We start from the raw sequence: 57,671 nt of genomic DNA, 5'->3' as shown, positions 1-57,671 counted from the left end.
GCGGGCTGCGCGGTGCGCCACTCGGCCAGCTGCTTGTTCCAGGCGGCATGCGCCTCGGCGCCCCGGTCGAGGGCCCGCCGGGCGTGGTCCAGCACCTCGTCGGCGACCTCGAAGGTCTGCTCCGGGTCGAAGCCCAGGAGGCGCTTGGTGGCCGCGATTTCCTCCGCGCCGAGGGCCGAGCCGTGCGAGGCCTCGGTGTTCTGGGCGTTGGGCGCGGGCCAGGCGATGATCGTGCGCATCGCGATGATCGAGGGGCGGCCGGTCTCGGCCTTCGCCGCGGTGAGGGCCTCGTGGAGCGCCTGCGGGTCGATGTCGCCGCCGAGCGCGGGCTCGATCCGCTGCACGTGCCAGCCGTACGCCTCGTACCGCTTCAGCACGTCCTCGGAGAAGGCGGTCGCGGTGTCGCCCTCGATGGAGATGTGGTTGTCGTCGTAGACGAAGACGAGGTTGCCGAGCTTCTGGTGGCCGGCGAGCGAGGACGCCTCGGCGGAGATGCCCTCCTCCAGGTCGCCGTCCGAGACGATCGCCCAGACGGTGTGGTCGAAGGGGGACTCGCCCTCCGGGGCCTCGGGGTCGAACAGGCCGCGCTCGAAGCGGGCGGCCATCGCCATACCCACCGCGTTGGCGACGCCCTGGCCGAGGGGGCCCGTGGTCGTCTCGACCCCGGCCGTGTGCCCGTACTCCGGGTGTCCGGGCGTCTTCGAGCCGTGCGTACGGAACGCCTTGAGGTCGTCGAGCTCCAGCTCGTACCCGGATAGGAAGAGCTGGGTGTAGAGGGTCAGCGAGGTGTGGCCGGGGGAGAGGACGAAGCGGTCGCGGCCGGTCCACTCGGGGTCCGCCGGGTCGTGTCGCATCACCTTCTGAAAGAGGGTGTACGCCGCTGGGGCGAGGCTCATCGCGGTGCCGGGGTGGCCGTTGCCGACCTTCTGCACGGCGTCCGCCGCAAGCAGACGGGCCGTGTCGACGGCTCGCCGGTCCAGGTCGGTCCACTCAAAGCTGTCAGGTGTCTGCGTACTCATCTTCAAGAAGTCCTCGGTAGAAGCCCAGTAACTGCTCGGTTGCGTTCAAACTTAAAAGTCAGACTTTTGCCGGGGAAGGTGACCCTGTGCCAGCCTTTGGTGAAAGTGGGACAACGACTGCGGGACCGAGCCGACGCGAGAGGGACATGGCGGACAGAAGCACCCAAGGCGGTGGAGGCCGTGACGGCGATGGCCGGGACGGTGACGTCGGCGACGGGATCAGAACCTTTCCCTTTCCCGTCGACCTGAGCGTCTGCGGAGTCGGCATGCAGGTCGGCCCGATGGAGCCGGGCCGGACCTGGCACACGAACGAGGCGATCGAGCGCGTCCACCGCATCGACTTCCACGTGGTCATGCTCTTCGGGGACGGCCCGGTCCGGCACATGGTCGACTTCACGGAGTACGAGGTGTCCGCCGGTGAGCTCCTGTGGATACGCCCCGGCCAGGTCCACCGTTTCTCCAGCACGGAGGCTTATCGCGGAACGGTCCTGATCATGCAGCCGGGCTTCCTGCCCCGCGCCACGGTCGAGTCGACCGGCCTCTACCGCTACGACCTGCCGCCCCTGCTCAGGCCCGGCCCGGCCCAGCTCGCCGGACTGAGGGCAGGCCTCGCGCAGCTGGAACGCGAGTACGTCGACACGGCCACGCTGCCGCTCACCCTGCACACCTCCGTGCTGCGGCACTCCCTGACGGCGTTCCTGATGCGTCTGGCCCATCTCGCGGCCAGCTCCGCCGACGCGGCACGCGACCAGGCGGACACCACCTTCACCCGCTTCCGCGAGGCGGTCGAGAAGGGCTTCGCCACCAACCACAGCGTCAGCGCCTACGCCGACACCCTCGGCTACTCCCGCCGCACCCTCGTCCGGGCGGTCCGCGCCGCGACGGGCGAGACCCCGAAGGGCTTCATCGACAAGCGGGTCGTCCTGGAGGCCAAGCGGCTCCTCGCCCACACGGACATGCCGATCGGCCGCGTCGGGGTCTCCGTGGGATTCCCCGACGCGGCCAACTTCACCAAGTTCTTCCACCAGCACACCGGGGTGGCGCCGGTGGCCTTCCGGGCGGAACTGCACTGAGGAATCAGATGAGTTGAAGGAACTGGAGGAGGGGGCGGGCCTGCTGAGCCGAAGCTCAGAAGTTGTCACCGACGAAGCCGGATGAGCTGGCGGACAGGACCGGTCGAAGCAGCCTGGTTGTCACCAACGAGGCAATCGACTTGTCTCAAGCGCTGATTCGACAGCCTTTCTGTCACCAGTACCGAAGATCCGGAGTTCCTGGAAGTTGAGGGCGGTTCCGCCCAGCAGCCCCGAGGGTCATGTTTCCCGAGGAGGGCTCGGCTGCCGGAGGTGTCGATGATCGAGAACAGGACAGCCACCGACAGGACGTGTGGTCACCGGCATTCTGTAGTCGGTCAAGAACCTTCCCTGCGCTGCGCAAGTACCGCATCAGAGCGGTCGCCAGTAGGGGGCGAGTGGTCGACACACTGAACCCCAGTCACCCACAGAGACGCACTCCGTTCTTCGAATGTGACCGTCCGTATCGGATCTAGTGCGTTGCGTGACGGTCTCTTTAGGGTCAAAGCGACGCCAACACCGTATCCCTGGAGGATTCGTGGCACGCTTCCGTACTCGTCTGGCCCTGCTCGGCTCGGCCGCAGCTCTCACCGCCGGCGCCCTCGTCCCCGCGCAGGCCGCCGGGGCGCAACCCGCCGCCGCGGCCGTGGATTACCAGTGGGTCGCTCTCGGTGACTCCTACACCGCCGGGGTCATCCAGGCCGCGGGCGACACCTTCGAAGTCCCGCGCGACGGCTGCGAGCGCACCGACCGGTCCTACCCCCAGGTCATCGACCGCGACCTCGGCGGTCTCTTCGACCTGACCAACGTCAGCTGCGGCGCGGCCACCATCGAGAACGTCACCGACGAAGTCCAGCACCCGATCGGCCGTCACCTGCCGCCCATTATCGAGGACCCGGACTACCCCTTCCCCCCGGTGCTCCCTCAGTCCGAGGCGGTGGACTCCGACACCGACGTCATCACCGTCGGCGTGGGCGGAAACACCCTCGGCTTCGCCGACCTCCTCGCCAAGTGCCCGGAGCTGGGCGGCGAAAGCGACGGTGCGGGCACCCCGTGCAAGGACGCCCTGGGTGCCGGCATCCAAGCCCGGCTGGACAAGGTGAGCGAGGAATACGACCGGATGCTCACCGTGCTCCACGAGCGCGCCCCGAAGGCGAAGATCCTGACCGTCGGCTACCCCACGCTCGTCCCCCAGGACGCCTCCAAGTGCGGCTACGGCGACCTGACCAAGTTCGGCACGATCACCCAGGGCGACCTGGACTGGCTGCGCACCGACGTCCTGGAACCCCTCAACAAGGCCATCGAGAAGTCGGCCGGCACGCAGGAAGCTGCCAGTTTCATCGACCTCTACACCTCCTCCCAGGACCACAGCGTCTGCGACGACACCAAGTGGGCGGAAGGCTTCGTCACCCTTCCTGACCAGATCTCCTTCGTGCACCCCAACGCCCTCGGCCACCGCAACGCCGCCGACCACATCGAAGAAGTGATGCTGAACGCCATCGGCGAGAGCTAACCCGCACCTGGCAGCGAACTGGCCTCCGGCTGGTGTCGGAGGCCAGTTCGCGATCTGCTCAGCCGAGCTCAAAGTTGTGCGACAACGGTCACCCTTCCGTGCGCTCGCGGCCCCGCCGGTGACAGAAGGCCTGCCTATGTGACAACTATCGTGCTGGGGCTCACCTGCCCGGCCCGCCCCCCTCCTCGCCGACTCGGCTCTCAGTGAGCGAAGTTGAACCAGTTCACGTTCACGAAGTCCGCCGACTGCCCGCTCGTGAAGGTCAGATAGACGTCGTGCGTTCCGGTGACGTTGCTGATGTTCGTCGGGACGGTCCGCCAGCTCTGCCACCCGCCGGTGTTGGCGAGCGCGAAGGTGCCGATCGGCGCGTTCGTACGGCTGTCGAGGCGGACCTCGACCAGGCCGCTGGCGCCGCCTCCCACACCGCTCGCGACCCGGGCGCTGAACTGCCTGGCCGCCGTGGAGCCGAAGTTGACGCCCCGGAAGAGGGCCCAGTCACCGTTGGCGAGGGCGCCGATGTTCTGGCCGCCGCCCGAGTCGGTCGTGGTCTCGGTGATCGTGCCGCTCTGACCGTCGAACGACTCGGCCTGGATCGCGCTGTACGCGTCACGGTTGCCTGTCGGTGGAGGTGTGGTGCCGCCCCCGGACTGGAGTACCTGGACGTAGTCGACGACGAGCGGGTTGCCGGGCACGGTGGCGCCGTCCGGGCCACCGCCGAAGGCGTCCACGAAACCGCCGCCCATCGCCACGTTCAGGATGATGAAGAAACCGTGGTTCGTGGCGTTCGACCAGGTCGTCGCGTCGACCTGATTCGCCCGTACGGTGTGGTAGTTGACGCCGTCGACGTAGAAGCGGATCTCCTCCGGGCTCGTCGACCGGTCCCACTCCATGCCGTACGTGTGGAAGCCTGCCTGGCAGGTCGCGCCCGGGCAGGCGGTGGAGCCGCCCAGGCCGGTCGTCTCGTTGCAGGGGCCGCCCGGGCTGGTGCCGCAGTGCATCGTGGCCCAGACGGTGTTGAGGCCCTGGACGTTCTCCAGGATGTCCAGCTCGCCGACGCTCGGCCAGTTCTGGTAGTTGCCGCGGTAGGGCGCGCCCAGCATCCAGAACGCGGGCCAGTAGCCGCGGGCGGCGGCGCCCGTCACGTTGGGCATCTGGATCCGGGACTGGACGCGCAGCTTGCCGCCGGCGGGCGGCTGGAAGTCGGTGCGGTTGGTCTCGATGCGGCCCGAGGTCCAGTTGCCCGCGGCGTCGCGGCGGGGGGTGATCCGGAGGTTCCCGGTGCCGTCCAGGGCCACGTTGTTGGTGCTGGACGTCATGTTCTCGATCTCGCCCGTGCCCCAGTTGGAGGGCCCGCCCGGGTAGCCGTGGCCGGTCGCGTACTGCCAGTTCGAGGTGTTGACGCCGGTGCCCGCCGTGCCGTTGAAGTCGTCTACGAAGACCTGGGTCCAGCCGCTGGGCGGCGCGGGCGCGTCCGCCTCTGCTGCCGATGCCCCGGCCGCCGCCAGGCTCAGCACGCTGACCAGCGCGATGAGCGTGCGTCGGAGTGGACCGCGTCTGACGGGGGTGCCTGAAGTTTCCCTCATGGGTGCCTCTTCGGGTACGGAGTGGGGGTGCGCGGGTGTTTCGGGGGTGCGCGGGAGTCGTTGAGAGCGCTCTCACAGCTGCGCGGCCAATGTGCTCTTCGGCACTCCGGTCGTCAAGAGGTAAAGCAGAGAAAGCCGTTGAGGGGGCGGGGAGTTCAGGCCGTGAAGGAGGGACGGGAGAGGACGCGGCGGGGCACGGTCCGGGTCCTGTTCGGTCACGTGTCGGAGAAGGCGTGTGCCCGGTGTCGGCGGCCGGGGGAGTGTGCGGGCATGGCGAGACGCGGGGGATGTCTGACGGACGGCTGTCTGGGCGTGCTGGGGCTCGCGCTCGTGATCGTCGTGGGCGTGCTGGTGTCGATCTGGAACACCGGCAGGGAGGCCGGTGCCGAGGCTCGGGATCAGGTCACGGAGTCCGTCGAGGGAGCGAGAGACCGTCTGGCGAAGGCGGCCGCCGACGGAGTTCTGCTGGACACGGAGATCCAGCGCGCGGTGCTGAACATCGGGAAGACGGGGGAGGCGATCGAACGGCGTGACGGGCGGGTGACGGTCACGGCTCGGTTGATCGGGATGGTGAACGTCGCGTTCGGGGGCAGGCAGGCCCAAGGCTGCTATCGCTTGGAAGTCGACACGGCCCCGCCCCCGCCGCCCGTCTCCGTACGTGAACTGGCGGACAAGGCATGCTGGTTCCGGTCGGCGAGACTCTACCGAGAGCCCGCGGCCGTCGCTGAGGACGTCACTGCCGAGCTGCGCACGGCGGTGGCCGAGGGTGGTCCGGAGGGTGCCCGATCCGCCGAGGTCTGGAAGACCCCGGGCATCGAGGTCGAGGACGCCGAGATCAGGGGCGGTCAACTCGTCGCTCTGGTCCGGCTGTCCGGTGGCACGGGACCGCAGGGTGAGGACTGCTACGAGTTCCGGGCGAAGGCGAAGGCGAAGGCGAAGCACGGCGCGGTCGAGGCCAAGAAGCTGAAGCCGGACGGCTGTTACCGCCTCCAGCGGGAGCGCGACGCACTGGCCGAGAAGGCCCGCCGAGCCGAACTCGACGTGAGCGCCCGGAAGATCGAGCGACGGCTGGAGGACGCGTTGGCCGACGGCCGGTTGACCGACACGGAACTGCCTCGGGCTCTCTCACTCCCGACAACCGATGACATCAGCGGCGAGTCGGTCGCCGGCCCGGTCGTCGCGCCCGAGAACGTGGAGCGCTCGTCCACCGAGGTGCTCGTCGTCGCGCGGGTGACCACACCGAGCGCCATGTGGTGCTACGAGTTCCGTGCCCGCCTCCCAACACGGTCCGTCACCCGCCACTACCTCACTGACGGCTGCACGTTCTGACCAGGCGTCAGCGTCAGTGTCAGCGATGGCCCCGGTCCGAGGAGGGATCGGGGCCAACGTCCAGTGTCTGGCCGGGAGTTCAGAGCTGCTTGGTGTGTTCGGGCACGGCAGGAGGTGCCTCCTCGTGCAGCCCGAACCGGTAGTGGGCACGCCGCAGCCACCCGGGCGCCCACCACGCGTACCGCCCGAGCATCGCCATCGTCGCCGGGACGAGGAGCATCCGTACGAGGGTCGCGTCGATCAGGACCGCGAGCAGCAGCGCGGCGCAGGTGACCACCCGGCCGGAACGGCACCCAGGCTGAGCAGGTCGTGGCGATCGTGCGGAGCGGGACGAGGACCGAGCCGGTGAAGGCGAAGAGCAGGGCGAAGATGCCGGGCAGAACGGTGGCGGCGGCCCACGGCGCACGGTCGGTGAGCATTTCGCGGAAGTCGACGAGCCGGGCGGCGGGTCCGGTGACCTGTACGGGCTCGTCACCCCGTACCTCCCTGATCCGTTGGACGAGATCGGTCGCGGCCTTCCCGTCGACGCTGCCGCTCGGCTGGAGTTCGAGCACGGTCGTCCCGCCGGGCGGCGTGCGGATCCGGGTGGTCGGTGAGAGGCCGCTGATCCGGTCGGCGGTCGCGGCATCGGTGCCCGGCCTCAGGACGACGGTGATGGGCGTGACCTTCGCACCGGGCGGGAAGTGTGCCCGCACGGTGTCCTGCGACTGCCGTGCCTCGCTGCTGGTCGGCAGCTGGGTAGCACCATGACGACCGGCAACGAGATCGACTCGGCCTTCTTGACGTCCTCCTGGGCCTGCCCGCCGAGCTGCTTCCCGAGCAACGGGCCGCCGTTGACGTGGACTTGGGGTGCGTCCATCTCCTCGATGCGGTCCACGGTCGAGTCGATGGCGGCTTCCTCGGCGTCGTCGTCGAGCCCGCTCCTGAGCGTGACGGGCACGATCAGCGCCCGCCGTCCGGACTCGGAGCCCGGCACGTCGTCGGACAGCTTGTCGAAGACACCGGTACCGAGAGCGAACCCCAGCACCAGGAAGAGCACCCGGACGGCGATGACGGTCAGCGGGCGGTGAGTTGCCGCCCGGGGTGAGTGTGGCGAGCACGGTCCCTCTCGCGGGATCGGTGGACATCACCGACCAGGCTGCTGCCGGGCGGGGCATGACCGGATCGCCGGGGCGAGCGGTTTCGGGGACTTGCTCGTGCGGGGGAGACGCGGGGCGGGATCGGTCGCCAGGGGGAGCGGGCAGCGGAGGAAGGGTCAGCAGGCGGTCGCCGGAGTGATCTTCCGGACGTCCGGCGCACGGATGACGAGCGGCTTCGTGGTGTCGCCGGAAGCGGGCAGGAGGGTGACGCCCGAGGGGACGTACGAGACGAGGCGACCGCAGAACTCCCCGGCGGACGTGCTGACTTTGACCAGGTCGGCGGCGGGTTCCTCGGTGTGCGTCCAGGAGACGCCGAGGGCGCCCGCCACGAGAGCCATGCCGCAGGCGAAGGCGACCGTGCTCAGGTACAGCGCCCGGCGCACACGTCGGATCTCGGTCAGAGTCCACTTCCGCAGCGACTGCCCGCCGAGATGGAGTACTTCGCCGGGCTTGCCGAAGGAGGCGCGTACGGCGGTCAGTGAACCAGCCACGAGGAGCAGGAAGGCCGCGCCGAGCAGTGAGGTCGCGACGGTCTGCCAGGGCGAGGGCAGCCTGGACAGGTCGTCGCGGCCCTTGAGCACGGCCAGGACGGCGACGAGGGCGGTCAGTCCGATCAGCCCGTTGCGCCAGCCCTCCGCCTGTCTGCGGAGCTGGTCGAGCTGGCTGAACTCCAGTTCCCGGGCCAGCTCGGCCCACCGTCGGTCGACGCCGGCGCTCACGGGGTGCCGCCGATGCCGGACCCCGACGTCGATCCGGGCCCGACCTTCCACTGGGCGCCGCAGCCCTCGAAGAGGGTGTTCTCGGGCTGGTCGGCATGCGCGAAACCGCACTCGCAGAAGAACGTCTCGGTGGCCTTGAGGGCGGCCTGTTCGGCGGCGGAAGGCGGCTTGGCCCCGGACCGGCGGAACAGCCCCTTCGTCCCGGCCATCCCCTTGGGGAACGTGGTGGAGGTGTCGCCGTGACAGCGGGGGCAGGCGCCGCTGACGGTGATTCCGTCGGTGTCCGCGGCGACCTGGAAGACGTCGTCGACGGTGCCGAGACCGACCTGCTCGTACTTCAGGTCCTGATCGTGGGGGTTGCTCAAGACGCCTGCTCCTGGGGATCGTTCGGCTCGTGAGGGCTGTCCGTGCCGACGGTTTCCGCCGCCCGTGCGGCTTCCGGCTCCGCTTCCCCGGCCTCCGCCCCGACCCGCAGCCGGAACATGGCCGCGTAGACATGAAGTCGCCGCACCACCCAGTCGCTGTCGGTGTCCAGTTCGCGGGCCAGAGCGTCGATCTGGTCCGCGGAGACGGTTCCGTGGAGGGCCGGTTCGCGGCCGTTGAGGCCTTCGCTGAGGAGGACGAGATCCTGCCAGAGCGGGAGGACGGCGGGGGCGTCGGGGACGTCCACGGTGACGCCGAGGGGTTGGTAGCGGCTCAGCCGCTCGTACACGTCCAGGACCGTCCGGCCCAGGCGGGCCGCCAGGGACAGGAGTTCCAGGGGCCCGATGGGGGAGGGGCCACGTGGTTCTTCGCCGCCCATGTTCTCGGACAGGGCGAGAAGGTCGTGCGAGCCGGGCTTGAGACCGGTCACCAGGTCGCGCTGCTCGTCGGTGAGTTCGGGGACCAGGGCACCCAGGGCGCGGTACGGGGCCAGCCGGTCGAGCGCCCTGTCGATGGTGAGGCCCGCCTTGTGGGCGTAACCCGCGAGGTGGAACGCCGTGATGTCGATCCAGACGGCTTGGAGGGGGCCGCCGGTGTCCATCCCGCTCAGCTCGGTCAGCAGGGCGGAGTCGGCCGCGCCGGGGCTGAGTGGGCCAGCCGTGTCGGGGAGGCTCGGGACCTCCTTGCCGAGCTCGGGCCCGTGGACGGCCAGCCGTCGTAGGCAGTCGTCCACTGACTCCCTGAGCTCGCCCGCCAGACAGATGACGGTGGCCGCCGTCCAGGGAACGGCCGGATCGAGGCTGCCGACGAGGAGGGCGATGCGGTCGCGCGGGGAGAGATCCACCCAGTGACGGAGGGGTTCGAGGTCGTCGGGGACGGACATCCCGAGTGCCGCGAGCCGCTCCACCCGGGAGACGAAGACGTCCCAGGGTTCCTCGTCGAGGTCTCCGCCGAAACCGGGCATCTGTCCGCCCGGAGCGTGGCACATGGCCAGCCAGTCGATGCTGATCGAACGGCTGGGCAGCGGAGTGCGTTCGTTCTCGTCGATGGTGAGCAGTTTCCGGTCGCTCTCCTCCATCGCGGGCAGTTCGGCCGACGGCAGACGAAGGTCGGGCAGCCGCATCCCCGCCTGCCCGGCGAGATCCCCGACGGATCGCAGAACGGCGTCGACCGTCATCTGGCGACGCGTTGCCTCGACCAGCAGGAAGGGGAGAGTGGGAGACGACGTCTCCTCCCACGGGTCCCAGAAGCGGCGGAACAGATTCCACTGGTCGGAGCTGGGGGCGGACGTGAGCAACTCGTCCTCCGAAGGAAGCCGGTAGCCCAGGAACGCCCAGGCCCGCAGCTCGGTCAGCACCTCGGCGCCGGTGAGACCGAGCTGTTCCGCCAGCCGGGCGACATGGAAGGGCCGGACCTCCCTGGGCAGACCGCTGGCACAGTACGTGTGACCGTTCTCCGTCCAACCGGCCAGCAGTTCGGCGTCCCTCGTGGTCGCGACATGGGTGAGGACGCGGGTGCTGGGTACGGCGGGCGCCTTCACGCCCAGCGGCGCGTACCGAAGGCAGCGTTCCAGGAGCCGGCCGATGGTCATGCCGCTCTCGGCCGAGATGGAGAACAACGCCCCTACCGCCGGCTGCCGTTCCGCCCGGCCCGGCTGCGCCCAGTCGCGCATCCACACCAGCAGATTCACATCGACGCGCTCGGGAACGAAGTCCAGCGCGGGCGTCCGGTCCGCCGTGACAGGAGATATGTGCATCTTCGAGCCGAGGATCGCGTAACGCCTGAGGCCACGAAGGGTGTCGGCGACGGTCCGCCCGGTGGCGCAGGCGTGGTCGACCAGATCGGCCGCGCCGCCGGAGGCCCGTGGGATGAGGTCGCTGTCGCCGGGCCGTGGAACGGGGTGTCCGGAGACGTCCTTGGGCAGCACCGCTTCGCGAGTGACGCTCTCGTCGACCTGGATGTCCTGGTCACGGAGAACCGCCAGGCGCCACGAGCGCGTGAGGTCGCCGCCGCCGGACAACCTCGATTCGGGCGTCTGCGGAAGGAACTGCCGGTCCTCGGCGAACCAGCCGACGTGGTCCAGTGAGACGTCCGGCCGCCGGTACGAGGTGGTCCGGTAGACGGGCAGGGTGAGCCCCCGGCCCGCCAGCTCCGCTCCCACCACCCGAGCCATCGCGATGTCGGAGTTCTCCAGCTTCCACAGCCACTCGAGGTTCAGCCCCGGCCAGCCGGGCAGGTCGGCGGCGGCACGGTACACCTGCTCCGTGGCCCACTTCTCGTCCCAGCTCAGCAGACTGTTGCGGTTCACACTGAGCTGCGGGGCCTGCGGGCCGGTCAGGTTGACGACGTATCCGAAGGGCTTGTGGGAGGTGACGATGCCGTCGGCGAGCACCATGCCGTTGTCGGTCACCCACCACACATGGCCTCGGGCGTCCAGCGGCGGGACGGGCGCCAGGTCGTCCTCGGACGCCGGATGCCGCAGCTCTCCGGCAGGCCACACCAGGGGTTCGCCGTCGTCCTGGCGGAGGACCAATTCATGCTCGTTCAGCCGCACTTGATGCCGCAGAACCTCCAGTGCCGACACCCGCTCCTCGTCGCCCTCGGGCTCGCTCAGCATCAGCCGGACCCGGGTCCCGCCGTCCCGCATCGGATCGTCCCCGTCCTCGTACCCCCGGATCCGGAACAGACCGCTGCTGCTCGAGATGTCGACGCTCAGCGCCTGTGGGGCGATGGAGCCCTCCGCGTCCACCTCCCGGGTCACCAGGGTGACCTCATCGGCGATCATGAAGTAACTGAGGACGCCGATGCCGAACCGGCTGTAGGGGTGGAGGCGGAGTCCGGGGTCCACCTCCAGCCAGCGGGCCTGCTCCTGGCGGAACGCACGGGTCTGCGAGAAGCGGCGGCCGGCCCGGCTGAAGGTCTGTTCCAGCTGGGCGCGGCCCATTCCTACGCCGTTGTCGCGGCATTCGATGTAGGCCCGTCCCGGGCGGCCGTCGGAGGACGGTTCGCGACCCTGGGTGATGCGGATCTCGGCGGCCCAGTTGGAGGGAGCGCCGCCCCTGCGCTTGAGGTACTCCCACCTGAGTTCGCGGTAGCGGCAGGCGTCGGCGGCGTTCTGGTACAACTCCCGTACGGCCAGGGACCGGTCGCCGTACAGTTGATGTCCCATCAGCAGCTCGCGGATCTCGTCCTGGGCCAGCGCGAAGCGCAACAGCGGGGTGGAGTAGACGCGTTCCTCCGACTGCGGCCGGCGCGCGGGAAGCAGATCACGGGTGGTGACCCGGCCGGGCAGCCGGTCCGGAAAGTCGTTGTGCCGTTGCTCCCGGGCGGAGTGCAGGGCGCGCAGCACGGTGTCCGCGCGCAGCGCGAGGTCGGTGAGGCCCTCATGGAGGGCGGGATGCGGACACAGCATCTTCAGATGCAGGTCGTCGCCCTCGTACGCCCACTCCAGCTGGTCGTGCAGGGTGCGCACGACATCGGCGGGACGGATCGGATCCGCAACGCCCACGTGATCGGGCAGTACGTCGGGGAACTGCCGTACGTCGGCGGCCAGGAGACCGGCGAGCCTGACCAGTCCCAGCACGCTCCACAACCGCACCGGGCACCGTCCCTCGGCGGTGGTGAGAGTCGTGGGCGCCTCTCCCAGATACCGGTTGTACGACGGGAGATCGACGGGATCGTCGGCCAGACACCGGATGCTCTTCGCCAACAGCCAGCGGACTTCGTCCACTTGCTCCTGGTGATCCTGTCCCGGCCCGAGCAGCGCCCTGGCCAGCCGTCCGATCAGTTCCTCGCCGCCGGAGTCCGGTGGGTCGACGAGCTGCTCGGCCACCCAGCGGTGGGCGAGCCACGCCGCCAGCGCCCGGTGCGCGTCGGTCTCGCCCCGGCTGCCGTGTCCGCGGGCCTTGCGCAGCAACTGCGGGTGGCTTTCGTGCACGTACTGCAGTTCGGTGCGCATCTTGGTCCGCCTCGCGTCCAGGCGTACCGGATCGAGGTCGAACGGGTCCGCGTCGGCCAGCCGGCTGAGCTTGCGTGCCCACATGGCCTCCCGCAGGAACGGCAGAGCCACCAGCAGACCGGTTTCCACCGGGGAGCGTTCGGCGCCGCCGCGCAGCAGCTCCGGCATCACCCGGCGCAGGGTCCGCGTCGGCAGCCCGGGGTCGTTCCACGGGTCGTCGTCGAAGCGGCGCCGGTCCTTGAGGACGGAGACGGCGCACTCGCGCGCGAACTCGGCGACGCGTTCCCGCATGGGCGAGTCCGGGCCCTCCTCGCCCGGACCGGCGCCCCACAGCGAGGCCTTCTCCACCTCGTCGCGCCAGCGCAGCGGGATCTCGGTGCCCTCGCACAGCGCCGGGAAGTCCGAGAACTCCTCGTCGCGGGGCGCGCTGGTCATGCTCGGCCGCTGATCCTGCCCGGCCCGCAACGCGTAGGCGGTGGTGCGGTCCCTGGCCTGGCGGAAGACCGCTTCGAGAGTGCGCTGAGGGGCGTACGGGTCCAGGGCCTCGGCGAGTGCCCGGGTGAAGTGGCTCCCCGCGTCGTCGAAGTGGCACCGCTGCCCCCTCCCGCAGCCCACGAGCAGGGCGAGTCGCTTCGAAGGGGCGTGGACGGTGGCGGCCCCGAAGCCCGCCGAGACCTCGTCGGGGCCGCTGTCACGGCACGCGTCCACCGCGTAGACGACCGATTCGGCCCTGCATCCGTCCAGGTAGGACGTCATGTCGACGGGGAGCAGCGAGTCCCGCTGGGCCTGTGACCACTCCGATCCCCGCTCGGGGGCGAGCGCGTCGGCGGGAACCAGGTAGTCGGTTCCCTTGATGTGAACACCGTGCCCGGTGAAGTACACGAACAGCAGGTCGCACTCCTCCCGGGCCGCTCGTTCCAACGCGGTCGTGATGTCGTTCTTCTCCGCTGGGCCGTCGCCGTACTGCCCCACGGTGATGAGGGAGTAGCCCGACGCCGTCAGCTGCGCACTCATGGCCGCGAGGTCGCTCGCCACAGGGTCCGCCAGGGAACCGAACCTCGACGCGGCACGCGGGGTGTCTCCCACCCCGATGAGAAGAGCGGATCGTCTGATCGTCACGCTGGGACGTTAGCGCGACCACGGCCCGCCGAGAGCCGGTTCACACTGATGAGTGAGCTGTCGTCGGCCCGGCGGGCGGGCGGCCATCAGGTCGGTTCCGGTGTCACCAGCCCCGTCTCGTACGCACAGATCACCGCCTGCACCCGGTCCCGCAGCCCCAACTTGCCGAGCACATTGCTGACATGGGCCTTCACCGTGTGCTCGCTGACGAAAGGAGTCCTCGCGATCTCCGCGTCGGAGAGCCCGCGGGCCAGCAGCCGAAGGGTCTCCTCCTCGCGGGCCGGATCACTGCGTACCACCACCGGGCCGGCCTCCGCCTGCACCACCATGAGGCTCACCGCGTGGGCCAGGATGTCGTGCATGTCCCGGGCGATCCCGGCCCGGTCCCGCGCGACCGCCCGCGCGGTGTCGGCGGCCCGCTCCCGCTCCAGCCGACGGGCCCGGTCCTCCAGGGCCGCGGTGTACGCCCGCTGGAGACGGGACAGCGCCCCGAAGCCGTACGCGCTGACGCAGCTCAGCAACTGGAAGGCGTACTCGAAGGGTTCGGCGCCCTCCTTGTGCGTCATGGTCAGCGACACCCCGGCCGGCCGGCCCACCAGCATGAAGCGCCGCTGCCAGGGCAGGGCGATCGCCGCCGCCACACCAGCGGCACCGCCGTACCGGCGCCCAGCAGGAATCCCTGCCAGGTGAGGCGGTCGTCACCCTCGTCGGGGAACATCCACTGCAGCGACGCGGCGAACAGCACCAGCGCGGCGTGCGCGGTGTCGACGACGTAGGGATTGGCCGCGCGCACGCGGGCGACGACGACGGACGGGTTCGCCGCGCGCAGGCGGGCGACGGCGGATGTGGTCCAGGACCGGGCGGACATGAGCGGCGCCTCGGGGCAAGGGCCGGCCCAGTATCCGTGGCGGGCGGGCCGCGTCCTCACCGGTGAGAGGGGTATCCGACGGCCGCGGCCCGTGGGGAGACCGTCCGGCGTCACGACGGCTCCGGCTGCCACCCCAGCGCCCGCGAGATGCCACGTGCGGCGAGCCGTACCGCGGGGATCAACGCCGGTGTCTGCGCGTCCCGTTCGGGCACCACGACGGAGACGGCCGCGGCCACCGAGCCGTCCGCCCCACGGACCGGCGCGGCCACCGACAGCGCGTCGTCGGTGATCTGACGGCTGCTCACCGCCACGCCTCCGCGCCGGACTTCGGCGAGTACACGGCGCAGGGTGGTCCCGTCCGTGATCGTGTGCGGGGTGAATCCGGCGAGCGGCCCGCCGCAGTACGTCTCCTGGAACGCCGGTTCGCAGTGCGCGAGCAGCGCGAGTCCCACGCCGGTCGCGTGCAGCGGCCAGCGGGCGCCCACCTGGATCTTCACGCCCACCGCCGAACGGCCGGAGATCCACTCGATGTAGACGACCTCGGAGCCGTCCCGGACCGCCAACTGCACGTTCTCGTGCGTGGCTTCGTACAGGTCCTCCAGATACGGCAGCGCGATCTGCCGCAGCGCGAGACCGCGCGGGGAGAGCGCCGCGATCTCCCACAGGCGCAGGCCCACGTGGTAGATCCCGGACGCGTCGCGCTCCAGGGCGCCCCAGTCGCTGAGCGCGCCCACCAGCCGGTGGGCGGTGGTGAGGGAGAGCCCGGCCCGGCGGCTGATGTCCGTGAGGGAGAGCGCAGGGTGGTCGTGGTCGAAGGCGGCGAGCACGGCCAGCAGGCGGTCGGGGGCGGACGCCGCGGTCATGGGCCGAGGCCGGTCATGAGTCGACGCCGGTCACGAGTCGAGTTCCGCTTCGGCGATCCGCTGGAGCAACGTGTGCAGCATGTCCCGCTCGGCGGGGTCGAGGGGCTGGAGCAGGTCGTTCGTCACCCGCAGCCCCGCCTCGTCGGTGTCGCGCAGGAAGGCCCGGCCGTCCTCGGTGAGGACCACGATGCGGCTGCGGCGGTCGTCGGGGGAGGGGCGGCGCTCGGCGAAGCCGAGCTTCTCCAGGTCGTCGACCAGACCGACGATCGCGCTCGGGTCGTAGCCGAGCCGCGAGCTCAGCTCCCGCTGGAGCGCGCCCTCCGAGGTGGCCAGGAACCGCAGCAGCGCGTAGTGCCGCAGCCGCAGCCCCGACTCCTGGAGGAACGTGTTGAACAACTGCCCGGACCGCAGTCCCAGCCGGTACAGGAGATAGCCGGAGTCCGAGTGCAGCCCGCGCATCCACGGCTCCTGCGAGTCGATGGCGTCGGGGGGCGTGGCGTGCTGCTGGCCGGCGATGGCGGGCTCCCTGGGCCGGGCCCCCGCGGGGGCGGTGTGTACGTGTTTTCTCACAGCATGCCGCACGGACGAGTCGGCAACAACTATTGACGACAACAATGATTGTCTTTAGCTTCGATCTCGTAAGCTCCGATCTCGTAGCCGTCCTGCCCTCCGCAGGTGATCCGCTTCTCGAAGGGACCCGTCGTGCCCAGCATCGATCTCACCGGCAAGGTCGCCGTCGTCACCGGCTCCGGCCGTGGCCTCGGCCTGGCCTATGCGCATGCCCTGGCCGCCGCAGGCGCCTCCGTGGTCGTCAACGACGTGGACGAGTCAGTCGCCGAGCAGGCCGTCAAGGCGATCACCCAGGCGGGCGGCACCGCCGTGGCCGAGGTGGTCCCGGTCGGCACCACCGAGGCGGCGGAGCGCCTGGTCAACCGGGCCGTGGAGGAGTTCGGCCGCCTCGACATCCTGGTCACCAACGCGGGCATCCTCCGGGACAAGGTCCTGTGGAAGATGACCGACGAGGACTTCGACGCGGTGATCACCACCCACCTCAAGGGCACCTTCACCTGCGCCCGCGCCGCCGCCGTGCGCATGCGCGAGCAGGGCGAGGGCGGCACGCTGATCCTGGTCGGCTCCCCGGCCGGACAGCGCGGCAACTTCGGCCAGACGAACTACGCCGCCGCCAAGGCCGGCATCGCCGCCATGGCCCGTACGTGGTCGATGGAGCTGGGCCGCGCGGGCATCACCGTCAACGCGATCGTTCCGGTGGCCGCGACCGCGATGACCGAGACCATCCCGGCCTTCGCGCCCTACGTCGAGGCCATGCGCGGCGGCGAGCCGCTGCCGGACTTCCTCCGCAAGGGCGAGGGCTTCGGCACCCCCGAGGACTGCGCCGTCCTCGTCCCCTTCCTGGCCTCCGAGGCCGCCCGCGGGGTGACCGGCCAGGCCATCGGCATCGGCGGCGACAAGGTCGCCCTGTGGTCCCACCCCCAGGAGATCAAGGCGGCGTACGCTGACGGTGGCTGGACCCCCGACTCCCTCGCCGACGTCTGGCCGGCCTCGCTGGGCGCCGAGCCGCAGTCGGTCGGCATCCCCGCCCCGAAGTTCCCGGAGGCGTAAACCATGACGAACATCGATGTCGAGGAACTCGTCGCGATCGACGTCCACACCCACGCCGAGGTCTCCTCCAAGGGCACCTCTTCGCTGGACGACGACCTGCACGACGCCTCCAGCGCCTACTTCAAGGTCGAGGGCAAGCGGAAGCCGACCCTTGAGGAGACGGCCGCCTACTACCGTGAGCGGAAGATGGCCGCCGTGATCTTCACGGTCGACGCCGAGTCCGCCACCGGCACCCAGCCCGTCCCGAACGAGGAGGTCGCCGAGGCGGCCGCCGCCAACGCGGACGTGCTGATCCCCTTCGCCTCCATCGACCCCTTCCGCGGCAGGGCGGGCGTCAAGCAGGCCCGCCGCCTGGTCGAGGAGTACGGGGTGAAGGGCTTCAAGTTCCACCCCAGCATCCAGGGCTTCTTCCCCAACGACAGGTCGGTCGCGTACGAGCTGTACGAGGTGATCGAGGAGACCGGCACGATCGCCCTCTTCCACACCGGGCAGACGGGCATCGGCGCGGGCGTCCCGGGCGGCGGCGGGATCCGGCTCAAGTACTCCAACCCGCTGCACGTGGACGACGTCGCCGCGGACTTCCCGCACCTCAAGATCATCCTGGCGCACCCGTCGTTCCCCTGGCAGGACGAGGCCCTCGCGGTGGCCACCCACAAGCCGGGCGTCCACATCGACCTGTCCGGCTGGTCGCCGAAGTACTTCCCGCCGCAGCTCGTGCAGTACGCGAACACGCTGCTCAAGGACAAGGTGCTGTTCGGCTCGGACTACCCGGTCCTCACCCCGGACCGGTGGATGGCCGACTTCGCGAAGCTCCCCATCAAGGACGAGGTCAGGCCGAAGATCCTCAAGGAGAACGCGGCCCGGCTGCTCGGCCTGACGAAGCCGTAACGGGCAGCCATGTGCAACGAAGGACAGGGGCACCCCATGTGCGACGAAGGACAGGGGCACGGACATGCGCAATGAGGGACTGGGGTCGTGGCCCGCACGCCGGGCCCGCAAGACCCCGCACCGCACCGCCCTGATCCACGGCGACACGACGGTGACGTACGCCGGGCTGTACGAGCGCACCACCCGCCTCGCGCACGCCCTGCGCGCCTCGGGAGTGCGCCGCGGCGACCGGATCGCCTACCTCGGCCCGAACCACCCCTCCTACCTGGAGACACTGTTCGCGGCCGGCACCCTCGGGGCGGTCTTCGTACCGCTCAACACCCGCCTCGCCGGACCCGAGATCGCCTACCAGCTCACGGACTCCGGCGCGAAGGCCCTCGTGTACGGGCCCTCGTTCGCAGGCCTGGTCGCGGGACTGCCGGGCAACAGCGACGTGCGTACGTACGTCGAAGTGGGCGCCGAATACGACCAGTTGCTGGCCGAGGCCCCCGACGAGGCGATCGACGAACCCGTCACCGCCGACGACACCTGCATCATCATGTACACCTCGGGGACGACGGGCCGGCCCAAGGGCGCGATGCTCACCCACGGCAACCTGACGTGGAACGCGGTCAACGTCCTGGTCGACCAGGACCTGATCGCCGACGAACGCGCCCTGGTCTCCGCCCCGTTGTTCCACACGGCCGGGCTGAACATGCTCACCCTGCCGGTCCTCCTCAAGGGCGGCACCTGCGTCCTGGTCGAGGCCTTCGACCCGGCTGCCACCTTCGACCTGATCGAACGGCACCGGATCACCTTCATGTTCGGCGTGCCCACCATGTTCGAGCATGTGGCCCGCCATCCGCGCTGGGCCGACGCCGACCTGTCCTCCCTGCGGATGCTCAGCTGCGGCGGCTCACCCGTGCCGACCCCGCTCATCGCCGCCTACCAGGAGAGGGGCCTGACCTTCCTCCAGGGCTACGGGATGACCGAGGCCTCGCCCGGCGTGCTCTTCCTGGACGCCGAGCACGCGGTGAGCAAGGCGGGTTCGGCGGGCGTGCCGCACTTCTTCAGCGACGTGCGTATCGTGCGGCCCGACCTCGCCCCCGCCGAGACCGGCGAGACCGGGGAAGTGGTCGTACGCGGGCCGCACGTCATGCCCGGCTACTGGGGGCTGCCCGACGAGACCGCGGCCGTGTTCCACGACGGCTGGTTCCGCAGCGGGGACGCCGCCCGGATCGACGAGGACGGCTATGTCACCATCGTCGACCGCATCAAGGACATGATCATCTCCGGCGGCGAGAACATCTACCCCGCCGAGATCGAGGACCAGCTCCTCGCCCACCCCGACATCGTCGAGTGCGCGGTCATCGGCGTGCCCGACGAGAAGTGGGGCGAGGTGCCGCGCGCGGTCGTCGTGCCCCGCGAGGACGTCGAGCTCGACCCCGACGAGGTCCTCGCGTCGCTCTCCGGCCGACTCGCCAAGTACAAGATCCCGAAGTCGGTGGTGCTCGCGGACGAACTCCCGCGGACAGCCTCCGGCAAGCTCCTCAAGGCCCGTGTCCGCAAGCGGTACGGCACCAACTCCTAGGCAAGGAAAGCCACATGAGCATCACCGCGAACGGCATCGACGAACTCAAGAAGCTCGCCGGCAGCGACCTCGGCACCAGTGAGTGGATCGAGGTCACCCAGGAGCGCATCAACACGTTCGCCGACGCCACGGGCGACCACCAGTGGATCCACGTCGACGAGGAGAAGGCCAAGGACGGGCCGTTCGGCGCACCCATCGCGCACGGCTATCTCACTCTCTCCCTCTTCATCCCGCTCTTCACCGAGCTGCTGGAGGTCGAGGGCGTCACCACGAAGGTCAACTACGGCCTCAACAAGGTGCGTTTCCCCTCGCCGGTGAAGGTCGGCTCCCGCATCCGCCTCGTGGGAAAGCTGGCGGACGTCGAGGACGTACCGGGCGGTGTGCAGGTCACGGTCGACGGCACGATCGAGATCGAGGGCGCGCCCAAGCCGGCGGCGGTGCTGCAGAGCCTGTCCCGCTTCTACGCCTGACCCCTGACCGGCACCAGGTCGAGAAGTCGTTCCGCCGACTCCTTCGCGAGCGGGGTCAGCCGGGCGTACACCGTGCGGAACGTCTTCTCGGCCTGTTCGGCGGGCCAGTCGTCCGGCAGGTGTTTGACCGGCAGCCGCGGATCGCGCCGGACGACCTGCAGCCACTCCGTCGACAGGCGCAGCCGCAGCGCGAGCGCAGCGAGATGGGGGTCCCCCCGGCCGGAGGCTGGGGGAGCCTCGTCGGCGGCGGGCTCTGTCGTCTCCCAGCGCTGCCAGCGACGGACGAACGCCTCGTAGCGCAGGGCCAGTTCGCCCAGCGCCCAGGTCTCCTCGATCATGGCGCCGATGTCCATGCCGGCGTCCGCGTGGGCCCGGAAGATCTTCACGTGGGCGGACAGGCCGAGCTCGGTGACGAGCGCGGACACGTCCACCTCGCCGGGTGCGATCCACAGCCCGCCGAACAGCGGGCCGAAGCCGCTCCAGGTCAACTGCGCGCGCAGATCGTGCCGTTGACGCTGCCAGGACTCGGGCAGCGAGAAGCCGAGCAGCGTCCATGAGCCGTCCCACCGCCGGTTGACGGCCCCGTCCTCCCAGATCCGCTGCTCGCCGTCCCGCAGCACGGACTCCGAGCGCTCGGTCAGTCCGAAGTACATACGGCGTCCCTCGCGTTGCCGCCTCAGCAGATCGCGGCCCACCATGCGTGTCAGCGTCGAGCGGGTCGCGTGCTCGCCGACGCCCGCGCGCCCGAAGACGTCGATGACGCTCCCCGAGTACACGCAGACGTCACGGCCGAGCACCTGGTCGCCCAGGAACGTCAGCATGAGGGACTGGGGCCGCAGCGCCTCGTCAGTGGTCACCGGCCCACGGTACGCCCGTCGATCAGCTCGTGACCAGGTAGTACGGGCGCACCGGCACGCCCCCGGTACAACGCAGCCCCGGACCGGCCTCACCGGTGGCCGGCGACCTCCACGAACACGGGGTTGGAGTAGAACCACGTGTCGAGCCACGGATCACCGTCGCCCGGCTCGTGCGGGATCGGCCCGTGCGGGTCGACCGACGCGCCCAGATACCCGGCGCCGTGCCGGTTGCCGTCACTGCCGCGCAGCCGCACGTAGAAGGACTCGTCCCCGGCGGTCAGCGGGACGCGCAGGGTGTACGTGCCCTTGCGGCCGGAGACGTCAGCCGTGTGCACGACCTTGGTGGCGGGCGCCCGCCAGTCGTCCCGGTCGGCCGAAGGACCGCGCACCGCGCCGCGGATCACGTCCACGTGGGCGAGCTCGGGCAGGATGTCGTGCGGGTTGGGCCGGGAGGCCGTCGTCACGGTCACGCTCAGGGTGAGCTTCTCGCCCTTGCGGACACGCAGCCGACTGCCCAGCGTGACGCCCCGGCCGTGGTCGCAGTCCCGCTTCAGCCGTACGTCGAGACCGTCGAGCAGCTGCCCGTGGTCGAGCCAGACCCGGCCCGCGCGCAGGCCCGCCATCACCGCGCGGTAGCCGTAGCGGGACACGCCGACGTGCGTGCGGCTGAACTGGCCTGGCCAGAAGTCGCCGCCGGGCTGCGGCTCGGTCGTGTTGACCGGGTCGGGCAGCCGGCCCGTGTTGTCGAAGTTCTGCCCCGGCAGCCAGTCGCCGTTCTTCCAGGTGTCGAACACCACCCGGTGCACATCGGAGTTGGTGGTGATCGTGAACAGCCTGCCCTCGGAGAGCATGGCGTCCCACATGCCGCCGACGGTCGCCGTCATCCAGTCGAAGCCGCCGTAGGTGACGTACGCGTCCGTCGGATAGCCCGGCCAGGAGTCCGCCGAGGGCTTGTTCTCGTACTCGCCGCGCATCGACGTCGGACCGCGCCAGCCGGGGATGGCACCGCCCTGGGCGCCGGGTGCACCCTCCATGCCGATCATGATCTCGGGCGCCGCGTCCCGCCAGTTCCGCAGCTCGTGCGGGGAGTCGATGCCCAGGCGCGAGGGATGGTTGGCGAAGACCAGCACGTCGTCCACGTAACCCGAACGGCGTTGCGCTGCCAGCCACTTGATGGCCTTGACGGCGTGCGCCTCGTTGCGCGGGGTGTCGGGGTGCGTGGGGCCGCCCGCCGTGTAGCCGAGCAGCTTTCCGTCGTAGGCCAGCTCGAACTTCGTGAGCAGGTCCACCTCGTGGCGGCCGGGCGCCGCGAAGATCGTGCAGTGCTCGGCGCCCGGGATGTACCACTCCAGGCCCTGGAAGATCAGCTGACGCGGGTTCGCCGCACGGGCCTTGAGGATCTCCTCGTGCTCCAGCTTCGCCCCGTACTGGGCGTGCCCGAAGTTGGAGTGCTCGTTGAAGACCATCCAGTCGAGGCCGTACTCGGCGCTCGCCCGCGCGAGTTGGGAGAACGTGTACTTCGCGTCGTGGCTGTAGACGGAGTGCACGTGATGGTCGCCGACGAGATAGGCGAGGCGTGGGTCGTTGCCGCCGAAGCCCTTCGTGCTCGCCGCGGCGGGGGTCGCCAGCGACCCGGCGGCGAAGGCTGCGCCGAACAGGCCCGCGCGGCGCATGAGTTGACGTCGGGACACGCCCTGCGCGTCGAGGGCGGCGGGGGAGACGGACGGATCCGCCCAGGCGGGCAGCTGCTGCTCGGTCATGGTCTGGTGAGTCCCTCGAAGGTCGATGGATCAGTGGTTCATGAACGACGTGACGGGCAGGGCGCGTTCGACGATCCGCACGTCACCGAGCCGTCCGTGCAGGATCTGGTCGATTTTCCCGGCGTACTCGTAGCCGCCGAGGATCCAGGGCAGCCCGACCGAGGTGATCCCGACGGACGAGGCCTTCGGGTTGCGCACCACCGGGCAGCCCTGCACATACAGGGTGGTGTGCCGTCCGTCGTTGACGAGAGCGAGGTGCCACCACGTCTCCAACGGGGTCTGCTGGCCCCAGTTGGTCGCGATTCCCTGCTGGTTGAGCGGGCGCATGGCCCACTGCGGCTCGCGGTCGTTCGACAGTGACAGCGTGGCGAGGGGCTCGTCCGGGTCGTCGGCGGTCTTGCCCGCGGCGCCGCCGGTACCGGTGCGGCCGAGCAGCCCGGCCCACGCGTCGCGCGAGGGGTCCCAGTCGGCGGGCAGCCGGTAGAAGGCCTCGATGGTGTAACCCGCTTTGAAAGTGGCGGAGTTGAGCGGCGCGCGGTCGACCGTCCGCAGATAGGCGCCCTTGAGCGGAGGCTTGCCGCCGTGGAAGTCCAGACTGCCGTGGCCCGGCTGGTCCGGATGGTGGTCCGACGACCAGGTGAGCGAGCCGCCGGCCACCGTGACCACGGAGAGGTCGTTGCCGTGCCCGGACACATCGCGGACCGTGCCGGTCACGGCGGCCCCGTCGTCCTCGCCGTCGAAGCGCCAGTACGCCACCGTGCCCGGTATCAGCATCCTCGACGCGGGACGCGCCGGACGCGCGGGCACCGGGGCGAAGCCGGAGAAGCGCTCCTCGAAGTCGATCCCGACCGAGAACCGGTCGGCGTCACCGCTGAGTTCGCTCTCCTGGCGCTCCAGCTCGTTGAGCCCCTTCGCGGCCCGGCCGAGGATCCACGGGGAGACCGTCTCCACGTCCACGGTGTTCCGGTCGAGGTCGAAGCGGTAGAGGCGGATCATCGCCGCGCCGCCGAAGTAGCGGTTCTGATAGTTCGTCAGGTGCAGGTGGACGTCATGTCCCGCCGCGTTCTTGCGTGTTGCCCTGGCCGCCGGCCAGTAGTGGCCGTTGAGGGTGAGGAAGATCTGGTCGTGGTCCTCGACGAGCTGGTCCCACAGCTGCTGCCCGTACGAGGAGAGCGAGTCGTTCTCGTCGACCAGTTCGTGCGTCGTGAGGATCACCGGGGTCTTCGGGTGCCGGGCGACGACGTCCTTGGCCCATGCGAAGCCCTTCGCCGACAGCCGCCAGTCCAGCGCGAGCACCATCCACTCCCGCCCGGCCGCCCGGAAGAGGTGGAAGGAGTTGTAGCCGTCCGGCGAGGCGCCCCCGTACGTGGACCTGCCCTTGAAGCGGTCCGGGCCGAAGACGTCCAGGTACGGGGTCGGGCCGCGCTGGTCGTCCGTCGACGACTTCACGTCGTGGTTGCCCGCCAGGACGCTGTAGCCGACGCCCTGCCGGTCCAGCAGCCGGAACGCCTCGCCGATCGCCGCGCACTCCGCCTTCGCACCGTTCTGCGTCAGGTCGCCGAGGTGGGACAGGAACACGATGTTCTCGTCGCGCCCGTGGTCCAGCAGATAGCGCAGGGACGCCTCCACGGGTGCCTTGTCGATGCTGGGCCCGTCGAAGAGGTACTGCGTGTCGGGCATCACGGCCAGTGTGAAGCGGCGGCTGTCGGGGTCGGGTCTCCAACGGGCCTTCGAGCCGGGCACCGCCTGTGTGGTGGCCGCGGGCAGTGCGACCGCCGCCGTGGCGGCGCCGATCAGCGCGGTCGCCCGCAGGAAGTTCCGTCGGCCGGCGCCGGCCTGCTCGGCCTCGCAGTGGGTCTGGTCGTGCTCATGCGAAGTACACACGTCTGCTCCGTGAAAGGGGGATGCGTGGCTTGCGGAAACGGGGCTCAGAGCACGCGCAGCGTCCAGGCCCACCGATGGGTGCCCGGCGCGACGAGGTACTCGGCCGAGGTGTCGGGCCCGCACGACGCCGTGCCGAGCCCCCGGTGCGCGGCGTCGAGGTGCACGACACAGCCGGGCCGCGGCACCAGCTCGTCGTGGTGCGCGGCGGCGGCCAGCTCCTCGGCCCGGTAGCGGTTGACGGAGACCTGCCCCGGCGCCCCGAGCTCCACGGTGAGCCCCGTGGCGTCCGGCGCCGACAGCGTGAACCGCCGCATACCGTGCCGGCCGCCGCTCTCCTGGGGCCGCAGATAAGGGGTGAACAGCTCGTCCACCGGGAGCGAGTGGTGCCCCACGGGCGCGCCCGTGCTCCGGTCCGGGTAGGACTCCCAGGGGCCCTGCCCGTACCAGTCCAGGACATCGAGCCCGGGAGCCGTCTCGAAGACCGTGCCGACGCGGGCCACGTCGTCGAGGCCCTCCGGCAGTTCGGCCGACTCCTCGACCCGGAGGCCGCCGGCGACCTGGGTGAACACCTGCTCGTGGCGGACGGGCCCGGCCCCGGTCGCGTACTCGGCGACCACGACGACCCGGGAGCCCTCCTCGCGTACGTCCACGACCTTGCGTACGAGCGCGTCGAGCCCCCAGTCGCGCCAGCGGGCCGCCATGCCACCCAGCTCGTCGTTGTCGGTGGGCGCCCGCCACAGCGAGAGCACGGGCGCGGCGGTCAGCAGCGGATGGACCAGCAGCGCGTCCGCGTCCAGTGTGACGGCCGGGCCGGACGCGGGCTCCGGCGCCGCGTCGGCGACGGCCTCGCCCAGCCGGACCTGCGGCAGACACACCTCGGTGCCGAGCGGTGCCCAGGCCTCGTCGTCCGCGGTGACGACCCGCAGCGTCAGCCAGGACTCGCCCTCCGGAACGGGGAAGGGCAGCGGCACCGCCGCCGACTCGCCCGGCAGTACGTCGGGCAGCTCGGCCGGGGTGCGCAGCGTTTCCTGGCGACCGCCGTCGGCGCGCACGAGACGCCACTCGGCCGCCAGCCATTCCAGGCCCCGGAAGTGCTGCCGGTTGTGGACCAGTAGCACGCCCTGGTCGTAGGTGAGGCGGACCGGCGCCGCGATCTCCCGGTGCTCGTACATCACGGGCTTGGGCGTGCGGTCCGGGAACACCACGCCGTCGGCGATGAACGCCCCGTCGTGGATGGTCTCGCCGAAGTCGCCGCCGTAGGCCCAGCGATGGCCGGGCGCGGCGACTCCGTGCTCGTACAGTCCGGCGCCCCCACGCCCGGCAGGTCTTCCGTCGTTCACACGCTGGAGAATGCCGTGGTCCCAGAACTCCCAGATGAAGCCGCCCTGAAGACCCGGGGTCGACTCGATGGCGGCCCAGGTGTCGGCGAGCGTGCCGTTGCTGTTGCCCATGGCGTGCGAGTACTCGCACTGGATGAGCGGCATGGTCTGCTTCCCCGACAGGGCGTGGGCGACGCAGTCCTCGATCGGCGCGTACATCGGGCAGACGATGTCGGACGCGGCCGTCGGATCCGCCCAGTCGAGCTTGGCCGCCCCCTCGTACTGGATCGGCCGGGTCGGATCGTGGCGGCGGACCCAGCCCGCCGCCGCGTCGTGGTTGGCGCCGTAGTCGGACTCGTTGCCGAGCGACCAGACGATGACCGACGGGTGGTTCTTGTCGCGCAGCACCATGCGCGAGACCCGGTCCACGAAGGCGGGCAGATAGCGGGGGTCGTCGGCGATCTCGTGGGCGTGGTCGTGCGACTCGATGTTCGCCTCGTCCACGACGTAGAAGCCCAGCTCGTCGGCGAGGTCGTACAGCGTCGGGTCGTTCGGGTAGTGGGCGGTGCGGATCGCGTTGAAGCCGAAGCGCTTCATGACGACCAGGTCCGCGCGCATGTCGTCCGCGGTGACCGTCCGGCCGGTCAGCGGGTGGAAGTCGTGCCGGTTGACGCCCCGGATGTAGACGCGCTCGCCGTTGACCAGCAGGTCCCGGCCGCGGATCTCGACGTCCCGGAACCCGACCCGGTGGCGGGAGGTGTCGGCGACCGAACCGTCGGCCCGGTGCAGCCGCACGGTCAGGTCGTACAGCTCGGGTGTCTCGGCGGTCCACGGCCACACGTTCTCCACGGTGCCCCGCAGCCGGGCCTCACCGAGGAAGTCGGACACCCGCATGTCCTCGGCGTTGAAGCGGTCGAACTCGGTGTCCTGGGCGAGGAGTTGACCCTCCAGCGCCCCGGTGACGTACCAGCCCTGAGGCAGTGGACCCGCCGCGTCGCGCACCTGGCAGTCGACCCGGAGCCGTCCGTCCCGCCGGGCCCGCACGGTCACGTCCGCGAGATGCAGCGGATCGGTCGCGTACAGGAGCACCGAGCGGGTGATCCCGGCGTGCCACCACTGGTCCTGGTCCTCGATGTGCGAGGCGTCGGACCACTTGACCACGGTGAACCGGATGGTCGCCGGGTCCCCGGGGCGTACGACGTCGGAGAGGTCGAACTCGGCCGCGAGGTGGGAGTCCTTGGAGATGCCGACCGGACGGCCGTTCACATGGACCAGGAGAACGCTCTCGGCCGCGCCGACCTGGAGCACGATCCGGCGTCCGGCCCACTCGGCGGGGATGTCGACGGAACGCTCGTATATGCCCGTCGGGTTGGCGGCGGGCGAGGCCGGCGGGAACTCGCCCCACGGCATCTGTGCGTTGGTGTACTGCGGCAGGTCGTCGCCGCTCTGCGTGGTCCAGGTGCCCGGCACCTCGGTCCGCGTCCACTCGCCCGAGCAGCCCATGGGCGAGGGCAGCAGCTGGAAGTGCCAGGAGCCGTCCAGGGACAGCGCGCCGGAGCGCCGGTCCACCGCGTTCATGGCCAGCCGCCCCCAGGAGGTCACCTCCGGTGCCTCCCAGGGGCGCAGGGCGATCAGGTGATCGCGTCGCATCAGCGAATGGCTCCCTTGCCGAGATCCGCGATGATCTGCTTGGCGCCGATCGCGAAGACGATCAGCAGCGGGACCAGCGCGAGGAGCGCGCCCGTCATGACCATTCCGTAGTCGGTCGTGCCGTGGACTCCGTTGAGCTGGGACAGGGCGACCTGGAGGGTCACGTTGTCCGGGTTGGTGAGGGCGATCAACGGCCAGGCGTAGTCGTTCCACTGGCCCATGAACGTGAAGATGCCGAGGAAGGCGAGACCGGGCCGGACGACCGGCAGGGCCACGTGCCAGTACTGGCGCATGAAGCTCGCCCCGTCGATCTTGGACGCGTCGAGCAGCTCGTCGTGGATCGCGCTCTTCATGTACTGGCGCATCCAGAAGATGCCGAACGCGTTCGCGGCGGCCGGCACGATCAGCGCGGTCATCGAGCCGATCCAGCCCAGTTTCGCCATGATCACGAACTGCGGGATGGCCTGGAGCTGCGCGGGGACCATGAAGATCGCCATCATCAGCACGAACAGCATCCGGCGGCCGGGGAACCGGAACTTGGCGAAGACGAAGGCCGCCAGCGAGTCGAAGAACAGGACGAGGAACGTCACCGAGAGAGCGACGAGCAGTGAGTTGAACATCGATCCGAAGAAGTCGATGTTGTCGAAGAGATTGCGGACGTTGTCGAGGAAGTGCGTGCCCGGCAGCAGCTTCGGCGGGTAGGAGAAGATCTCGGTCGACGAGTGCGTCGACATGATCACGGCCCAGTAGAACGGGAAGACCGAGAGCAACAGGCCGACGATCAGGGAGAGATGGAGTGCGATGCCCCGGCGCTGGTCGCCTTTGATGCCCCGGCCGGGACGTGTCCCGAGTTTGATGAATGCCATGGTTACGGGGCCCCCTAGTCTTCGCCCCGGCGCTGTACCAGGCGCCAGTTGATGATCGAGAAGATGATGACGACGAGGAAGATGCCCCAGGCCACGGCCGCGCCGTAGCCGAAGTCGTTGTTGTCGAAGGTCTGCTGGAAGAAGTAGAGGACCATGGTCTGGCCGGAGTGGCCCGGACCGCCCGCGAACGACGAGTTGTTGTCGGTGGTCTGCAGCAGCACCTGTGGCTCGGAGAAGGTCTGCAGTCCGGTGACGGTCGAGATGACGAGCACGAAGAGCAGCACCGGACGCATCATCGGCAGCGTGATGCGGAAGAAGGTCTGCACGGGCCCGGCACCGTCCATGCGCGCCGCCTCGTACAGCTCGCCCGGGATCGTCTGCAGACCGGCGAGGAAGATGATCGCGTTGTAGCCGGTCCACTGCCAGGTCATGAGCGTGGCGATGGCGATCTTGATGCCCCAGGGCGTGTTCAGCCAGGCCACCTGGTCCAGGCCGACCGCCTGCAACAGGGCGTTCATCAGGCCGAAGTTGGTGGAGAAGACGGAGCCGAAGATGATCGCGACCGCCACGATCGAGGTGACGTTCGGCAGGAAGAAGGCGAAGCGGTAGAGGTTCTTGAAGCGGACCGCCGAGTTGAGCATCACGGCCGTGACCATCGCCAGGAAGATCATGGGGATGGTGGCCAGTGCCCAGATGACGAGCGTGTTCCCGATCGAGTCCCAGAACTGGCTGTCGGAGATCAGATAGCGGTACTGCGACAGCCCGGCGAACTCCATCGAACCGAGTCCGTCCCAGCGGTGGAACGACAGGTACAGCGAGAAGCCGACCGGGATCAGGCCGAAGGCCAGGAAGAGCAGGTAGAAGGGCGAGATCGCGAGGTACAGCCGCCAGTGGCTCAGGATGCCCTTGGACGGGCGTACGGCGGGGGGCTCGGCGACGGGTGGCGGGGGCGTCTCAAGCAGAGGTGCGGTAGCCATGTCAGTAGGTCACCCCCAGATGGTCGGCGATGCGCCTGCACTTCTTCATGGCGTCCCTCCATGCCTTGTCCGGGTCTTTGCCGAGGATGGAGAAGTTCTTCAGCTCGTCGTCGATCGGGGTCTTGAGCGCGACGTCGTACGGGCTGTTGTAGGCGACCGGGATCTTCTCCGCCGCAGGTCCGAAGACGTCCATGGTGATCTGGTTGCCGAAGAACGCGTCAGGTTCGCGCAGCTTCTTCAGCTCGTAGGAGGCCGGAGTCGACGGGAAGAGCACCGAGTCGACGAAGCCCTGCGCCTGGTTGTCCGCGTTGAGCATCCAGGTGATCATCTCGAAGGCCTTCTCCGGCTCCCGGCACGCCTTGGTGATCGCCAGGAACGAGCCGCCGATGTTCGACGGTCCGCCCGGACAGCTGGCCACCCGCCACTTGCCCTTGGTCTTCGGTGTGTTGAGCTTGATGTCGCCGGCTGCCCAGGAGGCGTTCAGCTGGCTGGGCAGCAGACCCCGCTCCGTGGCCGAGATGTTGTCCGGCGTTCCGTTGATGATCTTCGAGACGAGCCCGCGGCGGGTGGCCTCGACGGCCCGGTCCCAGGCCGTGCGCACATGCTCCTGGTCGCCGATGAAGTGCCGGTCCTTGTCGACCCACCGCTTGGTCGTCTGATTGACCGAGATGCCGTAGATGCTCAGGGCGTCGGTGAGGATGAACGCGCCGGGGACGCGCTTCTTGAGCTGCTCACCGGCCGCCATGAACTGGTCCCAGGTGGCCAGTTCCCTGGAGACGTCCTCGGGTTCGTACGGCAGCCCGGCCTTCTCGAAGGTGGCCGGCTGGTAGTAGTGCGCGACCGGACCGCAGTCGATCGGGAAGCCCACCATCGAGCCGTCCTCGGCGATGCCCTCGTTCCACTTCCAGGGCAGGTACTGGTCCTTGAGCTTGTCCGCTCCCAGCGTGCGCAGGTCGATGAACTGGTCGGAGTTCGGCAGGTACGAGGCCATGTCCTCGCCCTTGAGCCCGGTGATGTCCGGGACGTGGGCCCGCCCTGTCAACGTGGTCATCAGCTTGGAGCGGTAGTAGCCGCCGATCTGGATGGCCTGGAGGCTTACCGCGCTGTCGTAGCGCGCCTTGGCCTGGTCGACGACCTTGGGACTCAGCCCGCCGCTCCAGTACCACAGGACCATGTTCCGCCCGGTCGAGCCGGTCGGTACGGCGCAGCCGGACGCCAGGCCGCCGAGCGCCGTGGCGGCCGTACCGGCCAGACCCGCGCGGAGCAGGCCCCTTCGTGAGAGCCGCACAGCTCCCACCGCCTTTCGGATGTGTTCGGTCTTCGCATCAGGGGAGATCGGGAACGCCGTGGGGGGCGGGTGGGGTCACCGGGGCGTGGGGGACCGGTGGGCCGGGGTCCGCGGGCATGCGGTCGGCCAGGAAGCCGTACGCACGCCGCAGTTCGGTGTTTTCGAGGTTCTCGGGGTTCTCGGCATTCCGGACCGACTGCCACCACCGGTGGACGCCGTACCAGCCGGGCGCGGCGAGAGCCCCGCCGTGCCGCTGCACGGACAGTCCGGCGGCCAGCACCGCGAAGCGCAGCCGCTCTTCGAGGGGCCACCCTTCGAGGGAGGCCGCGACGAAACTCGCGCCGAAGACGTCTCCGGCACCCGTCGCGTCCAGCACCTCGGTGGCGAGGGCGGGTACGTCCGCGTACTCGCCCGTGGTCTGGTCGACGGCGATCGCGCCGTCGCCGCCGCGGGTGACCACGGCCACCGGCACCAGCTCGGAGAGCTTGCTGAGCGCGTCGGCCGCGGTGTCGGTGCGGGTGTACGCCATCGCCTCGGCGTCGTTCGGGACGAAGGCGTGGCACAGGGCGAGCTGGTCGAGGAGCGCCGAGGACCACTGCTGGGTGGGATCCCAGCCGACGTCCGCGTAGATCTTCGTACCGTTCGCCGCCGCCTTGGCGAGCCACTCGCGGGGTTCGGCCTCGATGTGGACGAGGGCCGTGCGCGCGGCGGGCGGGTCGCCCATGAGCGCGTCCTGCGAGTACGGGGGTTCCTGGCCGTGGGTGACCAGGGCCCGGTCGTGGCCGTACGCGATCGAGACGGTGACGGGGGTGTGCCAGCCGTCCGCGGTACGGGAGAGCGAGAGGTCGATGTGCTCCTGGCCGGCGAGGACGTCACGGCAGTGGGCGCCGTAGTAGTCGTCGCCGAACACCGTGGCCAGCGACGTCCGCAGGCCGTAGCGGGCCGCGGCCACGGCCAGGTTCGCTATCCCGCCCGGGCTCGTGCCCATCCCGTCGGTCCAGATCTCCTCGCCGGGAGTCGGCGGTTTGCCCAGACCCGTCAGGACGAGGTCGTAGAAGAGCAGCCCGGTCAGCAGCACATCGGGCCGCGCGTCGGGCCGTTCATCACCCACGAGCGCATCCTCTCGTCAAAACTCTTCACTTTCGATGCACGGGATCGTGTTTCGGTGGACAGGATCGTGCGCGCCTCGGGCCGATTTGGCAAGAGTCGAGCAGAACTGAGCATAGAAATGATTGCGAATGACGAGTACTGTTCAGCGCGTGCTGGCAGAGAGACGACATCAACTCATCCTGCGGGCCCTGCGCAACGGGGGCCCCGCGGCCGTTACCGACCTCTCGGAGCAGCTCGGTGTGAGCCCCGCCACAGTCCGGCGCGACCTGCTCAAACTGGAGGAGGAGGGCCTGCTCACCCGCGTGCACGGCGGGGCGGTCGCCGAGGACGGCGACCAGCCCTTCGCCGAGGTCGCCGAGGTGCGCGTGGCCGAGAAGGACGCCATAGCCGAGCGTGCCGCCGCGATGGTCGAGGACGGCCAGTCGGTGCTGCTCGACATCGGCACCACCGCCTACCGGCTGGCCCGGCAGCTGCACGGCCGCCGGATCACCGTGATCACCAGCAACCTCGTGGTCTACGAGGAGCTGGTGGACGACGAGGGCATCGAACTGGTGCTGCTCGGCGGGATGGTCCGCCGCGAGTACCGCTCACTGGTCGGCTTCCTCACCGAGGACAACCTGCGTCAGCTGCACGCGAACTGGCTCTTCCTCGGCACCAGTGGAGTGCGCCCCGGCGGGCAGGTGATGGACACGACGGTCGTCGAAGTGCCGGTCAAGCGGGCCATGATCAAGGCGGCCGACCGGGTCGTCCTGCTCGCCGACCGCGCCAAGTTCCCGGGTACGGGGATGGCCAAGGTCTGCGGGCCCGAGGAACTCGACGTGGTGGTGACCAACGGACCGGCGGACGCCGGGACGCGGTCCGCCCTTGAGGAGGCGGGTGTGCGCGTGGTGCTCACGTGAACGGCGTGCGCGTCGGTTCGCGGACATCGAGGGACTCAAGGGCCTCGACGAACATCGAAAGGGCAGTTGCGTGAAGCTGACGATTCTGGGCGGCGGAGGATTCCGGGTGCCGCTCGTGTACGGGGCGCTCCTCGGGGACCGCGGTGAGGGCCGTGTCACCGACGTCGTGCTGCACGACCTGGACGCGGGACGGCTCTCCGCCGTCGCCCGCGTCCTCGCCGAGCAGGCGGCGGACGTCCCCGACGCACCGACCGTGACCGCCACCACCGATCTCGACGAAGCGCTGCGCGGCGCCGACTTCATCTTCTCCGCGATCCGCGTCGGCGGCCTCGAAGGCCGCGCGGCCGACGAGCGCGTCGCCCTCGATCAGGGCGTCCTCGGCCAGGAGACGGTCGGCGCCGGAGGCATCGCGTACGGGCTGCGCACGGTGCCCGTCGCCGTGGACATCGCCCGGCGTGTGGCCCGGCTCGCGCCCGACGCCTGGCTCATCAACTTCACCAACCCGGCGGGGCTCGTCACCGAGGCCATGTCCCGCCACCTCGGCGACCGCGTCATCGGCATCTGCGACTCGCCGGTCGGCCTCGGCCGCCGTATCGCCCGGGTGCTCGGCGCCAATCCGCGCGAGGCCTGGATCGACTACGTCGGCCTCAACCACCTCGGCTGGGTCCGCGGCCTGCACGTCGCCGGACGCGACGAACTCCCGCGGCTGCTCGCCGACCCGGACCTCCTCGGCTCCTTCGAGGAGGGCAAGCTCTTCGGCACCGAGTGGCTCCAGTCGCTCGGCGCGATCCCGAACGAGTACCTGCACTACTACTACTTCAACCGGGAAGCGGTCCGCGCCTACAGCGAGGCCGAGAAGACCCGCGGCGCGTTCCTCCGCGACCAGCAGGAGCACTTCTACGAGGAGATGAAGCGGCCCGACGCTTCGGCCCTCACCGCCTGGGACCGTACGCGCGCCGAGCGCGAGGCCACGTACATGTCGGAGAACCGGGAGACGGCCGGCGCGGGCGAGCGTGACGCCGACGACCTCTCCGGCGGCTACGAGAAGGTGGCGCTCGCCCTGATGCGGGCCATCGCCCGCGACGAGCGCACCACCCTGATCCTCAACGTCCGTAACCAGGGCACCCTCTCGGTGCTCGACACGGACGCCGTCATCGAGGTGCCCTGCCTCGTCGACGCGAACGGCGCCCATCCCGTCGCCGTCGCCCCGCTCCCGGACCACGCGACCGGTCTGGTCTGCGCGGTGAAGGCGGTCGAGCGCGAGGTGCTCGCCGCCGCCGAGTCGCGTTCCCGCACGACGGCCGTGAAGGCCTTCGCCCTGCACCCGCTCGTCGACTCCGTGAACGTCGCCCGCAGGTTGGTCGACGGCTACACCGGTGCCCATCCTGGGTTGGCGTACCTTGCGTAAGCGCTTTCCCCGCTACCTGGAGACTTGAGATGCACGACGAACGCCGCCGGATCGAAGAGCGCGTCCAGCGCGTCCACGACCAGCGCATCAAGACCGCGATCTACGCCGCCTCCGTACCGTTCGAGGTCGAGGCCTGGCAGGCTCCGGGCGAGCCCGTCCCCTTCGAGGAGGCAGCGGCCGCCTCGTACGAGCCCTTCGCGATGGACACCCTCTGGGGGCCGCCGTGGGGCACCACCTGGTTCCGGATGCGCGGGCAGGTGCCCGCCGAGTGGGCCGGCAAGCGCGTCGAGGCCGTCATCGACCTCGGCTTCATCGGCGACTGGCCGGGCAACCAGGCCGAGGCGCTCGTCCACCTCACGGACGGCACCCCGCTGAAGGCGGTCAACCCGCTCAACCAGTACGTGGCGATCGCCAACCCCGCCGTCGGCGGCGAGCGGATCGACTACCTGGTCGAGGCGGCCTCCAACCCGGACATCCTCGCCGACAACTTCTCCAAGATCACGCCCATGGGCGACAAGCTCACCGCGGGCGACAAGCCGATCTACACCTTCCAGCGCGCCGACATCGCGATCCTCGACGAGGAGGTCTGGCACCTCGACCTGGACATCCAGGTGCTGCGCGAGCTGATGCTGGAGCTGGGCGAGCACGACCCGCGCCGGCACGAGATCATGCACACCCTGGACCGGGCCCTGGACCTGCTGGACCTCGACGACGTCTCCGGCACGGCGGCGGACGTACGGGCCGCGCTCAAGCCCGCGCTGTCCAAGCCCGCCAACGCCAGCGCCCACATCGTCTCCGGCGTCGGCCACGCGCACATCGACTCCGCCTGGCTCTGGCCGATCCGCGAGACCAAGCGCAAGACGTCCCGCACCTTCTCGAACGTCACCTCACTCGCCGACGAGTACGACGACTTCATCTTCGCCTGCTCGCAGGCCCAGCAGTACGAGTGGGTGCGCGACAACTACCCGAAGGTCTGGGCCCGCATCCAGGAGTCCGTCAAGAAGGGCCAGTGGGCGCCGGTCGGCGGCATGTGGGTCGAGGCCGACGGCAACCTGCCCGGCGGCGAGGCGGTCGCCCGCCAACTCGTGCACGGCAAGCGGTTCTTCATCGAGCACTTCGGCGTCGAGACCAAGGGTGTCTGGCTGCCCGACTCCTTCGGCTACACCGCGGCCTACCCGCAGCTCGCCAAGCTGGCCGGCAACGAGTGGTTCCTGACCCAGAAGATCTCCTGGAACCAGACCAACAAGTTCCCGCACCACACGTTCTGGTGGGAGGGCATCGACGGCACGCGCATCTTCACGCACTTCCCGCCGGTCGACACCTACAACGCGCGCTTCAGCGGCGAGGAGATGGCCCGCGCGTCACGCAACTACCAGGAGAAGGGCGCCGCGACGCGTTCGCTGGCCCCCTTCGGCTGGGGCGACGGCGGCGGCGGCCCCACCCGCGAGATCATGGAACGGGCGCGCAGGCTCGCCGACTTGGAGGGCTCGGCGAAGGTCGAGATCGAGCACCCCGACGACTTCTTCGCCAAGGCCCGCGAGGAGTACCCGGACGCACCCGTCTGGGTCGGCGAGCTCTACCTGGAGCTGCACCGCGCCACCTACACCTCGCAGGCCCGCACCAAGCAGGGCAACCGCAGGAGCGAACACAAGCTCCGCGAGGCCGAGTTGTGGGCCACGACGGCCGCGCTGCACGCACCCGGCTACGCCTACCCGCACGAGAAGCTCGACCGGCTCTGGAAAACGGTCCTGCTCCACCAGTTCCACGACATCCTGCCGGGCTCGTCCATCGCCTGGGTGCACCGCGAGGCGGAGGCCGAGTACGCGCGCGTCGCCAAGGAGGTCGAGGAGCTGACCGCCGAGGCGGTCACCGCCCTCGGCACGGGCGGCACCCGCGTCTTCAACACCAGCCCGGTCGAACGCCGGGAGGTCGTACGGACCACCGACGGCACCCTCGCCCACACGGTCGTCCCCGCGAACGGCAGCGCACCCCTCGGCACCGGCGAGGCACCCGAGCCGGTGACGGTCGCCGGCCGCGTCCTCGACAACGGCCTGGTCCGCGTCGAGGTCGCCGAGGACGGCACCCTGGCCTCCGTACGCGATCTGCGCGCCGGTGGCCGTGAGGTCCTCGCCGACACGGGCAACCTGCTCCGGCTGCACACGGACCTCCCGAACTACTGGGACGCGTGGGACGTCGACAAGCACTACAAGAACCGCTACACGGACCTGCTGGACGCGGAGTCGGTGACCGTGGTCGAGGAGGATCCGCTGCTGGGCGCGATCCGTGTGGAGCGCTCCTTCGGCAAGGGCTCGCGCATCACCCAGACGATCAGCCTGCGCGCCGGCAGCCCCCGTATCGACTTCGAGACGGACATCGACTGGCACGAGGCCGAGAAGTTCCTCAAGGCGGGCTTCCCGGTGGACGTCCGGGCGGCGCACTCGTCCGCCGAGATCGCGTTCGGCCACATCCAGCGGCCCACGCACACCAACACCAGCTGGGAGTCGGCCCGCTTCGAGGTCTCCGGCCACCGCTGGGTCCACATCGGCGAACCGGGCTACGGCGTCGCGGTCATCAACGACTCCACCTACGGCCACGACGTCACCCGCACGGTCCGCGAGGACGGCGGTACGACCACCACGGTCCACCTCAGCCTGGTCCGCGCTCCGCGCATCCCGGACCCGGAGGCCGACCAGGGCAAGCACCGCTTCACGTACGCGCTGCTGCCCGGCGCGACCATCGAGGACGCGGTCGCCGAGGGCTACTCGCTCAACCTGCCGCTGCGGGTGGCGGACTCGGCGGGCACCCCCGAGCCGGTCGTGTCCGTGGAGGGCGGTGGCGGCGTGACCATCGAGGCGGTCAAGCTCGCCGACGACGCCTCGGGCGATGTCGTCGTACGCGTCTACGAGTCCCTCGGCGGCCGTGCACAGGGCACCCTGCGCACGAGCTTCCCGCTCGCGGGCGCCCAGCTCACCGATCTCCTGGAGCGCCCGCTGACGACAGTGGACACGGAGGGCGACAGTGTGTCCGTCACCCTGCGGCCCTTCGAGATCCAGACGCTGCGACTGGCTGTGGGGAACAAGTGACCACGCTTCCCACGAAGAATTGAGGAAGCGGTAAGACGCCTGGTCACGGCGGGTCAATCGCCCGCCGTGACCAGTGCCTGTTCCCTGTACGACACCTGGAGCTCGCCCGTCGCACCTCTGATGTGGGGCAGTGCGAGGGAAAGGTGTCACCGTGCGAGACCCGCGAACGTCCGAGATCGGCAAGGGGCTGAGGCGCCGGGGAGGGCTGATGGCCCGGGCGGTGAGCCCGCCGCGCCGGAATCTCGACGCCATGCCCGCGCCCAGGACCGACGGGGACTCGTACACCGCGCCGCTCGCCCCGCGGCTGGTGGACTCGCCGGGCTTCGTCCTCTCCTCCGTGCGCTCGGGCTCAACCCTGCGGAGGCCCCTGTCGGGCCGCATCCAGCAGGCCCGCCAGGCCGACCCGACGGCCCAACTGCCGCCTCGCCTGGCCGAGTTGGCGAAGGCGTGGGGGTACCCGGTCGGCTGACCGGGCACCCCTTCAGCCGGAAGCCCGGCGTGCGCGATCTCCCTGAACGTATGGCGGGTACGGGAGTTGGTGCGCTCACCAAGTCGGTATGGGCCAATCAGACGGTCAAGGGGCTGTCCGAAGTCTGAGCCGCCTGAGCTGCCTGTGCCGGATGAGGCGCCTGAGTGGTCTGGGCGGCCTGTGCCGGCTGTGCATCGACGGCGGCCTCCGCGGCTGTCGTGGTCGTGGCCGGGGGAACCGGAAGGTCCAGGTCCGTGCGCTGCTGCGGCAGTGACACCGGCCGTACCGCGCGCGGTCCCGCGATCACCGTGTAGTCCTGGCCGAGGAACGGCGGGACCACGTCGCCGGGCTCCTCGCCGAGCGCCAACCGCACCGCCGCCCAAGGGGCGTTGATGCCGCACTGCGAGAGCTGGTGCAGGCCGCCGGCCGGGCGGGTGTTCACGTCCATCAGGACCGGCTCGTCACCGAGCATCCGGAACTGAATGTTCGTCAGATAGTGCAGCCCGAACGACTCGGCGAGCAACCGGGACGGCTCGATCCACCTGGGGTCGAGCGTGAAGCCCCGCCGCCGGCCGTTCTTGGTCCGGCCCACGGCCATCCGTACCCGCCCGTCCGGACCGGTGAGGCAGTCCACGGACACCTCCGGCTGCTCCAGACGCGGCATGACCAGCCAGTCGACCGGCTCGTCGGCCTGCTCCAGCGCCTCGACGACCATGTCCAGCGGCACGTACGGGCTGGGGAAGCCGTTGAGATGCATCAGGGAGAACGGGGTCCGCGTGATGATGCGGAAACCGACACCGCCCGCCCCGGAGGCCGGCTTGAAGCACGCCTTGTGACCGTCGGCCTCCAACGCGTCGACCGCCGTGACCAGCTCCTCCGCGGTCCGCACCCGCCACCACGGCGGTGCCGGAATGCCGAGCTTCTCGACCGCCTCGTACGCGATCACCTTGTCCTGGAAGGTGTGCACGGCCTCCGCGGGCGGCGCGAGCAGCGCCGTACCGACCGCGGCGAACTCCTCGCGGTGCTCGACGAGCGTCGCCTGGTGCAGGACCGGCACGAACACATCGATGGAGTGCCGGGCGCACTGGTCGAGCGCGTACTCGACGTAAGCCGCCGGGGACAGCCCCTCCGGCTCCAGCGCGGCCACGTCGGCGGCGGCCAGGATGGGGGAGTCGGCGTCGCCGTGGGTCGCGTGGATCTCGACGGCCCGGCCGCACGGATTTCGCCGTAGCTGATCCATGAAGAACACGTTCTCCGCGTACGTGCGGTTGAGCCAGACGCGTACGCGAGAGCCCATGCAGGCCGCCTTTCAGGGTTCACGGGCACGGCGAAGCAGGCCGGGCCCGGCCAAGGAGTAAATGGGTACACAAAACCGCCGTTCGAAAACGGGAGTCCGTGGCGGTTGTGTAGGGCCGATCATAGGGCTTCCGCAGCGTGCTCGCTGCTACGTGCGTGTTACAGAATCCCCGGACGGGCCCACCGGTGCTCCTGAGGCACGTCAGGCCCCCTGGACCCCGCTCCCCTTGAAGGACTCCAGGCCCTCCTCGATCTCCGCGAGCACGTCCGCCGCCTCGGTACCGTCGATCGTGACCGTGCCGTCGAGGAAGGCCAGGGTGTGGCGGCGCTCGCGGGCGACAGGTGAGATCCTCAAGAGGCCACCGCCGGCGTGTGGATCCCCTCCAGGCTGACGGCCCGGCCTCCAGGGCCTCCGCCAGAGGCAGCGCACGGCCGGTCGTACGCTCCAGGAGCGTGAGGAGCTAGAGCAGGTGCACCGAGTCCCAGCCGGGCACCCGGTCGAGCCCCGCGCCGACGTCCGCGCCGGTCACCGGCAGGCCCAGGTCGTCCTGGAGGAGGATGAGGAAGTCGTCGATGGAGTTCACGAGCCGTCGTCTCCCGGGATCCCGGTGAAGTGGACGTGCGCGGGCGGCACGGGCAGGATCTGGAGGCCGTGCTCGTACGTCACGGTCGTGCCGTCGTTCCGGTGGGCGGCCGTTGTGTGGGCCGTCGTTGTGTGGGTGACTGTCGTGTGGGCGACTGTGGTGTTCTCGTCCTTGACCCGGACGAAGCCGTTCCTCGGGTAGAAGTCTCTGACCTTGGTGTTCTTCGGTGTGGCGCGGTAGTTCGCGCGCACCGCCCGGGCGCCGTGCGCGCGGGCGTGCCGCAGCACGGCACGGAGCGAGGTCTGCTCGATGCCTCGGGAGAACACCCGGCAGCTGAGCAGGAAGTTGTCGATGTGGACGGTGTTGCCGTGCCGGTGCTGAACACCGCGCCGACGACGCCGTTGTCCCCGAAGCGGTCGGCGGTGCGGTCGGCGGTGCGGACGGCGAGGACGCGTGCCGCCGGATCGTCGAGGAGAGCGCGCACCTCGGCGGGGCCCGCCTCGACGAGGTGCACCTCGACCCGCAGCTGCCGCAGACACTCGTCCAGGGAGTCGAAGCCGTCGAGGAAGTCCTTGAGGACCGGCTCGTCGCGGTACTGGGCGACCCGGGTGACGTCCTCGCGGGTCAGTTCCGGGGTGTCGAACCAGCCGTTGCGCAGCAACGCCTCGGTGTGAAGGGTACCGCCGGATGCTCCGCCACCACCTCGTCCGGGTCGAGCCGCGCCAACAGCTGCCCGGCCCGGGCGAGTTCGGTGTCCGAGGCATCGCGGAGCAGCCGCCGAACGCCGGGATACTCACGAACGAGCCGCCCCTCACGATGCAGTCGGGCCCGCTCTCCACCAGACGCTCGGAGCCGGACGCCCCTGTCATGGCTCTCCTCGGGCTCGGCGCCCCGTATAGGGGCGCGGGGCGCTGACATCTGCGGTTCCGCCGTGGAGCGCGAGCGACCGACAAGGGACCCGCACCCGGCAGACCGGCCGTGGCCACATCGTCGGCGAGGCCGCTGAAGCCGCTCTTGTACCGTGGAGGCGGTATGTGTTCTTGTGGTCGCATCCGGGCACGCCGAGGGGCGTTTCCGGTCCATGGAGGGGGCGAGGGTGACGACGGCTGACCGTCCGGGCCGGCTGCTGGCCATCAGCGACCTGCACATCGGATACGCCGAGAACCGCGCCCTCGTAGAGCAGATGCGCCCCGAGACCGACGACGACTGGCTCCTGGTGGCCGGCGACGTCGCGGAGACGGTGGCCGACATCCGCTGGGCCCTCGAAACGCTCGCCTCCCGCTTCCGCAAAGTGATCTGGGCACCCGGCAACCACGAGCTGTGGACCCACCCCAAGGACACCGTCACCCTGCGCGGCGTCGCCCGCTACGAGCACCTCGTGGAGGTCTGCCGCGAGCTGGGAGTGACGACCCCGGAAGACCCGTACCCCGTGTGGGAGGGCCCCGGCGGACCGGTCGCCGTCGCGCCGCTCTTCCTCCTCTACGACTACTCGTTCCTGCCCGCGGGCTGCGCGACCAAGGAAGAGGGGCTCACGTACGCCCACGGGACCGGCGTGGTCTGCACGGACGAGCATTTCCTGCACCCCGACCCGTACCCGAGCCGTGAGGACTGGTGCCGGGCCCGGGTGGCCGAGACCGGGCGCAGGCTCGCGGAGATCCCCGCCGAGCTGCCGACGATCCTGGTCAACCACTACCCGCTGGACCGCCACCCGACAGAGGTCCTCTGGTACCCGGAGTTCGCCATGTGGTGCGGCACCCGGCTCACCGCGGACTGGCACCGCGCGTACCGCGTCGCGGCCATGGTCTACGGCCACCTGCACATTCCCCGCACCACCTGGCTCGACGGCGTCCGCTTCGAAGAGGTGTCGGTGGGATACCCCCGCGAGTGGCGCAAGCGCTCGGAACCGCCGGGCAAGCTGCGCCGCATTCTGCCGATGGAGGTCGGATCCGGTGATCGAGGAGCTGCTCCCGGAGTCGGTCGTGGCCGTGGAGGCACACGGTGACGAGCGGCCCGGCGGCACGACGCCGTACCCCGAGCTCTATCCCGAGGAACAGGCGCTGATCGCGCGCGCCGTCGAGAAACGGCGCCGTGAGTTCACCGTCGTACGAGGCTGTGCCCGGCACGCCATGGAGAAGCTCGGCGTGCCCCCGCAGGCCGTGCTGCCCGGTGAGCGGGGAGCCCCGCGGTGGCCCGCCGGGCTGATCGGCAGCATGACGCACTGCGAGGGCTACGCCGCCGCGGCGCTGGCCCGCGCCACCGACCTGGCCTCGCTCGGCATCGACGCGGAGCCCCATCTGCCGCTCCCGGACAACGTCCTGGCGTCCGTGGCACTGCCCGACGAGGACCGGCGGCTGCGCGGCCTCGCCGCGCAGCACCCCGGCGTCCACTGGGACCGGCTCCTGTTCAGCGCCAAGGAGTCGGTCTACAAGGCGTGGTTCCCCCTCACCGGGAAGTGGCTCGACTTCAGCGAGGCGGACATCGACGTCTTCATGGATCCCGGACACACCACGTCGGGTGGCCTCCGTGCCCGGCTCCTCGTGCCCGGGCCCGTGGTCGACGGCCGTCGGATCGGGCACTTCGACGGGCGCTGGACGGTACGCCGGGGACTCGTGGCGACCTCGGTGACCGTGCCGCACGCCCAGGGCTGAGCACGCCCGTCCGGCTCGTCCCTCCTCCGTCGGCGGGCTGACGGTGCCTCATCAAACCTCCGGGCACCAGGTGTGCAGCAGGCGGAAGAACGCCTCCTCGTTGCCCGAGAGCCCCGCCGCGGCCAGCGCGCGCTCCGCCTCCGCGAGGGCGGCGGGCGGCACGACGGGTGGTCGGCCCGTGCCGGGAGGGCCGTCCATGGCGGCCCGGACCGTCTGCAACAGGCGCAGATAGGCCTGCACGGCGGTGCGTTCGTGATCGGTCAGTACGGCGGTCGGCATCGGACGGCTCTCCCCGGTTCGGCTCGGCAGCAGCGCCTGTGGCGGTTCACTCGCCCCCGCACAGCGGTGGCGCTGGGTCCAGCTTGCCGTCCGCCACTGACAATGCCCTTTCGGTACGCGTCGGTTCGCCCGGTTAGCGGAGGGGAAACATCACGGAAATCCCTTGTCGGACAAGGGTCCTACGCTGGAAGCCAGGGCCTGGAGCCGTACTCCCGGCGGCCCGGTGAGGAGAGGCGAGCCCGTGGTCGACGTCCCGCGACAGCACCCGAGGACCATCGCGCGGCTGCGCCCGGTGGGCGACGGAGAGCTGCGGCTGCACCACCGAGTGGTGCACGGCTACCGGCGTGCCTACCGGATGGCGGGCGAGGGCCCGGCACTCGTCCTGATCCACGGCATCGGCGACTCCTCGGCGACCTGGGCGGAGCTCATCCCCGATCTCGCCCGCACCCACACGGTGATCGCCCCCGACCTGCTCGGCCACGGCGCCTCGGACAAACCCCGGGCCGACTACTCGGTGGCGGCGTACGCCAACGGGCTGCGCGATCTGCTCTCCACCCTCGGCATCGAGCAGGCCACGCTGATCGGGCACTCGCTCGGCGGCGGCGTCGCGATGCAGTTCGCATACCAGTTCCCCGAGCGCACCGAGCGGCTGATCCTGGTCAGCGCCGGTGGCGTGGGCCGCGAGGTGAACCCCGTCCTGCGGGCGGTCTCGCTGCCCGGCGCCGACCTGGCCCTGGCCGCGCTGCGGCTGCCCGGGATGCGGATCCAAGTGGGACTGGTCGCCCAGCTGATGAGGCTCCTCGACACCGACCTGGGCCAGGACGCGCCGGAGTTGCTGACCCTCGTGGACGCGCTGCCCGACGCGACCTCGCGCAGCGCGTTCATCCGTACGCTGCGGGCGGTGGTCGACTGGCGCGGCCAGGTCGTGACGATGCTCGACCGCTGCTACCTCACCCAGGGCATGCCGACGATGCTGATGTGGGGCGACCGCGACAGCGTGGTCCCGGTACGGCACGCGTACGGGGCGCACGAGGCGATGCCCGGCAGCCGCCTGGAGATCTTCGAGGGCGCCGGGCACTTCCCCTTCCACACCGACCCCGCCCGCTTCCTCTCCCTCGTCGAGGAGTTCACCGGCACCACCAGCCCCGCCGACTGGAGCCGCGAACACTGGAGCGACCTCCTGCGCGCCGGCCACCCGGGCACCACGGCGGGCCGCCCGGACACCGCCCGCGGCCGGGCGGTGGAGCGGGACCTGAGGGAGGCGAGCGAACGCAGCGCGACCTAGCCACCGCGCCGGCCGGGGTGCGGACCGGGATCGGGGCGGCGAGCGGAGGCCTGACGCCGCGCTGTGCCCCGCGGCGAGGCCGGCCCCGTCAGGCCTCTCGTGTCCCCGACGGCTCCGGTGCGCCGAGGACCGCGTCCCGTTCCTCGTTCGTCAGCGGCGGCTCGGTAAGTGGGGACAGGCGCGGACCGCGCAGTACGGCGAGAACCACCTCGGGCTTGAGCAGGGTGGTGACGGGCGCGGACAGCGTGATCACGCCGAGGAACTCCCTGGCGACCAGCGGACGCCCGGTCGCCGTCAGCATCAGACGGTTCACGTAGCGCCCGAGCAGCTTCTGCGTACCTCCGGGCTCCTTGCCGATCGAACCGGGATACCGGATGTCCGTGCTCGTGGCCAGCTCCCAGGCCGTCGCCACCGGACGCGCCACGGCGCGCTGCACCCGTCTCGCCAGCCTCGGCGCCGCGAGCCCGTACTCCGCGACGTGCTCACGCAGCGCCACCGCACCCTGCGCGGCCACCGACATGCCGTGCCCGTAGATCGGGTTGTACGTGGCGACCGCGTCCCCGAGCGTCACGAATCCCTCGGGCCAGTCCTTGACCTTCTCGAAGAAGCGCCGCCTGTTGACCGTGCTGCGGGTGACCACGACGTCCGTCAACGGCTCGGCGCCGGCGATCAGTTCGCCCACGAGGGGATGCCTGACGTCGTCGCGCGCGAACGTCGCGAACTCCTCGGCGGAGCCCGTCGGCTGGCCGCCGCGCGTGCCCGACAGAGTCACCAGCCAGCGCCCGCCCTCGATGGGCACGATGGTCGCGCTCCGTCCCGGGACCGGCTGAGCCGCGTCCGGCTGGACATTGACCACGGGGAAGTCCTCCGTGCCCTCCGGCGCCCGGAAGATCCGGCTGGCGTACGCGAGCCCGGAGTCGACCTCCTCCATCGGAGCCTTTGGCACACCCAGCGAGTCGAGCCAGGAGGTGGCCCGCGACCCACGCCCCGAGGCATCCACCACGAGATCGGCTTCGAGTACGCGCTCCGCGCCCCCGCTGGTGCGGACGCGTACCCCCGTCACCCTGGAGGCGTCACCCTGCAGTCCCAGCAGCTCGGTGCGCTCCATGACGGTGATCCGCGGGCTCTCGGAGATCCGGGCCCGCAGGACCGAGTCGAGCAGATCACGGCTGCAGGCGATCATGAACTGCATCTCGGGCCAGCGCCGGAGCCAGCCGTGCGGCTGCAGGGACACCAGACCGGTCGGGAGCGGGATCCGCCGGGCGCCGGCGGCGAGCCAGGCCTCGGTCACCCCCGGCAGCAGCTCCTCCATCGCCCGGACACCGCCGGACCACAGGAGGTGGGCGTGGCGGGCCTGCGGAAGCCCCTTGCGCGGCTCGGGCCCGTCGGGCAGGGCGTCACGCTCGACGACGGTGACTTCGGCGTGCCCGCGCAGTGCGGCGGCGGCCAGCATTCCGGCCATCCCTCCGCCGATGACGACGGCACGTCCGACGGCGGCTCCACCTGGGCGGGCGCTAGCTGGTTCGTTCATGGGAGTCGCTCTCTGACCTGGTCGTGGCCCGCCCCCGGGCGGCCGCGACGACGGCTGACTGACGCAGGGCGGTGGAGATCCGTACGAGGTCGCGGGGGCCCTCGGCGGACGCGTTTGGAGCGGCGGTCGTCGCCGAGCTGATGACCCTGCCCTCCGGGTCGGCGGCCCTGGCCCGCACCGCCGCGGTCACCATCGCCGCGTCGGCCTCCGCCTGGGCCTGGACGGGCTCGGAGCCCGCCGCCACGGCCGCGTCGTAGGCGTCCGCGCGCACCCCGGAGTCGAAGTAGGGGTGCAGGCCGAGGATGCCGTCGTGGATGTCGGACTCCCGCTGGGTGACCTGGAGTTCGGCGGGGGACCACCAGGAGATCCGCACGGCCCGCTCCTCGTGTCCCGAGGCCGACCTCAACTCCCGCCACAGCGGCCCGAGTCGACGGTACGTCGACCAGGTGCCCCAGGTGTCCCCGATGCGCTGGCAGGCCAGTGGGACGCAGAAGCCGACCGCGCTGATCTGCGCGCCCACGGAGGCCAGTACAGGGGCCAGATAGGTGCTCAGACCGTCCAGGTCCCCGCCGTTCCAGCGGGCGACCACCGCGATGAACTTGGCCGCCGCGTAGGGGATGTTGAACAGAAAGCCGAGCGCGATGATCAGCAGCCCGACCCGCAGCCAGCCGTGCACCTGAAGCGCCCAGCGCCAGCACATGACGTTCATCGCGACACCCGCGACCGTGAGCGACGCGAGATAGAGCACGATCATCTCGCGGATGAACGGCGTCGTCGCGTAGTAGGTGTCGATGTCCCGCAGCCGTTCGTGCGGTGCGTCCCCGAGGAGGAACAGCGTGATCAGGGCCACCGCCACGAGGCCGTACCCGGCGATCCAGCGGCGGGACGCCCGCCGGGTCGCCTCGGGCGGACCGCCGCGCCAGTTGATGATCAGCACCAGGCAGGCGGCACTGAACGCGCTCAGCAGCGCGTAGACGAGCGGCGCCGAGATGTTCGGGATGCCGGTGGTGCGGTTGACCTCGGCGATCGTCGGCGGGGCGGCGAAGAAGAACACCAGACAGGCGAGGGCGAGCAGAGCGCATACGGCGCGCAGCAGCGGATCGCGCCAGGAGCGCAGCAGCGCGGGAGCCTTGACCGCGAACGCGACCGCCATGGCGGCGGCGGGTATGTAGTAGCTGGAGTCGTCCATGGTGTCGGCGGCTTCAGCTCCGTGGCCCGCGATAGCCCAGCGACGCCTCGATGCGGCCGGCGAGTCCGTCGCGGCGCACGGGGCCGCGCATCGCCGAACCGGCCAGCCAGCCGCGGCACTTGCTCGCCAGCAACAGCCCGAAGCTCTCGGCGTCCTTCTCGTCGGCCAGGTCCGACCGGGTGCGGGCCGCCACCTTCAGGACGGTCGCCTGGAGGTCGGCGTCGTCCGACAGCATGCGGGCGGCGACGGCCGCGCCCTGGACGTGGTGGCTGCAGTGCCCGGCGTTCATGTGCCACAGCTCATGGCCGAGGATCACCAACTGGTGGTCGGGCGCGGTGCGTTCCTCAACGACGACGAGGTCCTGGTCCGCCATGTCGAGCCAGAGTCCGCTGGCGGTGCCCGGCGGGAACGCGGCCGTACGGAACTGCACCGGACGCCCGCGCCGCCTGCTCATGGCGTCGCACAGCGCGGCGTACAGATCGGCGGGCTCCGCCGGTGCCGGCAGTGAGAGCTCGTCGACCAGTTCGCCGCACAGACGGCGCATGTCCTTTCCTATGGCCACTGGTTCCCCCGGATCACGACTCGGGCCGCTTGACGCTCTCCAGGAGCATGTCCAGCCACTCGGCGACCTTGTCCCTGTGCTGGTCGGTGGGCAGCTGTGCGGCCCGCCAGGCGATGCCGCGGACCCCGTGGTCCTGCAGCAGCCGCTCCAGCGGATCGTCGGCGGCGGCCAGGGCCGCCTCGCGCTCCCGGTCGGCGAGCCGCTGGAGCAGCTCCTGCTCGGTGTGCTGGAGCGCGCCCGCGAGCGCCTCGGGGTCCTCCGCGGTGAGGAATCCGGCGTGCACCCGGAAGAATCGCTGGATGGCGTCGCAGTGCTCCATCGTGGGGCGCCGGTCGCCGTTGATGAGGGCGCCCGCCTGCTGGCGCGACATTCCGGCGCCGTCGGCGATCTCCTGCTGGGTGTACCTGCGGCCGCCCGGCTTCAGCCGGGTGCGGCGCAGCAGGTCGAGGCGTTGCAGGAAGCGGGCCTGGAGATCGGGTTCGCCCGCGGGCCGCCCGCCCAGCAGGGATCTGACCACGACCTCGGGGACTCCGGAGGCCGCTGACAGCCGCCGGACGTCGAACACCTCGTCGTGCGGCGCGCAGAGCCGGTCGGCCAGCCCGGTGACTCGGGCCACGACGGCCGGCAGCAGGCCCGTCGCCGTGGCGCCCGGAACCTCGAAGCCATCCGTCACCGACACTTCTCCCCTACGTCTTCGTCGACCGCTCTGGTGGAACCGGATCCCTCGGACGTGAAGCCCTTGTGGGAATTCCGGATGTGCGGCGTGAACCGCCCGAAGACCGGAGAGTAGCCCTTCGGTCGAACTCACATCCAGGTCTCGCCACAACTGTGGCGGGATTCAGCCGTCAACGGGCGCCAAATGCCACGATAGTTGACACCGCTCGCCCGGGGGTAGCAGGATCACGACGCCGCGTCAGGGCCGCATAGGCAAGAGGGGTGGACCTCCCGATGGCATACCAGGCAGGAGGGCCCCGGCCGCAGCCGCGACCCGCCCCCGAGAGTCGTGAGGCCCAGGCGTATCTCCAGGACTACGCCGCGCTCCTGGAGGCTGTCACCTTTCCCTCCGTGGTCGTCGACCACCGCTGGGACGTCGTCCTGGCGAACGGTGCGTTCGAGACACTTTTCCGCGGTGTGGGCCCGCATCCGACCGCCATGCCGTGGGACAACTTCCTCCGGTTCGTCCTGTTCCATCCGGACGCCGGTACGGTCCTCGGCGAGCACGAGTCGAGCTGGTGCCTGCCGATGCTGGCGCACTTCGCCGCCGCCGTCGAGCGGCACGGTCACGACCACGGACTCCAGTCGATCCTCCGGGACATCGGCCAGGACCCGATCATGGACGCCGCCTACCGGCACGGCCTGCCGCACTGGGTCCGCTCGGTCGGCCCGGACGCCGTCGAGCACGACGGCGCGGTGCGGCCGTTGCTGCATCCCGACCCGCGCTGGGGCCGTACCGACTGCCGCATCGTCGGGGAGACCACCAAGACCCTTCAGGACATGGGCTATACGCGCCTGACGCTGGTCCTGCGCGAGGCCCGGCGCCCGCCCGTCGCGCGGCGCACTCGACGCGCGTCGAGTCATCTGAGCGTGGTGCCCACCGCGGAGGCGTAGTGCTGCCTTTACGCAAGTAACTTGCATTTCTTGCGCTATTCTTGCGCGCATGACGCGACGACTTGCTGAGGTGGCGAAGAAGGTCGGGGTCAGCGAGGCCACGGTCAGCCGGGTGCTCAACGGCAAGCCCGGAGTCTCCGACACCACCCGGCAGGCGGTGCTCTCCGCACTCGACGTCCTCGGCTACGAGCGGCCCACCCAACTGCGCGGCGAACGCGCCCGGTTGGTGGGCCTCGTCCTGCCCGAGCTGCAGAACCCGATCTTCCCGGCGTTCGCCGAGGTGATCGGCGGCGCGCTCGCCCAGTCCGGTCTGACGCCCGTGCTCTGCACCCAGACCAAGGGCGGCGTCTCCGAGGCGGACTACGTGGACCTGCTGCTCCAACAGCAGGTCTCCGGCGTGGTGTTCGCGGGCGGCCTCTACGCGCAGGCCGACGCGCCGCACGAGCACTACCGGCGGCTCGCGGACCGCAACATCCCGGTGGTCCTGGTGAACGCGGCCATCGAACACCTGGGCTTCCCGGGCGTCTCCTGCGACGACGCGGTGGCGGTGGAGCAGGCCTGGCGGCATCTGACCTCGCTCGGACACGAGCGCATCGGGCTCGTGCTCGGCCCCGGCGACCACGTCCCTTCGAGCCGCAAGCTCGCCGCGGCGCGCGCCCTGGGCGACCTCCCCGACGAGCGCGTCGCCCGGGCGATCTTCTCCCTCGAAGGCGGTCAGGCCGCGGCCACCCGGCTCCTCGACCGGGGCGTCACCGGCATCATCTGCGCAAGTGACCCGCTCGCCCTCGGCGCCGTAAGAGCCGCACGCCGCAAGGGACTTGCCGTGCCGTCGCAGGTCTCCGTCGTGGGCTACGACGACTCCGCGTTCATGAACTGCACCGAACCCCCGCTGACCACGGTCCGTCAACCCATCGAGGCCATGGGCAGGGCGGCGGTGGAACTGCTGAACGCGCAGATCGGCGGCAGCAGTGTGCCGACCGAAGAGCTGCTGTACGAGCCCGAGCTGGTGGTCCGGGGGTCGACCGCGCAAGCTCCGCGCCCCTGAAGCCCCCTCAGGTGCCGCTGAGATCCACTCGACTGTCAAATAATTACAGAGTCTGCACGACATCTTGCGATCAAATATCGCCGGTGCTTGAGTGTGCGACGCCAGACACGGCGGCGCGCGCTCACAGGGGGCTGCCGTGGGCCTTGCACGCTCCTGCCCAGAGGGGTCCACCGATGAGAAGCACCGGGTTCCGTCGCATCTGCATCACCCTCATCACCTGCTCGCTGGCGCTCAGTGCCTGCGGCGGATCCGATGACGACGACACCGCCGGCGGCAAGACCCGTATCACCGTCAACTGCATGCCGCCGAAGAGCGCCAAGGTCGACAGGTCGTTCTTCGAGGCCGACGTCCTGGCCTTCGAGAAGCGGAACCCGGACATCGACGTCGTCCCGCACGACGCGTTCCCCTGCCAGGACCCGAAGACCTTCGACGCCAAGCTCGCCGGCGGCCAGATGGAGGACGTCTTCTACACGTACTTCACCGACGCCAAGCACGTCGTCGACGTCAACCAGGCGGCCGACATCACGAGTTACGTCAAGGACCTCAAGAGCTACGACACCATCCAGCGGCAGCTGCGCGACATCTACACCGTGGACGGCAAGATCTACGGCGTCCCGCGCACCGGCTACTCCATGGGCCTGATCTACAACAAGAAGCTCTTCGCCGAGGCCGGTCTCGACCCCGACCAACCCCCGGCCACCTGGGAGGAGTTGCGCGCCGCCGCCAAGAAGATCGCCGCGCTCGGCAACGGCACCGTCGGCTACGCCGACTACAGCGCGCAGAACCAGGGCGGCTGGCACTTCACCGCCGAGCTCTACTCACAGGGCGGCGACGTCGTCGGCGAGGACGGCAAGAAGGCGAGCATCGACACCCCCGAGGGCAAGGCCGTCCTGCAGAACCTCAAGGACATGCGCTGGATCGACAACTCCATGGGCAGCAAGCAGCTGCTCGTCATCAACGACGCCCAGCAGCTGATGGGTTCGGGGAAGCTCGGCATGTACCTCTCGGCGCCGGACAACATCCCGATCCTGGTCAAGGAGAAGGGCGGCAACTACAAGGACCTCGCCCTCGCTCCCATGCCGGGCGGCAAGGGCACGCTCATCGGCGGCGACGGCTACATGTTCAACAAGAAGGCCACGCCCGAGCAGATCAAGGCGGGCCTCGCGTGGCTCGACCACATGTTCCTCACGCCCGGTGACGGCTTCCTCGGCGACTACGCCCGCGCCAAGAAGAACGACGCCCCGGTCGGCCTGCCGGAGCCCCGGCTCTTCAGCGGCGCCGCCGATGCCAAGGACCAGCAGGTCAAGAAGGCCAACGCCAACGTCCCGGTGGAGAACTACCAGTCCTTCCTCGACGGCAACCAGAGCCTGGAGATGAAGATCGAGCCGCCCCGGGCCCAGCAGATCTACTCCGTCCTCGACAGCGCCGTCTCCGCGGTCCTCACCAAGAAGGACGCCGACATCGACCAGCTGCTGAGCGACGCCTCCGGAAAGATCGACGCCATCCTCGCGCGCGGCTGACACCCGCCATGAAGACAGCGTCCAAGCCCGCGGCGCCCCCACCGACGGCTGTACGGCCGGTGGAGGCGCCGCGACCCGGCCCCGCCGGGCGCCCGTTGCGCCGCCGCCTCGCCGACCAGACCGGCGCGTACGCCTTCCTCCTCGGCGGACTGCTCTGCTTCGCCCTCTTCTCCTGGTACCCGGCGATCCGCGCGGTCGTGATCGCCTTCCAGAAGTACACCCCGGGCGCGGAACCGGAGTGGGTCGGCACCGCCAACTTCACCCGCGTCTTTGCGGACCCGGAGTTCGCCGCGGCCTGGCGCAACACCCTCACCTTCACGCTGCTCGCCCTGCTCATCGGCTTCGCCGTGCCCTTCGCGCTCGCCCTCGTCCTCAACGAACTCCGGCACGCGAAGGCATTCTTCAGAGTCGTCGTGTACCTCCCGGTGATGATCCCTCCGGTGGTCAGCGCCCTGCTCTGGAAGTGGTTCTACGATCCCGGCGCCGGCCTCGCCAACGAGGCGCTGCGCTTCCTGAACCTGCCCACCTCCAACTGGTCCAACGGCGCCGACACCGCCCTCGTCTCCCTTGTCCTCGTGGCCACTTGGGCGAATCTCGGCGGCACTGTACTCATCTACCTGGCCGCGCTCCAGAGCATCCCCGGCGAGCTGTACGAGGCGGCCGAACTGGACGGAGCGAACATCTGGCAGCGCATCCGGCATGTGACGATCCCTCAGACCCGGTTCGTCATCCTCATGCTGATGCTCCTTCAGATCATCGCCACCATGCAGGTGTTCACCGAGCCGTTCGTGATCACGGGCGGCGGCCCGGAGAACGCCACGGTCACCGTCCTCTACCTCATCTATAAGTACGCGTTCCTCTACAACGACTTCGGCGGAGCCTGCGCCCTCAGCGTCATGCTCCTCCTCCTGCTCAGCGCCTTCTCGGCGGTGTACCTGCGGCTCACCCGCTCCGGAGAGGAGGCCTCATGAGCGGCACCCGCACCCTGGTCTCCCCGCTCACGCTCGCCCGACCCCGCGGCAGGGCCGTCTACTGGACCGTCTTCACCGGCGTGGTCCTCCTTTTCACACTCGCCTTCCTCTTCCCGGTCTACTGGATGGCCACCGGCGCCATGAAGTCGCCGGACGAGGTGACCCGCACCCCGCCGACCCTCGTCCCGGACAAGTGGCACGTCAGCGGCTACACCGACGCCTGGGACCTGATGGACCTGCCGACTCACCTGTGGAACACGGTGGTTCAGGCAACAGGCGCCTGGATCCTGCAACTCGTGTTCTGCACGGCCGCCGCGTACGCCCTGTCCAGGCTGCGGCCCGCCTTCGGCAAGGTGATCCTCGGCGGCATCCTCGCCACCCTGATGGTCCCGGCGCAGGCCCTGGTCGTACCGAAGTACCTGACCGTCGCCGACCTGCCGCTGATCCACACCAGTCTGCTCAACGACCCGCTCGGCATCTGGCTGCCGGCCGTGGCCAACGCCTTCAACCTCTATCTCCTCAAACGGTTCTTCGACCAGCTTCCGCGCGACGTGCTGGAGGCCGCCGAGATCGACGGCGCGGGACGGCTGCGTACGCTCTGGTCGATCGTGCTCCCGATGTCCCGGCCGGTCCTGGGAGTCGTCTCGATCTTCGCGCTCGTCGCTGTCTGGCAGGACTTCCTCTGGCCGTTGATGGTCTTCTCCGACACCGACAAACAGCCCATCAGCGTGGCGCTCGTCCAGCTGTCCCAGAACATCCCGCTGACCGTGCTCATCGCCGCGATGGTCATCGCCAGCATCCCGATGGTCGCGATGTTCCTGGTGTTCCAGCGGCACATCATCGCCGGGATCAGCGCGGGCAGCACCAAGGGCTGACGCCACCCCTCCACAGAAGAAGACCCCACAGACTCCACAGTCGAAGAGAAGCCGAACAGACGAAAGGCAGGCACCGTGGGACAGCCTTCCCCTGCCCGCACCGACGACCAGTGGTGGCGCGGCGCCGTCATCTACCAGGTGTACGTACGCAGCTTCGCGGACGGCGACGGCGACGGAACCGGAGACCTCGCGGGCGTCCGCGCCAAGCTGCCCCACCTGGCCGAACTCGGCGTGGACGCCCTGTGGTTCAACCCCTGGTACCCGTCCCCGATGGCGGACGGGGGCTACGACGTCACCGACTACCGGGCCGTCGACCCGGCCTTCGGAACCCTCGCGGAGGCGGAGAAACTCATCGCCGAGGCACGGGAGTCGGGCATCCGCACTCTCGTTGACATCGTCCCCAACCACGTCTCCGACCAGCACCCGTGGTTCCGTGCGGCGCTCGCGGCAGGACCCGGCAGCCCGGAGCGCGAGCTGTTCCACTTCCGCCCGGGACGCGGCGAACACGGTGAACTCCCGCCCAACGACTGGCCGTCCCAGTTCGCGGGCTCCGCCGAGCCGGTCTGGACCCGGCTGCCCGACGGCGACTGGTACCTCCACCTGTTCACCCCCGAGCAGCCCGACCTCAACTGGGCGCACCCCGCTGTCCGCCAGGAGCACGAGGACGTCCTGCGCTTCTGGTTCGAGCGGGGCGTCGCGGGCGTACGCATCGACTCGGCGGCCCTGCTCGCCAAGGACCCGGACCTGCCGGACTTCGTCGAGGGCCGCGATCCGCACCCCTTCGTCGACCGCGACGAACTCCACGACATCTACCGCTCCTGGCGCGCGGTGGCCGACGAGTACGGCGGCATCTTCGTCGGCGAGGTCTGGCTCCCCGACTCCGAACGCTTCGCCCGCTACCTCCGCCCCGACGAACTGCACACCGCCTTCAACTTCGCCTTCCTGTCCTGCCCTTGGGACGCGGAGAGGCTGCGTACGTCGATCGACGAGACCCTCGCCGAGCACGCACCGGTGGGCGCACCCGCGACCTGGGTCCTCTGCAACCACGACGTGACCCGCACGGTCACCCGCTACGGCCGCACGGACACCGCGTTCGCCTTCGCCACCAAGGCCTTCGGCACACCGACCGACCTGGTGCTCGGTACGCGACGGGCCCGGGCCGCCGCGCTCCTGTCGCTCGCCCTGCCGGGTGCCGTCTACCTCTACCAGGGCGAGGAACTCGGCCTGCCCGAGGCGGAGATACCGCGCGAGCGCATCCAGGACCCGATGCACTCCAGGTCGGGCGGCGTCGACCCGGGGCGCGACGGGTGCCGGGTCCCGCTGCCCTGGGTGGCGTCGGCTCAGTACGCGGGCTTCGGGTCCCGGGAGGAGCCGTGGTTGCCCCAACCGGAGGGCTGGCACGCGTACGCCGCCGACGTCCAGGCCGCCGACCCGGGCTCCATGCTCGCGCTCTACCGGACGGCGCTGACGCTCAGGCCGGAGTTCGGCGACGGCCCCCTCACCTGGCTGCCCGCGCCCGACGGCATCCTCGCCTTCGCCCGGGGGGACGGACCGGTGTGCGTCGTGAACCTCGCCGAGGCCCCGGCCGAACTGCCCGCACACTCCCGGCTGCTGCTCGGCAGCGGCCCCCTGACCGCGGAGGGACGCCTCCCGCAGGACACGGCGGTGTGGCTGAGCACCAACCCCTGAGACCGCATTTCGCTATCCCCGTACCCCCACCACGAAGGGATCAGCACATGCACAGCTCCCGTTCAAGATATGGCAGGGTCATGTCATTCATGCCGTCCATGTCGTCGGCTCCGGCGACTGCTGCCGTGGCGGTCGCCCTCGCGGCCGGCATGCTGACCGCCACGGCCCCCACCACCCACGCCGCCGCCGCGGCCGTCGGCGCCGACCTTCCCTTCACCTCGGTGGAGGCCGAGTCGGCGACCACCACCGGCACGAGGATCGGCCCCGACCACACCCAGGGCACCCACGCCTCGGAGGCTTCCGGCCGCCAGGCCGTACGACTCGCCGCGGGGCAGCGCGTCGAGTTCACCGCACCCTGGACCGCGAACGCGGTGAACGTCGCCTACAGCGTCCCGGACGGCCAGTCGGGCACCCTCGCCGTGTACGTCAACGGCCAGAAGCCGGCCAAGTCGCTCGCCGTCACCTCCAAGTACTCCTACGTCGACACGCCCTGGATCCAGGGCTCCAGGACGCATCACCTCTTCGACAACGCGCGCCTGATGCTCGGGCAGACCGTGCAGCCGGGGGACAAGGTCGCCTTCGAGGCCGTGTCCACCCAAGTGACCGTCGACGTCACCGACTTCGAGCAGGTGGCAGGCGCGGCGGCCAAACCTGCCGGAGCGGTCTCCGTCACCGACAAGGGCGCCGACCCCAGCGGCCAGGGCGACTCCACCCAGGCCTTCCGGGACGCCCTCGCCGCCGCGCGGGGCGGAGTGGTGTGGATCCCGCCGGGCGACTTCCGGGTCACGTCCTCGCTCAACGGGGTCTCGAACGTTACCGTCCAGGGCGCCGGCAGCTGGCACTCCGTGCTGCGCACCTCGCGCTTCATCGACCAGACCAGTTCCTCGGGCGGAGTCCACCTCAAGGACTTCGCCGTCATCGGAGAGGTCACCGAGCGCGTCGACTCCAACCCGGACAACTTCGTCAACGGCTCGCTGGGGCCGGGCAGTTCGGTGTCCGGCATGTGGCTCCAGCATCTCAAGGTGGGCCTCTGGCTGACCGGCAACAACGACAACCTCGTCGTCGAGAACAGCCGCTTCCTCGACATGACCGCCGACGGCCTCAACCTCAACGGCAACGCCCACGGGGTCCGCGTCCGCAACAACTTCCTGCGCAACACCGGCGACGACGCGCTCGCCATGTGGTCGCTCAACTCGCCCGACACCAACAGCAGCTTCGAGAACAACACCATCTCCCAGCCGAACCTCGCCAACGGCATCGCGATCTACGGCGGCACCGACATCGGCGTCAAGAACAACCTGGTCGCCGACACCAACGCCCTCGGCAGCGGGATCGCCATCTCCAACCAGAAGTTCCTGGACCCCTTCCACCCGCTCGCCGGAACCATCACCGTCTCCGGCAACACCCTGGTCCGTACCGGCGCGATGAACCCCAACTGGCAGCACCCGATGGGCGCGTTGCGCGTCGACTCGTACGACAGCGCCATCGAGGCGACGGTGAACATCACCGGGACGACGATCACCGACAGCCCGTACAGCGCCTTCGAGTTCGTGTCGGGCAGCGGACGCGGGTACGCGGCCAAGAACGTCACCGTGGACGGGGTGACGGTGAACAGGGCGGGCACGGTCGTCGTCCAGGCCGAGACGCAGGGCGCGGCGAAGTTCAGCAACGTCCAGGCCACCGGGGTCGGCGCGGCCGGCGTCTACAACTGCCCCTACCCGACCGGCTCGGGCACCTTCACGCTCACCAACGGGGGCGGCAACTCCGGCTGGGACAGCACCTGGTCGGACTGCTCGACCTGGCCGCAGCCGGGCTCGGGCAACCCGGACCCCGACCCGACCCGCAACCTCGCCAAGGGCCGCCCGGCCACCGCGACCGGCTCCACCGACGTCTACACCCCCGGCAAGGCGGCCGACGGCGACGCGCACACGTACTGGGAATCCACCAACAACGCCTTCCCACAGGCCTGGACGGTCGACCTCGGCTCGGCGGAGTCCGTCCGCAGGCTCGTGCTCAAGCTGCCGCCGCTCGCGGCCTGGCAGGCGCGGACGCAGACGCTGTCCGTGCAGGGCAGCACCGACGGTTCCGCCTACTCGACGCTGGTCGCCTCGAAGGGCTACCGCTTCGACCCGGCCACCGGGAACACGGTGACCGTCACACTGCCGGATGGTGCCGAGCCGCGCCACCTGCGGCTCAACGTCACCGCCAACACGGGTTGGCCCGCAGGTCAGTTCAGTGAGGTGGAGGCGTATCTGGACTGAGGTCCTTGACCACCCGGTCGACCGGTGTCCCGCGCTTCGCCGCCTGGATCTGCTCGTACACATGGGTCCGCAGCTCGGCGAAGCGCGGGGCCACCCGGGTGTTCAACTGGTCGCGCTCGGCGGGGAGATCGATCTTCAGCTGCTCCTGGACGACGGTCGGGGAGGAGGACAGGATCAGCACCCGCTCGCCGAGATACACCGCCTCGTCGATGTCGTGCGTCACGAAGAGGATCGTGATGCCCCGCTGCCGCCACAACCCACGGACCAGGTCTTCCAGTTCGGCGCGGGTCTGCGCGTCCACCGCCGCGAACGGCTCGTCCATGAGCAGCACATCGGGCTCGTACGCGAGCGCGCGGGCGATCGCCACCCGCTGCTGCATGCCACCCGACAGCTGCCACGGGTACGCGCCCGCCGCATCGGTGAGACCGACCGACTCCAGCGCGTCGGCGATCAGTTCACGGCGCCTCGCGCTCGACAACTTCTTCTGCTTGAGCGGGAGTTCGACGTTCTCGCGAACCCGCATCCACGGGAAGAGGCTGCGCCCGTACTCCTGGAAGACGACGGCCATCCCGGGCGGCGGCCCGGTCACCCGCTCGCCTCCGAGGAG

50 protein-coding genes and 1 pseudogene (2 of these 51 cut by a window edge) are annotated in these 57,671 nt (G+C 70.2%); 22 read left to right on the top strand and 29 right to left on the bottom strand.

What is annotated here, in order from left to right:
* Window positions 1–1,019: the beginning of a transketolase gene (tkt, locus tag ACH4YP_RS03175; RefSeq protein ID WP_398489086.1), read on the bottom strand. 1,057 nt of this gene lie to the left of the window's left edge; only the first 1,019 of its 2,076 coding nucleotides appear in the window; the start codon lies at window positions 1,017–1,019; its stop codon lies beyond the left edge, outside the window.
* Window positions 1,020–1,165: 146 nt separating this feature from the next.
* Here tkt and ACH4YP_RS03170 point away from each other — a divergent pair, with 146 nt between their 5' ends.
* A complete protein-coding gene (locus ACH4YP_RS03170) occupies window positions 1,166–2,092 on the top strand; it encodes a helix-turn-helix domain-containing protein (RefSeq protein ID WP_398489084.1) in 927 nt (308 codons plus the stop codon).
* 535 nt (window positions 2,093–2,627) lie between these two features.
* Window positions 2,628–3,602 carry an SGNH/GDSL hydrolase family protein gene (locus ACH4YP_RS03165; protein WP_398489082.1) on the top strand — a complete coding sequence of 325 codons (975 nt, stop codon included), beginning with the start codon at window positions 2,628–2,630 and terminating at the stop codon, window positions 3,600–3,602.
* 200 nt (window positions 3,603–3,802) lie between these two features.
* On the opposite strand, the gene ACH4YP_RS03160 is transcribed toward ACH4YP_RS03165, so the two are convergent.
* Window positions 3,803–5,185: a glycoside hydrolase family 16 protein gene (locus ACH4YP_RS03160; RefSeq protein ID WP_398489081.1), complete on the bottom strand. Its 1,383-nt coding sequence runs from the start codon at window positions 5,183–5,185 to the stop codon at window positions 3,803–3,805.
* Window positions 5,186–5,455: 270 nt separating this feature from the next.
* Here ACH4YP_RS03160 and ACH4YP_RS03155 point away from each other — a divergent pair, with 270 nt between their 5' ends.
* A complete protein-coding gene (locus ACH4YP_RS03155; protein WP_398489080.1) occupies window positions 5,456–6,514 on the top strand; it encodes a hypothetical protein in 1,059 nt (352 codons plus the stop codon).
* A gap of 79 nt (window positions 6,515–6,593) precedes the next feature.
* Here the strand turns inward: ACH4YP_RS03155 and ACH4YP_RS03150 are convergent, their stop codons facing one another.
* The 9 genes and pseudogenes from ACH4YP_RS03150 to ACH4YP_RS03110 form a co-directional block, all read right to left on the bottom strand.
* Window positions 6,594–6,791, bottom strand: coding sequence for a hypothetical protein (locus ACH4YP_RS03150; RefSeq protein ID WP_398489079.1), 198 nt, complete (start codon window positions 6,789–6,791; stop codon window positions 6,594–6,596).
* A gap of 363 nt (window positions 6,792–7,154) precedes the next feature.
* A complete protein-coding gene (locus ACH4YP_RS03145; RefSeq protein ID WP_398489077.1) occupies window positions 7,155–7,553 on the bottom strand; it encodes a hypothetical protein in 399 nt (132 codons plus the stop codon).
* Window positions 7,554–7,769: 216 nt separating this feature from the next.
* Window positions 7,770–8,372, bottom strand: coding sequence for a hypothetical protein (locus tag ACH4YP_RS03140; RefSeq protein WP_361051458.1), 603 nt, complete (start codon window positions 8,370–8,372; stop codon window positions 7,770–7,772).
* On the bottom strand, window positions 8,369–8,737 hold the full coding sequence (locus tag ACH4YP_RS03135) for a hypothetical protein (RefSeq protein ID WP_398489075.1): 369 nt from the start codon (window positions 8,735–8,737) through the stop codon (window positions 8,369–8,371). The genes ACH4YP_RS03140 and ACH4YP_RS03135 overlap by 4 nt, the downstream gene beginning before the upstream one ends.
* Window positions 8,734–13,872 carry a caspase family protein gene (locus ACH4YP_RS03130; RefSeq protein WP_398489073.1) on the bottom strand — a complete coding sequence of 1,713 codons (5,139 nt, stop codon included), beginning with the start codon at window positions 13,870–13,872 and terminating at the stop codon, window positions 8,734–8,736. Before ACH4YP_RS03130 ends, ACH4YP_RS03135 begins: the two co-directional genes overlap by 4 nt.
* Before the next feature lie 86 nt (window positions 13,873–13,958).
* Window positions 13,959–14,156 (bottom strand): annotated as a pseudogene (locus ACH4YP_RS03125) (response regulator transcription factor); the annotation flags it as partial.
* Between the two features lie 284 nt (window positions 14,157–14,440).
* Window positions 14,441–14,740, bottom strand: a complete 300-nt coding sequence (locus tag ACH4YP_RS03120) for a hypothetical protein (protein WP_398489072.1) — start codon at window positions 14,738–14,740, stop codon at window positions 14,441–14,443.
* A gap of 110 nt (window positions 14,741–14,850) precedes the next feature.
* Window positions 14,851–15,603, bottom strand: coding sequence for an IclR family transcriptional regulator (locus tag ACH4YP_RS03115; protein ID WP_398489071.1), 753 nt, complete (start codon window positions 15,601–15,603; stop codon window positions 14,851–14,853).
* Window positions 15,604–15,633: 30 nt separating this feature from the next.
* Window positions 15,634–16,062 (bottom strand): MarR family winged helix-turn-helix transcriptional regulator, encoded by a 429-nt coding sequence (locus ACH4YP_RS03110; RefSeq protein ID WP_398489468.1) that lies wholly within the window; start codon window positions 16,060–16,062, stop codon window positions 15,634–15,636.
* Between the two features lie 243 nt (window positions 16,063–16,305).
* Between ACH4YP_RS03110 and ACH4YP_RS03105 the strand changes: the two genes are divergently transcribed.
* The 4 genes from ACH4YP_RS03105 to ACH4YP_RS03090 all read left to right on the top strand — a co-directional run bounded on the left by ACH4YP_RS03105 (window position 16,306) and on the right by ACH4YP_RS03090 (window position 20,151).
* Window positions 16,306–17,223: an SDR family oxidoreductase gene (locus ACH4YP_RS03105; protein ID WP_361051470.1), complete on the top strand. Its 918-nt coding sequence runs from the start codon at window positions 16,306–16,308 to the stop codon at window positions 17,221–17,223.
* Window positions 17,224–17,226: 3 nt separating this feature from the next.
* On the top strand, window positions 17,227–18,111 hold the full coding sequence (locus ACH4YP_RS03100) for an amidohydrolase family protein (RefSeq protein ID WP_361051473.1): 885 nt from the start codon (window positions 17,227–17,229) through the stop codon (window positions 18,109–18,111).
* Window positions 18,112–18,175: 64 nt separating this feature from the next.
* Window positions 18,176–19,681 (top strand): o-succinylbenzoate--CoA ligase, encoded by a 1,506-nt coding sequence (menE, locus tag ACH4YP_RS03095; RefSeq protein WP_398489069.1) that lies wholly within the window; start codon window positions 18,176–18,178, stop codon window positions 19,679–19,681.
* Between the two features lie 14 nt (window positions 19,682–19,695).
* Entirely contained in the window at window positions 19,696–20,151 is a 456-nt protein-coding gene (locus ACH4YP_RS03090; RefSeq protein ID WP_398489068.1) for a MaoC family dehydratase, read from the top strand.
* Here ACH4YP_RS03090 and ACH4YP_RS03085 read toward each other — a convergent pair.
* The 8 genes from ACH4YP_RS03085 to ACH4YP_RS03050 form a co-directional block, all read right to left on the bottom strand.
* Window positions 20,142–21,008, bottom strand: coding sequence for a PaaX family transcriptional regulator C-terminal domain-containing protein (locus ACH4YP_RS03085; protein ID WP_398489066.1), 867 nt, complete (start codon window positions 21,006–21,008; stop codon window positions 20,142–20,144). The two genes, ACH4YP_RS03090 and ACH4YP_RS03085, sit on opposite strands and share 10 nt — an antisense overlap.
* 89 nt (window positions 21,009–21,097) lie before the next feature.
* Complete coding sequence (locus tag ACH4YP_RS03080; protein WP_398489065.1) at window positions 21,098–22,768, bottom strand: histidinol-phosphatase; 1,671 nt, start codon at window positions 22,766–22,768, stop codon at window positions 21,098–21,100.
* Between the two features lie 30 nt (window positions 22,769–22,798).
* The gene (locus ACH4YP_RS03075; protein ID WP_398489063.1) at window positions 22,799–24,652 is read right to left on the bottom strand and encodes a LamG-like jellyroll fold domain-containing protein; all 1,854 of its coding nucleotides are present in this window, start codon (window positions 24,650–24,652) and stop codon (window positions 22,799–22,801) included.
* Between the two features lie 44 nt (window positions 24,653–24,696).
* Entirely contained in the window at window positions 24,697–27,621 is a 2,925-nt protein-coding gene (locus tag ACH4YP_RS03070; RefSeq protein WP_398489062.1) for a glycoside hydrolase family 2 TIM barrel-domain containing protein, read from the bottom strand.
* Window positions 27,621–28,487, bottom strand: coding sequence for a carbohydrate ABC transporter permease (locus ACH4YP_RS03065; protein WP_361051492.1), 867 nt, complete (start codon window positions 28,485–28,487; stop codon window positions 27,621–27,623). The genes ACH4YP_RS03070 and ACH4YP_RS03065 overlap by 1 nt, the downstream gene beginning before the upstream one ends.
* Before the next feature lie 14 nt (window positions 28,488–28,501).
* Window positions 28,502–29,464 carry a sugar ABC transporter permease gene (locus ACH4YP_RS03060; RefSeq protein WP_361051495.1) on the bottom strand — a complete coding sequence of 321 codons (963 nt, stop codon included), beginning with the start codon at window positions 29,462–29,464 and terminating at the stop codon, window positions 28,502–28,504.
* Window position 29,465: 1 nt separating this feature from the next.
* Complete coding sequence (locus ACH4YP_RS03055) at window positions 29,466–30,752, bottom strand: ABC transporter substrate-binding protein (RefSeq protein ID WP_398489060.1); 1,287 nt, start codon at window positions 30,750–30,752, stop codon at window positions 29,466–29,468.
* Window positions 30,753–30,789: 37 nt separating this feature from the next.
* Window positions 30,790–31,863, bottom strand: a complete 1,074-nt coding sequence (locus ACH4YP_RS03050) for a carbohydrate kinase family protein (protein WP_398489059.1) — start codon at window positions 31,861–31,863, stop codon at window positions 30,790–30,792.
* A gap of 148 nt (window positions 31,864–32,011) precedes the next feature.
* Here ACH4YP_RS03050 and ACH4YP_RS03045 point away from each other — a divergent pair, with 148 nt between their 5' ends.
* The 4 genes from ACH4YP_RS03045 to ACH4YP_RS03030 all read left to right on the top strand — a co-directional run bounded on the left by ACH4YP_RS03045 (window position 32,012) and on the right by ACH4YP_RS03030 (window position 37,721).
* Window positions 32,012–32,761 carry a DeoR/GlpR family DNA-binding transcription regulator gene (locus ACH4YP_RS03045; protein WP_361051503.1) on the top strand — a complete coding sequence of 250 codons (750 nt, stop codon included), beginning with the start codon at window positions 32,012–32,014 and terminating at the stop codon, window positions 32,759–32,761.
* Between the two features lie 70 nt (window positions 32,762–32,831).
* On the top strand, window positions 32,832–34,169 hold the full coding sequence (locus tag ACH4YP_RS03040) for a 6-phospho-beta-glucosidase (RefSeq protein WP_398489058.1): 1,338 nt from the start codon (window positions 32,832–32,834) through the stop codon (window positions 34,167–34,169).
* Between the two features lie 29 nt (window positions 34,170–34,198).
* Window positions 34,199–37,252, top strand: a complete 3,054-nt coding sequence (locus tag ACH4YP_RS03035) for an alpha-mannosidase (RefSeq protein ID WP_398489057.1) — start codon at window positions 34,199–34,201, stop codon at window positions 37,250–37,252.
* Between the two features lie 151 nt (window positions 37,253–37,403).
* On the top strand, window positions 37,404–37,721 hold the full coding sequence (locus tag ACH4YP_RS03030; protein WP_361051512.1) for a hypothetical protein: 318 nt from the start codon (window positions 37,404–37,406) through the stop codon (window positions 37,719–37,721).
* A 97-nt stretch (window positions 37,722–37,818) separates the two neighbouring features.
* Here the strand turns inward: ACH4YP_RS03030 and ACH4YP_RS03025 are convergent, their stop codons facing one another.
* The 4 genes from ACH4YP_RS03025 to ACH4YP_RS03010 form a co-directional block, all read right to left on the bottom strand.
* On the bottom strand, window positions 37,819–39,018 hold the full coding sequence (locus ACH4YP_RS03025) for an ATP-grasp domain-containing protein (protein ID WP_398489056.1): 1,200 nt from the start codon (window positions 39,016–39,018) through the stop codon (window positions 37,819–37,821).
* 201 nt (window positions 39,019–39,219) lie between these two features.
* Window positions 39,220–39,372: a hypothetical protein gene (locus tag ACH4YP_RS03020; protein WP_361051518.1), complete on the bottom strand. Its 153-nt coding sequence runs from the start codon at window positions 39,370–39,372 to the stop codon at window positions 39,220–39,222.
* A 106-nt stretch (window positions 39,373–39,478) separates the two neighbouring features.
* Window positions 39,479–39,601 carry a hypothetical protein gene (locus ACH4YP_RS03015; protein WP_361051521.1) on the bottom strand — a complete coding sequence of 41 codons (123 nt, stop codon included), beginning with the start codon at window positions 39,599–39,601 and terminating at the stop codon, window positions 39,479–39,481.
* The gene (locus tag ACH4YP_RS03010; RefSeq protein WP_398489055.1) at window positions 39,598–39,927 is read right to left on the bottom strand and encodes a hypothetical protein; all 330 of its coding nucleotides are present in this window, start codon (window positions 39,925–39,927) and stop codon (window positions 39,598–39,600) included. Before ACH4YP_RS03010 ends, ACH4YP_RS03015 begins: the two co-directional genes overlap by 4 nt.
* Before the next feature lie 361 nt (window positions 39,928–40,288).
* Here ACH4YP_RS03010 and ACH4YP_RS03005 point away from each other — a divergent pair, with 361 nt between their 5' ends.
* From ACH4YP_RS03005 to ACH4YP_RS02995, 3 genes are all read left to right on the top strand, one after another.
* The gene (locus ACH4YP_RS03005) at window positions 40,289–40,516 is read left to right on the top strand and encodes a hypothetical protein (RefSeq protein WP_398489053.1); all 228 of its coding nucleotides are present in this window, start codon (window positions 40,289–40,291) and stop codon (window positions 40,514–40,516) included.
* Between the two features lie 166 nt (window positions 40,517–40,682).
* The gene (locus tag ACH4YP_RS03000; protein ID WP_398489052.1) at window positions 40,683–41,603 is read left to right on the top strand and encodes a metallophosphoesterase family protein; all 921 of its coding nucleotides are present in this window, start codon (window positions 40,683–40,685) and stop codon (window positions 41,601–41,603) included.
* Complete coding sequence (locus tag ACH4YP_RS02995) at window positions 41,551–42,249, top strand: 4'-phosphopantetheinyl transferase superfamily protein (protein WP_361051532.1); 699 nt, start codon at window positions 41,551–41,553, stop codon at window positions 42,247–42,249. Before ACH4YP_RS03000 ends, ACH4YP_RS02995 begins: the two co-directional genes overlap by 53 nt.
* A gap of 51 nt (window positions 42,250–42,300) precedes the next feature.
* Here the strand turns inward: ACH4YP_RS02995 and ACH4YP_RS02990 are convergent, their stop codons facing one another.
* Entirely contained in the window at window positions 42,301–42,528 is a 228-nt protein-coding gene (locus tag ACH4YP_RS02990; protein ID WP_361051535.1) for a hypothetical protein, read from the bottom strand.
* Between the two features lie 241 nt (window positions 42,529–42,769).
* On the opposite strand from ACH4YP_RS02990, the gene ACH4YP_RS02985 reads away from it, so the two are divergent.
* Window positions 42,770–43,813 carry an alpha/beta hydrolase gene (locus tag ACH4YP_RS02985; RefSeq protein ID WP_361051538.1) on the top strand — a complete coding sequence of 348 codons (1,044 nt, stop codon included), beginning with the start codon at window positions 42,770–42,772 and terminating at the stop codon, window positions 43,811–43,813.
* Between the two features lie 88 nt (window positions 43,814–43,901).
* Here ACH4YP_RS02985 and ACH4YP_RS02980 read toward each other — a convergent pair whose 3' ends face one another.
* Genes ACH4YP_RS02980 through ACH4YP_RS02965 form a run of 4 tightly spaced genes read right to left on the bottom strand, consistent with a single transcriptional unit; the run spans window position 43,902 to window position 47,768 of the window.
* Window positions 43,902–45,344, bottom strand: coding sequence for an FAD-dependent oxidoreductase (locus ACH4YP_RS02980; protein WP_398489051.1), 1,443 nt, complete (start codon window positions 45,342–45,344; stop codon window positions 43,902–43,904).
* Window positions 45,328–46,533: an MAB_1171c family putative transporter gene (locus ACH4YP_RS02975; protein WP_398489050.1), complete on the bottom strand. Its 1,206-nt coding sequence runs from the start codon at window positions 46,531–46,533 to the stop codon at window positions 45,328–45,330. The genes ACH4YP_RS02980 and ACH4YP_RS02975 overlap by 17 nt, the downstream gene beginning before the upstream one ends.
* Window positions 46,534–46,546: 13 nt before the next feature.
* Window positions 46,547–47,077, bottom strand: coding sequence for a toxin-antitoxin system, toxin component (locus tag ACH4YP_RS02970; RefSeq protein ID WP_398489049.1), 531 nt, complete (start codon window positions 47,075–47,077; stop codon window positions 46,547–46,549).
* A 31-nt stretch (window positions 47,078–47,108) separates the two neighbouring features.
* Window positions 47,109–47,768 carry a helix-turn-helix transcriptional regulator gene (locus ACH4YP_RS02965; RefSeq protein ID WP_361051550.1) on the bottom strand — a complete coding sequence of 220 codons (660 nt, stop codon included), beginning with the start codon at window positions 47,766–47,768 and terminating at the stop codon, window positions 47,109–47,111.
* A 275-nt stretch (window positions 47,769–48,043) separates the two neighbouring features.
* On the opposite strand from ACH4YP_RS02965, the gene ACH4YP_RS02960 reads away from it, so the two are divergent.
* The 7 genes from ACH4YP_RS02960 to ACH4YP_RS02930 all read left to right on the top strand — a co-directional run bounded on the left by ACH4YP_RS02960 (window position 48,044) and on the right by ACH4YP_RS02930 (window position 57,064).
* Window positions 48,044–48,703 carry a hypothetical protein gene (locus tag ACH4YP_RS02960; RefSeq protein WP_398489048.1) on the top strand — a complete coding sequence of 220 codons (660 nt, stop codon included), beginning with the start codon at window positions 48,044–48,046 and terminating at the stop codon, window positions 48,701–48,703.
* A 49-nt stretch (window positions 48,704–48,752) separates the two neighbouring features.
* Window positions 48,753–49,748, top strand: coding sequence for a LacI family DNA-binding transcriptional regulator (locus ACH4YP_RS02955; protein WP_361051556.1), 996 nt, complete (start codon window positions 48,753–48,755; stop codon window positions 49,746–49,748).
* 173 nt (window positions 49,749–49,921) lie between these two features.
* Window positions 49,922–51,268, top strand: coding sequence for an ABC transporter substrate-binding protein (locus tag ACH4YP_RS02950; protein WP_398489047.1), 1,347 nt, complete (start codon window positions 49,922–49,924; stop codon window positions 51,266–51,268).
* Window positions 51,269–51,276: 8 nt separating this feature from the next.
* On the top strand, window positions 51,277–52,239 hold the full coding sequence (locus ACH4YP_RS02945; RefSeq protein ID WP_398489046.1) for a carbohydrate ABC transporter permease: 963 nt from the start codon (window positions 51,277–51,279) through the stop codon (window positions 52,237–52,239).
* Window positions 52,236–53,114 carry a carbohydrate ABC transporter permease gene (locus tag ACH4YP_RS02940; RefSeq protein WP_398489045.1) on the top strand — a complete coding sequence of 293 codons (879 nt, stop codon included), beginning with the start codon at window positions 52,236–52,238 and terminating at the stop codon, window positions 53,112–53,114. Before ACH4YP_RS02945 ends, ACH4YP_RS02940 begins: the two co-directional genes overlap by 4 nt.
* Before the next feature lie 75 nt (window positions 53,115–53,189).
* A complete protein-coding gene (locus ACH4YP_RS02935) occupies window positions 53,190–54,803 on the top strand; it encodes an alpha-amylase family glycosyl hydrolase (RefSeq protein ID WP_398489044.1) in 1,614 nt (537 codons plus the stop codon).
* Window positions 54,804–54,892: 89 nt separating this feature from the next.
* Window positions 54,893–57,064, top strand: coding sequence for a discoidin domain-containing protein (locus tag ACH4YP_RS02930; RefSeq protein WP_398489466.1), 2,172 nt, complete (start codon window positions 54,893–54,895; stop codon window positions 57,062–57,064).
* Here ACH4YP_RS02930 and ACH4YP_RS02925 read toward each other — a convergent pair.
* On the bottom strand, window positions 57,036–57,671 hold the 3' portion of the coding sequence (locus tag ACH4YP_RS02925; RefSeq protein WP_361051736.1) for an ABC transporter ATP-binding protein. The gene runs 186 nt beyond the window's last position; 636 of the gene's 822 nt are visible here — the last part of the coding sequence; its start codon lies beyond the right edge, outside the window; its stop codon occupies window positions 57,036–57,038. The genes ACH4YP_RS02930 and ACH4YP_RS02925 overlap by 29 nt on opposite strands.

The organism is Streptomyces sp. NPDC020747 (assembly GCF_044334695.1).
Lineage (GTDB): Bacteria > Actinomycetota > Actinomycetes > Streptomycetales > Streptomycetaceae > Streptomyces.
The sequence above is the reverse complement of the archived record's forward strand: the minus strand, read 5'-3'. Positions and strand labels throughout refer to the sequence as shown.

Bases quoted from the DNA above. Each gene is read 5' to 3' on its own strand.
- ACH4YP_RS02930 (WP_398489466.1), top strand. From the start codon at position 54,893: ATGCCGTCCATGTCGTCGGCTCCGGCGACTGCTGCCGTGGCGGTCGCC.
- ACH4YP_RS03090 (WP_398489068.1), top strand. From the start codon at position 19,696: ATGAGCATCACCGCGAACGGCATCGACGAACTCAAGAAGCTCGCCGGC.
- ACH4YP_RS03155 (WP_398489080.1), top strand. From the start codon at position 5,456: ATGGCGAGACGCGGGGGATGTCTGACGGACGGCTGTCTGGGCGTGCTG.
- ACH4YP_RS02970 (WP_398489049.1), bottom strand. From the start codon at position 47,077: ATGCGCCGTCTGTGCGGCGAACTGGTCGACGAGCTCTCACTGCCGGCA.
- ACH4YP_RS02975 (WP_398489050.1), bottom strand. From the start codon at position 46,533: ATGGACGACTCCAGCTACTACATACCCGCCGCCGCCATGGCGGTCGCG.
- ACH4YP_RS03005 (WP_398489053.1), top strand. From the start codon at position 40,289: ATGCTCCGCCACCACCTCGTCCGGGTCGAGCCGCGCCAACAGCTGCCC.
- ACH4YP_RS02945 (WP_398489046.1), top strand. From the start codon at position 51,277: ATGAAGACAGCGTCCAAGCCCGCGGCGCCCCCACCGACGGCTGTACGG.
- menE (WP_398489069.1), top strand. From the start codon at position 18,176: ATGCGCAATGAGGGACTGGGGTCGTGGCCCGCACGCCGGGCCCGCAAG.
- ACH4YP_RS03160 (WP_398489081.1), bottom strand. From the start codon at position 5,185: ATGAGGGAAACTTCAGGCACCCCCGTCAGACGCGGTCCACTCCGACGC.
- ACH4YP_RS02955 (WP_361051556.1), top strand. From the start codon at position 48,753: ATGACGCGACGACTTGCTGAGGTGGCGAAGAAGGTCGGGGTCAGCGAG.
- ACH4YP_RS03110 (WP_398489468.1), bottom strand. From the start codon at position 16,062: ATGCGCGGGCTGCACTCGGACTCCGGCTATCTCCTGTACCGGCTGGGA.
- ACH4YP_RS03000 (WP_398489052.1), top strand. From the start codon at position 40,683: ATGGAGGGGGCGAGGGTGACGACGGCTGACCGTCCGGGCCGGCTGCTG.
- ACH4YP_RS02960 (WP_398489048.1), top strand. From the start codon at position 48,044: ATGGCATACCAGGCAGGAGGGCCCCGGCCGCAGCCGCGACCCGCCCCC.
- ACH4YP_RS03100 (WP_361051473.1), top strand. From the start codon at position 17,227: ATGACGAACATCGATGTCGAGGAACTCGTCGCGATCGACGTCCACACC.
- ACH4YP_RS03115 (WP_398489071.1), bottom strand. From the start codon at position 15,603: ATGACCGCGGCGTCCGCCCCCGACCGCCTGCTGGCCGTGCTCGCCGCC.
- ACH4YP_RS02990 (WP_361051535.1), bottom strand. From the start codon at position 42,528: ATGCCGACCGCCGTACTGACCGATCACGAACGCACCGCCGTGCAGGCC.
- ACH4YP_RS03070 (WP_398489062.1), bottom strand. From the start codon at position 27,621: ATGCGACGCGATCACCTGATCGCCCTGCGCCCCTGGGAGGCACCGGAG.
- ACH4YP_RS02980 (WP_398489051.1), bottom strand. From the start codon at position 45,344: ATGAACGAACCAGCTAGCGCCCGCCCAGGTGGAGCCGCCGTCGGACGT.
- ACH4YP_RS03170 (WP_398489084.1), top strand. From the start codon at position 1,166: ATGGCGGACAGAAGCACCCAAGGCGGTGGAGGCCGTGACGGCGATGGC.
- ACH4YP_RS03035 (WP_398489057.1), top strand. From the start codon at position 34,199: ATGCACGACGAACGCCGCCGGATCGAAGAGCGCGTCCAGCGCGTCCAC.
- ACH4YP_RS03065 (WP_361051492.1), bottom strand. From the start codon at position 28,487: ATGGCATTCATCAAACTCGGGACACGTCCCGGCCGGGGCATCAAAGGC.
- ACH4YP_RS02950 (WP_398489047.1), top strand. From the start codon at position 49,922: ATGAGAAGCACCGGGTTCCGTCGCATCTGCATCACCCTCATCACCTGC.
- ACH4YP_RS03025 (WP_398489056.1), bottom strand. From the start codon at position 39,018: ATGGGCTCTCGCGTACGCGTCTGGCTCAACCGCACGTACGCGGAGAAC.
- ACH4YP_RS03120 (WP_398489072.1), bottom strand. From the start codon at position 14,740: ATGTCCGCCCGGTCCTGGACCACATCCGCCGTCGCCCGCCTGCGCGCG.
- ACH4YP_RS02940 (WP_398489045.1), top strand. From the start codon at position 52,236: ATGAGCGGCACCCGCACCCTGGTCTCCCCGCTCACGCTCGCCCGACCC.
- ACH4YP_RS03080 (WP_398489065.1), bottom strand. From the start codon at position 22,768: ATGACCGAGCAGCAGCTGCCCGCCTGGGCGGATCCGTCCGTCTCCCCC.
- ACH4YP_RS03060 (WP_361051495.1), bottom strand. From the start codon at position 29,464: ATGGCTACCGCACCTCTGCTTGAGACGCCCCCGCCACCCGTCGCCGAG.